The organism is Cytophaga sp. FL35 (assembly GCF_014349235.1).
In the GTDB taxonomy this organism is placed as follows: Bacteria; Bacteroidota; Bacteroidia; order Flavobacteriales; family Flavobacteriaceae; genus Euzebyella.
Map to the genome: position 1 here is coordinate 1 of NZ_JACSOH010000021.1, position 57,671 is coordinate 57,671.

A 57,671-nucleotide genomic window follows, 5' to 3' on the forward strand; every position below is an offset into this window, starting at 1 on the left:
ATATGTTTGGGTGTCCGTGGCCGTGCCTTGGTTGCCGGCAGTATCGGTGGTCGTTACGCTGCCATCGACGGTCGTATCGCCATCGGCGGCCAGTTCGCTTCCAGGTACGGATATGCTGTAGGCGCCAAGTGCATCAACGGTGCCGGTATAATCGGTGCCGTTCACCGTCAGGGTCACGGTATCGCCCGCATTGAAGTCGCCGCTTACCGTTCCGGTAACGTCTACGTTCCCGCCCGCTTCCGTACCGTTCAATATATTGTCCGCAGTAATGTCGTCTATCTCTAAAATTGGAACGGGCAAAGTTGTTATATGCTGAATGCCCCTAGAAGCTTGAACGGCATCTGTTCCAAAAACATTTGCGACATCTGCAGTAATTGTTGCATTAGCAGGAAGTGCCTGTGCATCTGTAGCTGAAATATCCAAACTCCATGTATTCGAAGTAACCGTAGTGGTATACGTTTGGCCGTTTAAAACAACGGTGACTGTTTGTCCATCTTCCACATTGGTGGTTGTTCCACTAATGGTTACCGGACTATCATCTTCGGTAGCATTGATAATATCATCAATGGCCACTACATCAATGGCAATCGTTGGGGTAGCTACCACCGTAATAGTTGCTGTAGCGGTTGAAGTATCATTATTAGCATCGGTGATGGTATAATCGAACGTATCCGTTCCCACAAAATCCGTTGCAGGAGTATATACGATGGTGTCATCGGTAGGGTCCGCTGGCGTTCCGTTGTTATCCACAGCTATTACCCCTCCATTTACAGTAGTTGCGGATGGTAAGGTTAAAGAACCAGCGTTTGGCCCATCGGCACCAAAATCGTCTACACCGTTTCCATTATCCGCCAAAACATTTAGGTTATTATTGGAGCTATCTTCCGCTACAGTAAAAGAATCATCCTGTGCAGAAGGTAGGCTATTTGCTCCTACCGAGATGGTGGCAATACCCGTATCACAATTGGTGGGGTTCGCGGTTTCGCATATCTGATAGTTGATGGTATATACCCCGGAAGCCGTATTACTTGCGACATCAATGGAACCATTGGAATTTACCGTTAGTGGTCCATCGGTTACAGGTGTTAAGGTAACCTCTGCCGGGTTGACAAAGACGCCATTAATTTCATCGTTATCCAACACATTTGCCACATTAGTTACGCCCAAAAACCCTTCTACAGCGGATATATTGACATTGTCATTTACCGCATCAATATGGTTATTGACGGCCAAAACAGCCTGCGCCTCCATGAGGCATGGATTGTTTGTATGAACCACCAACACTTTATATATATTTCCATCCATGGATAGATCCACAGCCGTTAAATTTAAGGTGGAAGAATTCTCACCCACAATATTGGAAAAGCTAGTTCCCCCATCTGAACTTACCTGCCAATGATATGTAAGCCCACCATCAGCGTTGGTATCATAATTTGGAGTGCCTCCCGAATAGGAAGATGCAGCTAGTGCTGAAGCAACTACACTAAAAGTTGCGTCCGATCCATTACTCACCTCTTGATTTACCGGTGCCGTATCAATCGATTTTTGTACGGCATTGGTAACCGCTAATGTTGTACCCGTATAAGAAGTGGTAGCTCCTGTAACTTGACCATTGGCGTCATAACCGGTACCATCTACTTCCCCATCTGAATCCTCGTCTAAATGACCAGCTTCCACAGCATCAAAACAGCCATCGTTGTCACTATCAATATCCAAGTAATCTGGTGTACCGTCTAAATCAGTGTCAACTGCTACGCAATAACTAAATTCATAAAATTGCATAGTAACATTTCCTGCTCTTCCATCATTCTTACCTGTAACAATAATAATGGTGTCTACTGCGCCTTTAGAGGACACTGAGATTGAGTTGTTAGGGGCGTTTGCTCCGGCAGAAAGACTTACCACAGATTGATTTGAAATCGTAATATCAGCTGGGTTGACGTTAATATTAGAGATTTCTAGTGGTACATTGTTACCATTTAAAGATGCAGAAAAGTCAGCTCTATCTGCATTATCCAATCCGCCCCATTTAAACTCAGAAATTTGAATAGGCGTATCAAATGTGAAAGTATATACTGCGGCGTCAATATTATTTGCGTCCTTAGGATAAATATATTGAGGTAAAAAACTGGTGTTAGTAGGTTGTACATTTACGTAATTACCATCAATACCCGCCGTAGGGCCAGCGCTGTTAACTCCGTTGTTCCAAACAGCGTTATTAAGCAACTCATAAGAAAATGTACCGGTTACCCCGTTATAATTATAGGTGTTGACAACAGATCCATTTGTATTTGCATTATCTGAAAAAGTAGTTCCTAAATCTATATATCCAGCTGGGCAATCAAATTCGTTAATATCCAAAATACCATCGTTATCCCCATCCAAATCAACGGAATCCACAATCCCATCATCATCAGAATCCATTTGTGTTCCCCTAAGAGTAATAATCAAGTTGGCCGTATCGGAATTTGCTCCGTCCGTCAGCCTGTATTCAAAAGTTTCAGTCAATGTTTCGCCGACCAAAAGTCCGGAAACATCCGGATTCCCAGTATCCGGGGTATACGTATAACTTCCATCCGCATTTACTACAATGGTTCCGTAGGTACCGGTATACACGATACCCACGTTGGCCGCATTCGCATCAATCTCAGAAATAACAATATTTGGGTCAACACCTTGCCAATAAATATCGGATATTCCGGCAATTTGCCCACCTTGATCGGCATCCGTAGCGTTAGGTCCATAATTATAACTTAAAACCAATTGATCAATCGCCTCTTCAAAGAAGACATTGACATTGCCCGTAGCATCACTGGCAATGGCGTTACCAACACCGTAGTAAGTGCCATTTCCGGCATCAATAACCCCACCTGTGGTTGTTATGTTAAAGGCTGAGGAAACCCCACCTAGGGTTCCAGAAATAGTCATTTGATCTTGCCAAGAAGTGGACTGGGCAAAATCTATATCGGCTACCAAAAACCCTAGATTGTAAACCGGTTCATTAAAATCAATAATCAATTGGGTATCGCTAGATGGATTTGAAGCAGCATCAATTGCAAACAAAAGATAGCCTGTATGACCTCCATTGGTTCCCGTTTGAAATACCGTCTGGTTTTGATCCGGAATTCCAATATTTGATGGATCGGTCGAAGAAAAATTTAAATCAACTCCTGAAATGGTCCTAGTTTGTCCGTTTACCGGAGCCGAAAGCCCCCCATAAACGCCCCCTGGGGCACTAAATTCATTTTCCCATACTAAAGTAGAAAGGCCCCTATCTACAAAATCGGCGCCATCTACCCCAATATCCGTTATAATATTTCCTGAAACGGAGGATTCAGTTATAACGTAAATTTCATCGGTATTGTCCAAAGCTACGGGAGCTTCATCCACACCATTGATGGTAATACTAAGAATTCCATAATCAGTAATATCGTTGGCATCCTTTACCGTATAGGATATGATATCTTGTATACTCTCTCCATTCTTAAGTCCCGTTACAGCGGAATTCGATTCATCAACATCATAGCTATAGCTTCCATTTGAATTTATGGTAAACGTGCCATAAAGTGTTTTATAGGGAACCCCTACTTGAGGTGCGTAAACATCTATTTCAGAAACGGAAAGACCTGTTCCTGAATCCGGGGTACCATCCGTTAAAACATTACCAGTTACGGAACCTGTATTATTTGCGGCAATTGAATTGGTATCATCAACTGCTACCGGACCATTATTATAAACCCTAATGGTGGTTGTTGCAGAAGCTGTATCGGAATTCGTATCGGTCACCGATAAATTAGCAGTTCTGACACCATCCGTTGGCGTGTTCGTATTGTTTCTGTAGTATAAACTGTTTAAAAATTCAATGAATACATCGTTAGCAATTGGAGTTCCAGAGAGTTCCGTGAAGGTAAAAGTGCCAAAATTCTGCACCATTCTGATAATAGTGCCATTTACCGTAAAATCATAGGTGTTTGAGGCCGCCGTAAAAGCAAATTGAACGGGTCCGTTGGTAACATACAAATATTCGGTGGCATCCACATTTCCACCAAAAGTGAGTGTAGCACTGGTAATGGTATTATCAACCGAAGTTAAGGTAGGGGATACGGATATAGCAGCTATATTTCCTGTTGTTGGCCTAAACTGCTGATCATGATCAACACCTGCGGTTATCCCGTTTAAATCTATAACCGGTGAAGCTCCTCCCGAGGTAGTCCAAGGGGAAAAAGAGGTGACATTATTTACTATTAACGAGTTACTTGCTGCATCGTACAAGGTAGCCCCTTGGTATTGCCATCTATCGGAATTGGTATCGTACCTGTAGGCCGCTATATTATTTTCCCCATCAACGGGGGCTTCTGCATCGGCATAAGTAAAAGAAAGATTTGCCGATCCAGTTCCGGATTTATCAAGTTGCCAAAACCTGTTGACCGTACCAGTAGTTAAATCGTTTCCGTTGGTGTTTACCATACTCGTGGCCGTCTCCGGTACGGTTGGCAAAGGTAGCATATCTGCACCTACGGGATAGGTAGATACCGTAATGGTGCCCAAATCTCCTGATGATCTTTCTATACCCATAGGAATGACATCACCTGACACAGTACCAAAGGGGATGGTGTAAGCACCACCGTCAACAGAGGTTTCCCAAATAACCTTACTTTCGTTTAAAACGTCTTCACTTACGACAAAGCCTCCATTCTCTATCAAAGCACCTACAACCGAGTTCGTTATTTGTAGCGTATGGGAATTTAAGTTAAGCTGTGCATTGTCCAAATCCAAAACTCCTAGGTTGGCCCCAGAAATATGTCCACCTACAATGGTATTCACGTCCAAGGTGGCCTGATCTACCTGTAATACCAGATTGTAGAAAAGTGTAGATGTTGTACCACCAATGGTTACAGGAGCAGTTGAATTTAAAATTACGGTACCTTCAGAATCGGTAGTAAAGATTGGACCAGTGGTATTGTTATTGATCCAATCTCCCCCAACGCTTATTAGGGAAGAATTCTTTATTTGACCTTCATCGGAAACATTTAAATCTCCTCCTTTTACTCGAATGGATGCTCCATCTACAATTGACACGGAACTGCCAATCAAATTAAGTCCATCTTGAGCCGAAAGTATAAATAGGTTAAAAAATAGCAGGAAACCAAGGTAATACGCTGTTTTCATCATCTGGGGAGCTACATTATTAAAAAGGATAAAAGGGAGAAAAGGTTTTTTACCTTACCTCCACCTGAACAAGCCCAAGACCTACTTGGGTAACAATCCCTCCGCTGGCCTGACCAACCAATCGAAGCTGAACATCATTCTGGGCACCGGCATCTATATCTACCCAAGGAGTAGTTAACAAACCGTTTACGGTAATCGATAGCCCAGGTCCAAAAGTGGCCGAGTTTAATGGGAGCCAGGTAGACCCATCTGTGGAATATTGAAGGGACAAGGTAAGTCCGGAACCCAAGCCCAAAGTTAAACCGGACACATTGGCAACAACCCTGGCCTGTCTGGCATTGGTGAGGTCCATTCTAAAGCGATGAACGGATAATCCCAATATTTCCGTAGGATTCAAGAACCCAACATTTAACCAAATCGCGGGCTCCAATCCAGATAATACGGCCATGGTATTGGTTGCGGTACGGTTAAATAATTCATAAGCACTACCCTGCACGAACATCATGGTATTTTCTTCATCGGTGTTATAAACCAACAACCCGTCTGGAGGGCTACTTAAAGCATTCATTTGAGTAGTGGTCATTCTAGGAATGAGAAGACCACCCGTAGTGGACTCAATATCCAATGCGGCAGCTGCATTAGGTGTTAAGGTATTAATACCAACAGATTGCGCAGATGCAACTGTAAGTGCCAAGCTGGTCAACATTAGAAAAAGTATGATACCATAAATACGCTTGGGTTCTGTGGGGAGCACGAAATTGTTTTTCATCACTTTTGAATTATTTGTCTTATAATAACGATTAATGCTTTTGTAGGAATAAACAACATTTATATAAAGACAAATATATTTTCAGAATCAATCCATGAAAACTAAATGTTGTAATTACTTACATTTTGTAGATGAAACGAAGAAAACGTGTAGTTTATCTATTAAATACTATATTAATTGAACCTACACGACTATAAACTATAACGTTTTCGTTCATTTACGTAAGTATTTTCAAGAGTATTCAACGAAGAGGTGGTAATTACATAAGTGTAGGAAATAATACAGCCAGTCTAAAATAAAAACAACAGAATATTCTTACAAATTGTAAAAAAGAGACTAGGAAAGACCTCTGACAAGAATGTAAATTGTAGCATCTAACTAAATTGAAATTTTAACTCCCTTCTCTTTTTAGTTTTGGCCTTCCTAACTTTTGGCAGCATCTTTGATATTAATGGAGTAAATTGCAAAAGGTTTCTGTTCTATATGATAACATTTACCCTACCCAAGCGTTTATAAATAGTAGAATAAACAAGATTTTCACCGAATAAATTCAAGATAGGATATGCAGCGAAGGAAATTTATAAAAACAACGGCATTAGGTGGGTTGGCTTTGAGCCATTTACCACTTTTGTCCCACGGTAAAGAATTTGAATTTTCCATTCTGGAACTCATGGGCAAGACAGATATTAAACTGTACGGTAAGGACATTAACCTAAGGAAAGAAGCCCATGACGCCTTTGTTGAAATGAAAAAGGCAGCATATAGCGATGGAATCAATCTTAAAATAGTTTCTAGTTACCGAAGTTTTGAACGCCAAAGAGGTATTTGGGAGCGCAAATACCTTAAGTATACAGATGATAATCAAATGAAGCCCATCGAGGCCATTGACAAAATCATTGAGTATTCTACCATACCGGGCACCAGTAGACATCATTGGGGAACAGATATTGATATTATCGATGGATATCAAAAAGTAAATGGGGATGTTCTGGATCCCGATAAATTTAATGAAGGACAGCCATTTAACAATTTAAAAAAATGGATGGATGAAAATGCCAACAAATATCATTTTTATCTTGTATACACTGATACTCCCGGAAGAAGAGGTTTTAAATATGAGCCTTGGCATTTTAGCTATGCCCCTATTTCCAAACCTATGCTCAAAGAATTTAGGAGCAAGAATATAATGCAGTTGCTGTCCAAAGAAGATTTTTATGGTAGTGAACATTTTACTGAAGGCTTCCTTACCAATTACATAGAGGATAATATCTTGGATATCAACACAGAACTTTTATAAGTCTTTTGTACCTTGTCTTGCAATAGATCGTAACAACAATGAGAAGAGGTAGTTGGAAAATACGCATATTTATTGGGTTGGCCATTGTTGCCTTTGCTTTTATAAAGCGGTGCAACAGCAAGGAGGAAAATCCCTATACTGGTAGAATACAGACCATTAATATGTCTTCTGATCAAGAAATTGCCATTGGTCTCCAAAGTGCCCCTCAAATAGCCCAGCAATACGGCGGACTGTATCCAGATAAGCAAATGCAAGCGTATGTTGACAAAATAGGCAACCGACTTGTTAAAAATAGTATCGCCAGCGAAACGCCCTACCAGTATGACTTTCACCTTTTGGCAGATGACCAGACAATCAATGCTTTTGCCTTACCTGGTGGACCAATTTTTATTACCTACGCTCTTTATAAACAATTGAACGAAGCGCAGCTGGCAGGAGTTCTAGGTCATGAAATAGGGCACGTTATTGGACGGCATTCTGCAGAGCGAATTGCAGAAGGTGAATTTTGGCAAACCGTATCCACAGGAGCTTCCGTAGGTGGGGATTTAGGCGACTTGGTGGGAGGAATTGGCCAGAACACCCTTTTGAGTAACGGCAGGGATGATGAGTTGGAAAGTGATGATCTAGGGGTTCTCTTTATGATGCAATCTGGATATGAACCCGAAGAAATGATCACGGTCATGAAAATTTTAAAGGAGGCAGCGGGCCCCAATCGTGTTCCGGAATTTCAGAGCACTCATCCCGATCCCGAAAATAGAATTGAAAAAATAAGGGAATCCATTCAAAAGTATAGAAACCAATAAATTTCGCAATTGCACTTCGTATCTCATTTACATTGTAAAATTCTTCCTTCAAAGGCTGTATTCTAGTATAATTTTCCTTTGAAATACTGTTAATTTCGATGAACCGCTTCTTCACCCCCTACAGTGCCTTTTCTAATTACCTATCTTTACCATTCCCAAATTTGCTTAAATAAGCTACCTTTTATTTAACCCCTTATAGCTCTGATTTGCTAATTAACCGGCTTGAGAACCCGGAATGAAAATGAAACTATATGGGAACAATTACACATTTTAAAAATCTTTATGTTGAGGCATTTGATAATTGCAAACCGGAAATTTTAGTAGTGCTTTTAAAGGCCTATTCCGTTTTTAGTGCAATTATGATTTTAATGGCAGTATATGCCTTCATGGACCGAGCCATAAACGGATTTGAGTTTTAAGACAGTCTTACTGTCGCTCTTTTATGTAGACACACTATTTTTTGAAAATGAAAAAACCCGGACCATTTGGTCCGGGTTTTGTTTTTATTGGAGTTAACTATTAGCTACCCAAAGCTGTTTCAAGTACCTGTAAAGCTTCCGTAGCATTTGAAAGTTCTGCATACTTCATAACGGAATATCCCTTGTCACTCTTAATTTTTAAGTTGGCCCCGTTATCGATCAACAACTGTAAGATTTCGGCTTTGTTATACCTCGCGGCATAAATGGCCGGGGTCATTCCTAGGGATTTTTGGTTGATATCCTCACCCAAATCAATAAGCTTCTTCACGGTATCTATATCCCCCTGCATAATAGCTTTGCAGAAAGAGCTTACCTCTAAATTTTTAATATTTTCAATTACAACACCTTCATTTGCTTTGTCAATTGCGTTGGCCTCAAGACCTGTAGAAAATGCTAGACAAACTAGTGCGGCGGAAAGAATCGTTTTTTTCATGATGATTGATTTTTGATTGATGAATGAATATTTTGATTGTATTATTATAGACGACCCTTTTTGCATATTGTTTCAACTTTATCCAGAAAAATTTAATTTTTAACAAAACCTCACTTTTCATTAACTTCAATTTAAGAAACACCTTTTATAGAAAAGTATTATCCAAGGTTCAAGGTTGACTCATTTTAAGTGTACTTAAGAATAGGTAATTCCCCTTCAAAAAACAGCTAATATAATTGCCTAATGCCCCATTTCACAGTACATTTGAAACTCAGTAAAAGTCAATAAAGAATGAACAAAAAAGTAATTTTAATGATCCTTGACGGATGGGGCAAATCTCCAGACCCAAAAGTATCTGCCATAGCCAACGCTAACACCCCCTTTGTGGATTCCCTTTATGGAAAATACCCAAATGCTAATCTTTTGACCGATGGTATGAACGTAGGTCTTCCGGAAGGACAAATGGGAAATAGTGAAGTAGGTCATATGAATTTAGGTGCGGGTAGGATTGTTTACCAAGATTTAGCCAAAATTAATCTCGCCGTAGAAGAAAATACCTTAAAGGATGAAAAGGTGCTTCAAGAAGCGTTCAACTATGCAAAGAAAAACGATAAGGATGTTCATTTTTTAGGTCTTTTAAGTGATGGTGGCGTTCATAGCCATATTTCCCACCTAAAAGGACTTATAGACGCCGGTCACGGTTTTGGACTAAAAGACATGTACGTGCATGCTTTTACAGACGGTAGGGACGTGGATCCTAAAAGTGGAAAAGGCTTCTTAGAAGATTTGGTATCCTACACAAAAGACAAGAATGCCCAATTGGCTACGGTAATAGGCCGTTATTTTGCCATGGACCGTGATAAGCGCTGGGAAAGGGTAAAAAAAGCTTACGATGTAATGGTAAAAAATGTGGGTGAAAAATCCACTCAAATAGGCCCTACATTACAAAAAAGTTATGATGCCGGCACTACGGATGAGTTTATTGAACCTATAGTAATGACGGATGCTTCTGGTAGTCCTGTGGCTCAAATAAAGGAAGATGATGTGGTTATCTTTTTCAACTTTAGAACCGATAGAGGGCGGGAGCTGACACAAGTACTGAGCCAAGAGGATATGCCTGAATTTCAAATGAAGAAGTTGGGCCTTTATTATGTTACTTTGACCAATTACGACGATTCTTTCAAAGGGGTCAACGTTGTTTACGATAAAGAAAATATAAAAGATACTTTAGGAGAGGTGCTTGAAAGAGCTGGCAAGAAGCAAATACGAATTGCCGAAACGGAAAAGTATCCCCACGTTACCTTTTTCTTTAATGGAGGAAGGGAAACTCCCTTTGAAGGTGAGGAAAGATTACTTTGCCCTTCGCCCAAAGTAGCCACTTACGATCTTAAGCCGGAAATGAGTGCTTATGAAATCAAAGATTCCATTATCCCTGAACTACAAAAAGGAGAGGTGGATTTTGTATGCCTAAATTTTGCCAACCCAGACATGGTGGGACATACCGGAGATATGAACGCGGCAATTAAGGCATGTGAGGTAGTTGATGAATGTGCGAATGCAGTGGTAAGTAGCGGACTGGAAAACGGATATTCTACTATTGTAATTGCAGACCATGGGAACTGTGATACCATGATCAATCCTGATGGCAGCCCTAATACAGCCCATACCACCAATCCCGTTCCTCTTATATTGGTAGACAATGAAATTAAGGCCATTAAGGATGGTGTTTTAGGCGATATTGCACCCACTATTCTGAAAATGATGGGTGTTGCGCAACCTGAACTAATGACTAGGGAAGCTTTGGTATAAAATACTAGCAATTACGTACCTTTGCCGCTATGGTAAAATTAAAGACTCCAGAAGAAATAGAACTAATGCGCGAAAGCGCATTAGTTGTTTCCAAAACCTTGGGACTAATCGCCTCTGAATTAAAACCAGGCGTTGATGCACTCTATTTAGATAAGTTGGCCGAAGATTTTATTCGATCTCAAGGTGCAGAGCCCGGTTTCTTGGGAATGTACGGCTTTCCCAACACCCTAAACATGAGTCCTAACGCGCAAGTGGTCCATGGCATACCCACCAAGGAACCATTTAAGGATGGGGATATAATTTCTGTAGATTGCGGTGCCCTTAAAAATGGGTATTACGGTGATCACGCCTATACCTTTCAAGTTGGTGAGGTAGCTCCTGAGACGAAAAAGTTGTTACAGGTGACCAAAGAGTCTCTTTACATAGGTATTAGAGAGTTCAAAGTAGGTAATCGAGTAGGCGATGTGGCTTTTGCCATTCAAAATTACTGTGAAAACCATGGATATGGCGTAGTACGGGAACTCGTAGGTCATGGATTGGGAACAAAACTACATGAAGGACCTGAAATGCCCAACTACGGAAAACGTGGTAGGGGCAAAAAATTTGCCGAAGGAATGGTGGTTGCCATTGAACCCATGATAAATATGGGTACCCGTAGAATTAAGCAATTAAAAGATGGATGGACCATTCTCACCGCAGATGGTCAACCCAGCGCTCATTTTGAACATAATGTTGCAATAGTAAACGGTAAACCGGAACTACTTTCAACCTATCAATATATTTATGAAGCTTTGGGTATAAAAAGTGAGGAGGAAGATGAATTTCGTCAAAAGAAACTCGTTCTCTAACCCCGAAGCCCGTAGCTTTGGTACTAATTAATTGCCTTTGTGTCCAGAATTTTCAAGTTTTTCCTCAATCTCATCCCTAGGCCATGGCTCATTAGTTTAAGTTATTTGGTTAGGCCAATTTTTGCTTTGTGGATGAAGGGCTCCAAGTATACGGACCCCATAGACGGCAGGAGTTTTAGAAAATTTCTACCCTACGGCTATGAGGACCCAAGGGAAAATGTACTTTCCCCCTCCACCCTCTCCTTAGAAAGACACCGGTTATTATGGCTATATCTTAAAGGGGAGTCCAATTTTTTTAGCGCCCCTTTAAAAGTATTGCATTTTGCTCCAGAACAACCCTTTTATAAACGTTTTAGAAAGCTTAAAAACCTTCAATACATTACCACAGACCTTAATTCTCCCCTAGCCGATATAAAGGCAGATATCTGCCACCTCCCTTTTGACAATGACAGTTTTGATGTCATTCTTTGCAATCATGTCCTAGAGCATATACCTAATGATACAAAGGCCATGAAGGAGCTTTATAGAATACTAAAACCCGGAGGATGGGGTGTTTTTCAAATTCCTCAAGATTTGACCAGAGACAGGACATTTGAGGACAATTCCATAACGGATAAAAAAGAGCGTACTAAAATTTTTGGCCAATATGACCATGTTCGCGTTTACGGTTCGGACTATTTTAACAAACTAAGGTCTATAGGTTTTGATGTGGAGGAAGTAGATTACACCTCCATACTAAGCGAAGAAGAACTGGATAAATATAGATTAGCTCCCAATGAAATCATTCCAGTGGTGAGAAAACTAAATTACTAGTTCAATACCACCTCCTCAAAACCCGGACTCATGAACTCTTGGGTATTACCCTCCTCATCAACATAAATGATATAAGCCTCCAAATCCTTTTGAGATGTTAAAAGCTTAAGGGCATCATCTAAATCCATAGCCATAAAAGCAGTTGCATAGGCATCTGCTGTTGCGCAATTTTCCGCCAAAATGGTTACCGCTAGAGTATTGCCATTTTTCGTAAATCCAGAAGTAGGGTCGATTGTATGGACATATTTTTTGCCTGTCTCCGCGTCTATTCTAAAGTGCCTATAATTACCAGAAGATGCCAAAGCTCTATCTGTAAGTGTTATGGTTGCCTTTAGTTCCCTACCATCTATAACCTGGGGATCATCTATACCTACAACCCATTCTTTTTGCTTTTGAATATTTGTTCCTTTTGCGACCAATTCCCCACCAACTTCCAGTAAATAGTCTTGAATCCCTTTTTCATCCATCAAGGCCGCAAGACGGTCTACAGCATAACCTTTGGCAATAGCATTGAACTCCAAGTACATATTGGGAACCTGCTTTTCAATAACATTTTTCCCATTGAGTTTCACCTTATCAAATCCTACTCGTTTCATCAACGAATCTACAGAGGCGCTATCCATTTGTATTCCTTTTTCAGAACCAAACCCCCATGCATTTACCAAAAGGCCCACAGTGGGGTCAAAATAACCGTTGGTAGCTTCATGAATAGTTTTTGATAAATGAAAAACTTCTTGAAACATCATGTCAACTACCAATCCCTCTTCCCCATCATTAATCTTAGATATATCGGAATCCGGAATATAGGTCGATAGCGATTGATTCATGGCAGCAAAAGTAGAATCGATTTCCTTTTGTAAATCAATACGTTTTTGAACCGAAAAATAAATTAAATTGTACGTAGTGCCCAAGGCTGACCCGTGACTTTCATTCCTTATAATTTCGGGCTCGCTATTTCCACAAGCCAAAAAAAGCAACCCAAATAATACTGCTAAAATCCTTTTCATTTAAATTTCTATCAACCCTCTGTAATCAACTATATAATCCTCGTTCAAGTAAACTGGCAAATTTCTATCCTTAGCATTGGACAACCCAACACCGGCAAAGTAAGTTTTGGCCTCGTGTTTATCTGCATGCTCTTTCATTTTAGCCATTAAAGTCTTGTCATAGTCAGAAGGGTTATTTGGATATGCAATAGGCCTTACCACTATAAAATGAAGTATTTTATCCTTTAAACAAACGAATTGTGGATTTCTTTTAGGCTTACTGTTCACACCCATAAACTCAAAACCGTTCGCTTCTAATTCCCTGCCAACTATATTCATTGCCAGATTGTGCAATTCCTGTTCCGTTAGTTCCTTTCCCATAACCTATCTAGCCAAAAAAACCGATGCAAAGTACACCGGTTTTTAATATGTTCATTTGAATTAAACCTGAAGTACGATTATCCTCCAAAGTCATCAAAACGAATGTGTTCATCCGGAATTCCAAAATCCTCACCCATTTTCTGAACGGCTTTGTTCATTAGTGGGGGACCACAGAAGTAAAGCTCAATATCCTCGGGAGCTTCATGTTTGCTCAAATAGTTGTCGATTACACAATTGTGAATAAAACCAACAAAACCATCGCCTGGGGCATCAAGATCTTCCTTCACCTTCCAGTTGTCTTCTTCCAAAGGCTCGGAAAGTGCCAAATAAAATTTAAAGTTGGGGAAGTTTCTCTCCAACTCCCTAAAATGCTCTAAATAGAACAATTCCCTCTTAGAACGACCTCCATACCAATAAGTCACTTTTCTATTGGTCTGTAATGTCTTGAACAAGTGGTACAAATGCGAACGCATTGGCGCCATACCGGCCCCACCACCTACATACAACATCTCAGAATCTGACTCATTGATGAAAAATTCTCCGTAAGGTCCTGAAATAACCACATCATCTCCTTTCTTCAACGAGAAAATATAAGAAGAAGCTACACCAGGGTTAACATCCATCCAACCGTTCTTAGCACGGTCCCATGGTGGGGTAGCAATACGCACATTCAACATGATTTCCCTTCCCTCTGCAGGATAGGAAGCCATAGAATACGCTCTTTCTACCAACTCCGGATTCTTCATTACCAAAGGCCATAGGTTGAATTTATCCCACTCAGCCTGAAATTTATCAGGTGTTTCATGTTCCTCCGGGTGAGCCGTGATATCAATATCAGCATATTTAATTTCACATTTAGGAACCTCAATTTGAATATAACCTCCAGCTTTGTAGTTCATATCCTCAGGAATCTCAACTACAAATTCCTTAATGAAAGAAGCCACATTATAGTTACGAACTACTTTAGCGTTCCATTTTTTAATACCGAAAACCTCCTCGGGAATTTCGATTTCCATGTCTTGCTTCACCTTCACCTGACACGCCAACCGCGCACCTGCGTTCAACTCCTTTTTTGAGAAATGCGGCGTTTCTGTTGGTAATGCCTCACCACCGCCTGAAAGCACATGGCACTCACATTGAATACAGGTACCCCCTCCCCCACAAGCTGAAGGCAAGAAGACTTTCTGGTTACCTAATGTAGAAAGCAATGAACTTCCTGAGGCCACCTCAACCTTTTTCTCCCCATTGATAGTTATGGTCACGGGACCAGAAGGAGATAGTTTTTCTTTGGTAAACAACAGAAGTGCTACCAAAACCATTAATAAGATCAAAAATGCGACAACGGTAATTAATATTGTTCCGCCCGTACTTGCTGCTAATAGCATATCTATTCGTTTATTGCGTCGTTATATGAAATTTCCTTTTCGTCTATGTCTTCCTTATCAAGATTATCTTTCTTGATTTCCGAAACTTTGTCATAATCCATTCTTTGCTCATCCTCCACAGGAGCCGCATCATCACCGCCAGTCAACATTCCTCCAAAACTTTGGAAGCCAATTCCCATTAAACCGGTAATTATAAAGGTAATACCCAAACCACGTAAAGGTGCAGGCACATTGGAATACCTAATTTTTTCACGAATGGCGGCAATGGCCAAAATAGCCAAGAACCAACCAATACCAGAACTTACACCATAATTGAAGGCCAAGCCCAAACTTTGTATATCCCTAGATTGCATAAACAGGGAACCTCCAAGGATGGCACAGTTTACAGCAATCAAAGGAAGGAATATCCCCAAAGAGTTATATAAGGAGGGGGAAAATTTCTCTACTACGATCTCTACCAATTGCACCATGGTTGCAATGGTGGCGATAAAAAGGATAAAAGATAGGAAGCTCAGGTTATAATCCGCGTACTCAGGCCCCAACCAAACCAATGCCCCATCACGAAGCAAATACTGGTCCAACAACCAGTTTAAGGGTACGGTAACCGCCAATACGAATATAACGGCAGCCCCAAGACCTACAGCTGTAGACACCTTTTTAGAAACCGCAAGGTAAGAACACATTCCCAAGAACACGGCAAATACCATGTTGTCTATGAAAATGGATTTGAAAAATAATTCAATATGCTCTAACATAATTTTTCTTTTAAATCTTTATTAATGATCCTCAATCAGTGCTTTGTTTCTAGAACGTTGTACCCAGATGATAATACCCACAACTATCAGGGCAGCGGGAGGAATGATCATAAATCCATTGTTCTCGTATCCCGTAGCGTATAATCCTGTTTTGGCGATTGGGTCCCCCAAAACTTTGTACCCCAATAAGGTTCCAGAACCTAAAAGTTCCCTAAAGAAACCAACAATGATCAAAATAACACCGTAACCCAAGGCGTTACCGATACCATCCAAAAACGATCTCCACGGACCATTACCTAAAGCGAAGGCTTCAAAACGTCCCATAATAATACAGTTGGTTATAATAAGGCCAATGAATACCGATAAGGTTTTACTCAACTCATAGGCAAATGCCTTTAAAACCTGATCAACCACGATTACCAGGGTGGCTACTACTATCAACTGAACAATAATCCTAATTTTAGAAGGAATGATGTTCCTCATAAGAGAAATAACAACGTTACCTACACCTAAAACGAATATCACCGCAACGGACATTACAATAGATGCCTTTAACTCTGCAGTAATTGCCAATGCGGAACAGATCCCCAATACCTGTATAGTAATAGGGTTATTGTCCGCTAATGGGTCAGAAATAAGTTTCGCGTCCTTTTTTGTCAATAATGCCATTTTATTCTGCGCTAATAGTTTGTAAATAATCTTTGTACAGGTCTATACTCTCCTTGATCATGGCTGCAATTCCATTTCCGGTAATGGTAGCACCGGCAATGGCATCCACTTCATTATCATCCTTATCCTCGTTCAAGGGATCGTTGTTACCCTTGGCCACATTGATGCCTGCATATCTAGTACCGTCTAGAATAGATTCCCCTGAAAAGTCATCCATAAAATATCTTTGGTTGATATTGGCACCTAGACCAGGAGTTTCCCCTTTATGATCAAAAAATACCCCTTGAACAACCATTTTTTCATCTAAAGCAATATAGCCCCAAATAGCATCCCATAGACCTTTACCGTACATGGGGATGATGTAAGACTTCTTTCCGTCTTTTTCACCTATGAAAACAGGTAATTCTGGAGTTTCCCCCTTTTTATAATTGGCTAGTTGCTTTTTCATATCAATAAGATAAGCTTCCGGATTCTCGGTAACCTCACCTCCCTTAACAACTATTTGTTCCTTAATGTACTTTGAAAATTCCGCTTCTACCTTGTCCGTAGGAACAAAGGCAACACTACCTTCATCAGGGTTTTCATTAACCCCCATGGCATAAAGTATGTTCTGCTGCTTTTCAAAACGTTCGTTTTCTTGGATTCTACTCTTTAAACCTGAGGCCATAAAAGCCAAGAGTGAACCCACTACTATAACCATAACCGCGGCAAACACTACGGTGTATACGTTCTTATCTGTATTAATTGCCATAATTAAGCTGTTTCTACTTGAAGTTCTTTTTCTTTGCCTTCTGAGTCCTCTGGCAAGATGGTAGCATTTTTCAATCGTTTCATTCTTCTGTTTACATTACCTCGTACCACATAATGGTCAATGGTAGGCGCAAATACGTTCATTAAAAGAATGGCCAAGAAAACACCTTCTGGATAAGCAGGATTGAACACCCTGATCAACACAGAAATAAACCCGATGAAAAAACCATAAAACCATTTTCCCCTATTGGTTTGAGCTCCGGTTACAGGATCAGTTGCCATGTAAACAATACCGAAGGCCAAACCTCCAACAATTAAATGCTTCCAGAAATCAAAACTCATCAAACCGTAGAACTTACTGGTTTCACCTATCCAACCTGCATCTACAACACCATTAAAGATCAAACCCATAACCAAAGAACCGATAACGGCACTCAACATGATCCTCCAGCTTGCAATCTTGGAGAAAATTAAGAACAATCCTCCCAAGAGAATTAAAAAAGTAGGGGTTTCACCAACTGAACCGGGAATAAAACCCCAGAACATGTCAGAAACCGAATAAGACATTTCAGCGGCCTTGTTCTGTGCCAAATACCCCAAAATAGTTTCTCCAGAAATAGCATCCGGACCACCGGCCCTTTCAACAGCTTCATATACCCAGACCTTATCACCACTCATCCAAGTAGGATATGCAAAGAACAAGAAAGCCCTAATAGTCAATGCCGGATTCAAAATATTCATTCCGGTACCACCAAAAACCTCTTTCCCAATGACCACCCCGAATACTACGGCCACGGCCAACATCCAAAGAGGTGTATCTATTGGTACGATCAGAGGCACCAACATACCGGTTACCAAGTATCCTTCCTCTACCTCGTGACCTTTAATTACCGCAAAGATAAATTCCACAGTAAGACCCACTATGTAAGATACCGCCACGAGCGGCAATACTTTAATAATACCGATCCAGAAGTTATCCCAAGTAAGGAAATGCTCCATTACCGAGAAGTTTTCCGGAAAACCATTTACTGCTGAGTAATGCTGGTATCCCGCATTGAACATGGAAAAAAGCAAAACGGGAACCAAGGCCATAATAACCGTGTTCATCGTTCTTTTTAAATCATCCGCAGCCCTAACATGACTACCACTATGGGTAGTTTCATCCGGGGTAAACAAAAAGGTATGAAACGCATTAAAAGCAGGGGCCATTTTCTTTCCACGAAAATGGTGCTTAATAATGTGCAGCCTTTTTTTCAATGTTAATTTTTTATCACTCATCTCTATCCTATTTCTTTATGTAACAAATCAAGACCCTCCCTAATTATTTGCTGATGTGGTTGTTTGGACACACACACAAATTCCGTAAGTGAAAAATCTTCCGGGGCCACCTCGTAAAGACCAAGTTGTTCCATCTCATCCAAATCCTGAACCATACAAGCCTTTAACAACTGTAGCGGATAGATGTCCATGGGAAATACTTTTTCATACATTCCGGTAACCACAAAAGCCCTGTGCTCCCCGTTGGTATTGGTATCTAAATCGTATTTCTTATTTGGCTGCATCCAAGAAAAGGTAAGCGCCCTTGTTGCCGATATTTTATTGAAGATAGGTTTATTCCATCCAAAAAGGTCATAATCATCGCCTTCTGGAATTACGGAAACCGTATTGTTATAAAAACCTAGATAGCCATCTGGCCTACTTTTTCTTCCCGTTAGCACATCACCATTGATTACCCTAAAGTTTTCATTGGTGACACCGCTACTGTAAAGAAAAGTAGAAATTTCGGCACCTATTTTTGTTGTATAATATTTGGGAGCCTTCACGCAAGAGCCTGCAAGCGCGATCACTCTTTCCGCATTGAACTTTCCTGTCAACAAAAGCTCGCCTATAACCACCAAGTCTTGTGGCGTTACCGTCCAAACGGTTTCTCCTTTATTGATTGGATCAATTTTATTGATTTGGGTCCCCACCAAACCTGAAGGGTGCGGACCGGAAACTTTATGTAATTCCACTCCACTAACACCTGACAATGGAGAGCTGGACTGAGCACCGACGGATACATGCACCTTACCTGGGGTAAGTTTCCCCAAAGCGGTTATGGCCGCCTGCAACTCCGCCTCCTTGCCTTGTAGCACATAATCATAATTGGCTGCTAAAGGGGCACTGGCATAGGCGGAAATAAAAATTGCCTTTGGTGTAGCATCAGGATTCGCCACTATATCATAGGGACGTTGTTTTATAAAAGGCCAAACACCTCCTTTTAGCATGTATGCCTTTAATTCCTCCTTAGAGGCACTTTCCACCTGCAAAGGTGTATGGGCTAATTGTGATTGTTCCTTATCCGCTAAAATTTTCAGGGATAGAATTTTTCTTCTTGCACCTCTATTGATTTCCACCAATTCACCGCTCACAGGTGAAACAAAAAGCATATCCTCCCTATTCTTATTATAGAAAAGAGGCTCCCCGGCTTTTACCTCGGCTCCTTGCTTTACCAACATTTTAGGTGTTATTCCGTGAAAATCGTCAAGATTTATGGCGTAAACATTGCTTAGAACAGCTTTAGAAGTAGATTGCTCTGCAGCACCAACAAGATTAATGTTCAAGCCCTTTTTAATCCGAATGTCTTTAGACATATTATTGTAGACCTTAGGTTAACTGAAATATTGCGCAAAAATAGTACTTAAAGGATAGTTTTCATAATAAATGCCTATAAATTTGGATCCTATATCGATCTTAATTTATTGGGCACGCATTTTGTTTAACTTTGCCACAAAAAAAATAGCAGATTCATGCTAAGAAAATTTACATTCCTATTTTCCCTATTCTTTTTTACACAACTTATTGCCCAGGTACAAGAAGAAATTAATCCGCCATCCCATATAAAAACCGTAATTTTTGGAGGTCCAACAGAAGACCAATTTCCGGTTGTAGAACTGGGCGAAACGATACGATTGGAATTTGACGACCTTACCGCTTCGGAAAGTGATTATTACTATAAAATAATTCATTGTGATTATGATTGGACGCCTTCGCAATTACTAAAATCCCAATATTTGAACGGAGTTGACAACCAACGAATCATTGATTATGAAAATAGCTACTCTACCCTTCAACCTTATTCCAATTATAGACTGAGCATACCCAATGAAAATGTTAGCCTAAAGGTAAGCGGCAACTATGTATTGGAAATTTACGACGACAATTACGAGCTTCAATTTTCAAGAAGATTTGTGGTGTATACAGACGCCGTTCAAGTGGGAGCCACAGTAAAGCGTTCAAGGGATTTCAACTTTTTAATGGAAAAACAGGTAGTACAATTTACCATTAACGCCGGTAGTTTTAAACTTGTAAACCCCAAGAAGGAAGTGAAAGTAGCAATCATACAAAACTACCAATGGAACACGGCCCTTTACAATATTAAACCCCAATATACTATAGGCAATGAACTTGTTTACAAGTACGATCAAGAGACCAGTTTTTTTGCCGGTAACGAATATCTCAATTTTGACACTAGCGACCTTAGGGCGCCTAGCTCGCAAATAGGAAAAATTGAAATAGCGGACCTCTATCACCATTACCTATTTGCAGACGGATTTAGATCTATGGACGCTTACACCTATTTCCCGGATATCAACGGGGATTTTGTTGTTAGAACCTTGCAAGGTGAGGACCATTCCCGAGAAGCGGAATATAGTATGGTACATTTCTCCCTTCCTTATGACCCTCTGCTTAATTTGGATACCGTTTACATCTACGGAAAGTTTAACAACTATGCCCTTACGGATGAAAATAAGCTTACTTATAACGAGGACAATGGCATGATGGAGGGAACAATAAAACTTAAACAAGGGTTCTACAACTATAAATATGTGGTACACAAAGAAGACACTACTATTGATAACAGTCTAGTTGGCGGAAATTTTCATTTTACCGAGAACAACTATCTAATCCTGGTGTACTACAGAAATTTTGGAGACCTTTACGATAGCATCATAGGCATTGGGAACGCCAATTCCCGAAATATCAGCAATTAACCTATATTTATTTCCGTATCAGTAATGCTTTATGGAAAACAAACCAGTCATCAAGGAAAAAGGGCGTTACCAGGTCCATTTTAGGGGGACCGAATGTCTCAACTGTGGCCACCCCCTCAAACTAAGTGATAGGTTTTGCCCCAACTGCTCGCAGGCCAATAGCACAAAAAAGTTGTCCATAAAGGATTTTGTGGATGAATTTTTCGCCAATTACTTCGCCTATGACTCCAAACTTTTAAGAACCTTATCGGCATTACTTTTAAAGCCAGGGAGAATTACCCGGGATTATATAAACGGTAAGCGGGTTTCTTACACCAACCCCTTTCGTTTTTTACTGAGTTTGGCCATTGTTTATTTCTTGATTTTAGGCCTTACCGGAGATTTTGACCAAATTGACCTAAAACCAAATACAGCGGACCTAGCGGATTTTGACCTCAAAAAAACCTTGGACACCATTCAATACGAAAATGAAAACGAAAAGCAAAGATTACTACAGCTTGCAGATTCATTGCCTATAAGCAACTATATTGATCTTGTTTCAAAAAAGGATTCTGCCCTAAAAGCAGACCCGGTCACCTATTTTAGTTCCCTAAAAGACGAATCCAAGACATTTCGAATTTTGCGAAAACAAGATTTTTTCAATACCGTTATCAAAAATGGCAGTATTCGAACTTATAAAGATGCACTTGAAAAATATGAATTTGAAGACTCTCGAGAAAATCAATTTGCATTTACCGCAGGAAGAAGTTTTGCCAAAATAAGTGCCAACCCTGGAGACTTTTTGCGCACAATGATTTCCAGGCTACCTTTTGCGGTGTTTTTCTTTCTACCCCTTTTTACCCTGTTCATTTGGCTGGTTTACATCAGAAAAAGGTTCAATTATACCGATCATTTGATCTTTAGCTTTCACAACACATCACTATTGTTTATCTTGCTCATTATTAGCTATTTGGTCGATACGATTTTTAACAGTAAAAGTAATTGGCTGTTTTTGAGCATTTTTTCGGTTTACTTGTTTCAGGCAATGCGAAAATTCTATGGTCAAAACGTTTTTAAAACTATTGTTAAGTATCTTTTTTTAAACGCAATTTTTATTATTTTAGCTACTGTCTCGACCCTTATACTAATTACGGGAAACATTATTACCTATTAGCCCCAAGTTATAAAATGATTACACAGGTTACCAAAGGCATTAAAATTTCGGTGAACACTAGTTTTGAAGGCACTTTTTTCAAAAACTATAAAATGCACTTCGCTTTCGCCTACACCATAACTATCGAGAACCAAAGTAAGGATTCCGTTCAGCTAACTTCCAGACATTGGAAGATTCACGATGCCCTCAACGAATTAGAGATTCTTGACGGCGAAGGTGTTATTGGTAAAAAACCGGTTATTAAGCCAGGGGAGTCCCACACCTATACTTCAGGATGTTTATTGGCATCGCCTATCGGTGCCATGAGAGGTCATTACAACATGGTAAATTTTGCCTCGACAGAAAAATTCAGGGTCTATGTACCAACCTTTAAATTCCATGCTCCTTTTGCCCTCAATTAAAAGATGGTAATAAAATAGTTTTTACAATTTAAATCAAAGGGAAAACTCGTCATAGCATTCAGAATACTATGGCCTTTCTTTTTTATTTCAAATTAGTCCTCCTACCTTTGCGTATTAGTAATTTTAAAAAAATATACGCTATATGGGCAAAGGATTTTTCCAAGTACCAACTGCTGTAAACGAGCCAATTAAAAGCTACGCGCCAGGCACTCCAGAACGTGAGGAAGTTTTAGCTGCTTATAAAGAATTTTACAATGGACAAGTTGAAGTTCCTCTATACATTGGAAGTAAGGAAGTAAAAACGGGCAACACAAAACCCATGTCGCCCCCGCATGACCATCAACATGTTGTTGGCAACTACCATTTGGCAGAGAAAAAGAATGTGCAAGAAGCAATAGATAATTGCTTAACATCTAGAACAGCTTGGGCCAATCTCACTTGGGAACAACGTGCTGCGGTTTTTTTAAAGGCAGCCGACCTTATTGCGGGACCGTACCGCGCCAAAATAAACGCGGCCACTATGATCGCTCAGTCCAAAAATATTCATCAGGCTGAGATAGATTCAGCATGTGAGCTGATTGATTTTCTTAGATTCAACGTGGAATACATGTCGCAAATCTATGAGGAACAACCGGAATCTGCACCAGGAACCTGGAACCGAGTGGAATATAGACCCTTGGAAGGTTTTGTATATGCCATTACCCCCTTCAACTTTACGGCAATCGCAGGTAACCTGCCAGCTAGTGCTGCCATGATGGGAAATGTCGTTCTTTGGAAGCCAAGTGATTCCCAAATTTTTTCCGCCAAAGTAATTGTTGATGTCTTCAAAGAAGCAGGTTTGCCGGATGGAGTTATCAACGTGGTTTATGGAGATCCCGTTATGGTAACCGAAACGGTTTTGACAAGCCCAGATTTCTCTGGATTGCATTTTACAGGATCTACACATGTATTCAAAGAACTTTGGAAACAGATCGGCAACAACATTCACAACTATAGGACCTACCCAAGAATTGTAGGTGAAACTGGAGGAAAGGATTTTATTATCGCCCACCCTACAGCCAATCCACAGCAGGTAGCGACGGCTATTGCCAGAGGTGCCTTTGAATTTCAGGGGCAAAAGTGTAGTGCTGCCTCAAGAGTGTACTTACCAAAATCTATCTCCGAAGATGTTCTAGAAAGGGTTAAAAATGATGTGGGAACTTTCAACAAGCCCGGCAGCCCAGAAGATATGAGTAATTTTATTACTGCCGTTATCCATGAAGGATCTTTTGATAAATTGGCCAAGTATATTGACCAGGCCAAAAAGGACGAAAATGCGGAAGTAATCATCGGAGGTAACTATGATAAATCTAAGGGCTATTTTGTAGAGCCTACGGTTATCTTGACCACAGACCCGAAGTATACTACCATGGAAACCGAACTTTTTGGACCTGTGGTTACCGTATATGTGTATGAGGACAAGGATTGGTCCAATACCCTAAAATTGGTAGATGAAACTTCAGAATACGCCTTAACGGGTGCTGTTTTGTCCGGAGACCGCTATGCCATTGACGAAGCTACCAAAGCATTGCAAAATTGTGCCGGAAATTTCTATATCAATGACAAACCCACAGGAGCAGTTGTTGGTCAACAGCCATTTGGAGGAGCAAGAGCATCTGGAACCAATGATAAGGCAGGTTCTGCCCAAAACCTTTTGAGGTGGGTATCACCTAGATTGATCAAGGAAACGTTTGTTACACCAACGGACTATAGATATCCTTTCCTAGGGTAAGCATACACCAGAATTGAATAGAAAGGGGATGGATAACATCCCCCTTTTTTTTTATAAACCCATATTATATTTCTCGTTTGACGAGGATTTTTTTAACTGATTTCATACCTTGTGAGGAGGTAATGAATTCACTTACATTAGATTAACAACATCAACTAAAACAATTTACAAATGAAAAAAGTAGTCTTTTTACTATGTTTCTCTTGCTGCCTTATGTCTTTCGCCCAAGAGAATCTGACCCAAAACACCATACAGGGAGTTTTGAAAGGAAATCAAGAACAGGTTCTTAGCCTAGCACAAGCTTTTTCTGAAGAACAATACAATTGGCGCCCCATGGAAGGCGTCAATTCAGTAGGAGAAGCTTTATTGCATGTGGCTGGGGCCAATTATTTTTTAGCATCCAAATTGGGCTTCCCACCACCGGAAGATGTAGATATGATGAATATGGCAAAAATAACAGGCAAGGACAACATTATTGAGACCCTAAAAAAATCAAATGAATTTGTCCTGGAAAAAGTTACCAAAATAGAAGACGGCAATCTGAACGACGAAGTGGATTTTGGTTTTGCCCAGATGAATAAATTATCCGGTTTGCTTATAATAATGGAGCATAACGGAGAGCACAAGGGACAACTAATAGCCTATGCCAGATCCAACGGGGTTGTACCACCTTGGAGTAAATAAGCACAGACAATTCAATTATTCTGTTCACCCCTCTAATTAGTTTTAGAGGGGTTTTTATTTGAAATAACCAACCAAACTTCACGTCATCTACATATTAAATCCGTAAAAAGTAGCGGTAAACACAATTCTAATGTAAATTTAACGTTAATAAATTGTAAATTAAAGGTAATTAAGCCACCTTTGTACAATGATAAATGCGCAGGATTATGAAAAGAACGACGTTTGCCCAAAGAACAAGAATGATTCTCACCTGTCTCCAAATCCATATTTGGGGACACATGAAAATCTATGCTAGAAAGTATAGGAAGACCTATTACAGGATGTTGAGCTTGTAGCTTAGCCCTTAAATTTTAGAGGTAGGTACACTACTTTTTTAGTTTGGAAGAAGTCCTCTTCAAAAAAGTTGGGCAGGTCATAAATCTGAACCGTTTTATAGTCCTTAAGTTCCTCACTCAAATCGCCCCCCTTCAAGTATAAAATTCCATTCCTTCTCTCGTGCTCGGAATCCTTTTTAATTTTACCCTTCACCCAATGGGTAAAAGTAGGCATGGCCGCCACCGCCCTACTGACAATAAAATCAAACTGCCCCTTTAATTCCTCAACCCTAGAATTAACAGTAGTGATATTATTCAGCTCCAACCCTTGCACCACTTCATCCACAACCTTGATTTTCTTACCAATTGAATCTACGAGCGTAAAATCTGTTTCTGGAAAAAGTATAGCCAAGGGCACTCCAGGAAAACCACCTCCCGTGCCAACATCAAGAACTTTGCTTCCCGGCTTAAACTCTTGTACTTTGGCAATTCCCAAAGAATGGAGCACATGTCTCAAATAGAGTTCATCAATATCTTTCCTAGAAACCACGTTTATCTTTTGGTTCCAATCTTTGTACAGGTGCTCCAACTTTAAAATATTTTGCTGTTGTACATCGGATAAATTGGGAAAATATTTAAAAACTATTTCGGCTGTCATGCGTATATTTGTATGTCGGCTAAATTACTATATATACCGGTTACATAATAACTTCAATACAATTTATAAGGATAAAAGGTTGCTATTATCCATAAAAGCTTAAACTATAATGAATCGTACAACCGTAAGATTTCAACGCAAGGACCCCACTCAGTTTTTCAAGACACTTAACAAAAGGGTTAATGAGTATTTCAAAGAAAATCAATTAAAGAAAACGGGCAATTGGAGGCTTCACCTCAAGACCATTATCATGTTCGCTATTTTCTTGACCCCTTATTTTGCGATTTTAACCTTGGGATTACCAAACTGGGCTAATTTATTGCTAACGATAGTTATGGGTGTTGGTATGGCCGGTGTTGGCATGAACGTAATGCATGATGGAAACCATGGGGCCTACAGCAACAAAAAATGGGTAAATAAGCTTATGGGAAGCAGTATTTACATTTTGGCCGGCAACGTATACAACTGGCAAGTACAACACAACGTTCTACACCATACCTATACCAATATTCATGAACATGATGAAGATATGGAGGCCGGACGTATCCTTAGGTTCTCGAAGCATGCCGAGTGGAGAAAACACCACAGGTTCCAACACTTTTACTCTGTTTTCCTTTACGGATTGCTTACTTTTAATTGGGCCATTACTACGGACTTTTTACAGATGTACCGCTATATGAAGCGCAAACTTTCCTATGGGAAGCTTCCCAGCCCTATAAAAAACTGGAGTACCCTGGTTATTACCAAAATACTTTACATTACTATTTGGATCGTACTGCCATTAATATTCGTTGATGTGGCATGGTGGGAAGTACTGCTCGGCTTTTTTATCATGCACTATGTAGCAGGCGTCATTTTAAGTGTTGTGTTTCAATTAGCACACATAGTTCACGATGCCCAGACACCATTACCGGATGAAAGCGGTACTATGAAGAACACATGGGCCATTCACCAATTGTTCACCACCGTCAATTTTAGTACAAAAAACCGAATAGTCAATTGGTTTACCGGAGGGCTTAACCACCAAGTTGAGCACCATATCTTCCCCAACATCAGTCACATACATTACACAAAAATTTCTAAAATTGTGAAAGAAACTGCAAGGGAGTTTAATTTACCCTATCACGAGTATGAAACTACTAGAAAAGCTATAATTTCGCACTTCAAACATCTGAAAGAACTAGGTAAAAGACCTAGCATTCAGTTGCAATAATTTAAACCAAAAAAAATGGTGGAAGGAGGAATTTCCATCCCACCTCAACAGCTAAACAACACAGATGACTTCAACACTAGCTACGTCTAACGGACTATCTGAAAGAATTAACAGCCTAACCCCCTCGGCTACATTGGAAATGGCTGCAAAGGCTCGTGAACTTAGGGCCGCCGGCAAGGATATTATAGGCCTTAGTTTGGGCGAACCGGATTTCAACACCCCTGACTACATTAAGGAGGCGGCCATACAAGCTATTAATGACGACTACAATTCCTATACTCCAGTTGATGGATACGGTGAATTAAAAGAGGCTATCATAACTAAATTCAAAAGAGACAACCGTATTGCCTATGAACCTGCTCAAATTGTAGTTTCCACGGGTGCAAAACAAGCTTTGTACAATGTGGCACAGGTAGTGCTCAACAAAGGCGAAGAGGTTATTTTACCATGTCCATATTGGGTAAGCTATAGCGATATCGTAAAATTGGCAGATGGGGTTCCCGTAGAGGTGGAGACCACCATTGAAAATGATTTTAAAATGACCCCGGAGCAATTGGAAGCCGCTATTACCCCAAATACCAGAATGCTTTGGTATAGCTCTCCTTGTAACCCCAGCGGTTCTATCTATAGCGAAGAGGAGCTTAGGGCTTTGGCCGATGTGCTGCAAAAGCATCCACAAATTATCGTAGTTAGTGATGAAATTTACGAACATATCAACTACGGAGTTACCAAACACGCTTCCATGGCGGCATTTGAAGACATGTATGACAGGACTGTTACCGTTAATGGTGTGGCCAAAGCTTTTGCCATGACCGGATGGAGAATAGGTTATATTGGCGCTCCTACGTTCATAGCACGCGCTTGTAACAAGCTTCAAGGGCAAGTTACCAGTGGTGCCAATTGTATTGCACAGAGAGCTGTCATTACTGCACTGAACGAATCCCCTAGCAGAATTCAATACATGGTGGATAAATTCCAGGAAAGAAGACAATTGATACTCGGTCTTTTAAATGAGATTGAAGGTTTCCGTTGCAACGAACCGGAAGGTGCATTTTATGTGTACCCAGATGTAAGTGCTTATTTTGGTAAAACTTTGAATGGAGTTACTATAAACAATGCATCGGATTTGGCAATGTACATTTTGGAACACGCCAATGTGGCCACTGTTACAGGTGATGCTTTCGGGAATGGAAACAGCATTCGAATATCTTATGCCGCTTCAGAGGACGAAATTAAAGAGGCCGTTGCTAGGATCAAGAAGGCCCTTAACTAAAACAATTTCCTTTACTCACAAAAAATGCCCCGTTTTAGGGGCATTTTTTATATGTTCGAACTCTTAAAGGGCAATAAAGTTTACGTTTTCTTCCAGAAATAGGGAGAAAAGAGAATTAATACCGTAAATAATTCCAATCTTCCCGCCAGCATTAAAAAGCCGCACCACCACTTACCAATATCCGGCAGGCCGTTAAAATTACTTACAGGGTTTAAGGTACCAAACGCAGGCCCTACGTTACCTAATGAAGAAGCAGCACCACCAATGGCCGTCACAAAATCTATCCCCATGGCTCCCAGGCCCAATGCCCCTATAATAAACAGAAGCATATAGAGCACAAAAAAACCGATTATATTGTAAACAATATGCTCCTTTACGGTCCTGCCATTATAACGCACGGGAATGACGGCACTGGTATGCAATGACCTTTTAAATTCAAGCAAGCCATTTTTTATAATCAATAAATGGCGCATTACCTTAATACCACCTGCAGTAGAACCTGCAGACCCTCCCAAAAACATCAAACCAAAAAAGAATACGGTTAAAAAGGGTGTCCAACTTGTAAAATCAGCAGTAACAAATCCCGTAGTGGTCACTACTGCAATTACTTGAAACAATGTATGTCTAAAGGCACTTTCGGCATTGCCCAAAACCATGGGATGGTAATCGTTCACCACGGGACTCGCCTTAAAATATACCACTAAAGCGGCTACTATTGTAAAGAATAGGATAAAGCCCGTATAAAATTTTAACTCCTCGTCCTTTATAATTCGCTGCACCTTTCCTTTAAAAGCAAAATAGCTCAATACAAAGTTGGTACCCGCCAAAAACATGAATAAGATCACAATATATTGAATCAGCGGCTGGTCATTCCAATAGGCGAGACTCAGGTTTTTTGTTGAAAAGCCACCTGTTGACAATGTTGCCAGCGAATGGTTAATAGCATCAAAAAAGGACATCCCCGCGAGCCTCAAAAGAATGGTTTCCGCAATGGTATACCCCACATATATAAGCCAAAGTCGTTTAGCGGTATCGGTAATTCTAGGATGGAGTTTATCTGCGCTAGGCCCGGGAGCTTCAGCAGCAAAGAGCTGCATTCCCCCTATCCCCAACAATGGGAGGATGGCAATTGCCAAAACAATAATCCCCATTCCCCCTATCCAGTGGGTAAGACTACGCCAAAACAAGAGTCCTTCGGGCAGCGCCTCAATATCATCCAAAATTGATGCCCCAGTTGTGGTATAACCCGAAATGGTTTCAAAAAATGCATTGGTTATAGAGGGTATGGCATCCGAGAATAAATAAGGTAACATCCCACTGGCGGACATTACAATCCAACCGAAAGTAACAATGATGTACCCCTCTTTCTTCTTGACCTCTTTCTTATGCCCCCTTGTATAGAACATAGCAAAAGTTCCCACGAACATGGTGGTAATGGCCGCCAAGCCAATTCCCAAGGTAGCTCCGTCCTTATATATACCGCTTACAAGGGCAGCCAATAACATAAAGGCTCCATTGCAAAGCAATAACAGCCCCATGATATGGAATATGATTTTGGTATTAAGGCGCATTAGAGAAATAAACGTTCAATTTTTGGAATGGCTTCCGGAAGGCAACAAACCACCACACGGTCTCCAGCCTTTATTTCAAAACCACCTAGAGCGATTATACCCTCATCATCCCTAATGACCCCTCCAATAGTTGCCGATCTAGGAAAATCCAACTCCCTAATGATATTACCGGTAACCCTTGAACTTGGTTTTACCACAAATTCCAAAATTTCGGCATTTAGATTGTTCAACCTCATAAGGGCAACAACCTCTCCCTTACGGATATGACGGAAAATGTTATTCGCTGCCAAAAGTTTTTTATTGATAAGGGTATCGATACCTATAGAATGGGATAATTGAAAATAATCCATATTCTCAACCAAAGCAATGGTCTTTTTTATTCTTTTGGACTTTGCAACCAGACAGGACATAATATTGGTTTCTGAGTTACCGGTTACCGCAATAAAGGCATCCATGGACTCCAAGCTTTCTTCCTCCAGTAATTCCACATTTCTACCATCGCCATTAATAACCAAGGCGTTGGGAAGATCATCTGCCAAATCAAAGGCCTTTTCCTTATCTTTTTCTATCAATTTTACATTGAAGCGATGCTGGCAAAGGTCGCGGGCAGATTTGAAACCTACCTTGCTACCACCCAAAATCATCACATTCTTAATTTCCTCCTTTTTCTTACCGGTAAGCTTATACAGTTCATCTACCCCTTCTTTGGTAGTGATGAAATATACCTGATCACCATCCTTAAAGATGGTATCACCACGTGGCACCACGGTATATTGGGTTCCTGTTCGCTGTAGGGCGATAGGCATAAAATGCAGCTCCGGAAATATTTTTGCGGCTTCCTTCACCATTTTGCCTACAAAAGGTGCGGAAGGTGGAAGGGATACGCCCACCATAATCAATTTACCGTCTTCAAATTCATAGGTATCATTGAAGGCGCTCTTATTGAGTAATAACTTAATTTCCGTTGCTGCCAGCTCCTCGGGAGAAATAAGTTCGTCTATACCCAATTCTGAAAAACGAATGGTTTCACGATCATCTATAAATTCGGTATTGGAAATTCTGGCAATGGTACGCTCACACCCCAATTGCTTGGCAAGCATGCAAAGGGTGAGATTGGTGGTTTCAGAAGCCGTAACCCCGATCATTAGATTGGAATCTTGAACGTTGGCATCCTTGAGTACTGATATAGAAGTGGCATCACCACGTAAAACCCGAATATCCAAATGAGTATCCGCGTATGCGAGACTCTCCTTATTGGTATCGATTAAAGTGATGTCCTGAGATTCGTAAGATAGCAGTTTAGCAAGGTGAAATCCCACCTCACCGGCACCTGCAATAATAATTTTCATCTACTAACAACTTTGTGTGGTCTGCAATTTAATTGGCTAAGCAACAAAAAGTAAGCCTTCTTAGGTCGTCAATTGCGTCGCAAAATTACACATTTAATCCGTAGCCCGTTTTATTTTGATCCTTATTTGATAATTACCTCCATAGTAATTACCAAAATGCTAAACGCGTAGTGCGGGCTATATTGTATCTTTGCCACAAAAATTGCCACATGGCCAATAAGGTGACCCCCTATAAAAATTCCCAAATGGGAAAGAAAGCCCAAGTTACCCAGATGTTCGATACCATTTCTGAGGACTACGATGGGCTCAACCGCGTAATTTCTTTTGGAATTGATATTAAATGGAGAAAAAGAGTGGTTTCCATTGTACAAAAATCTCAACCTGAATCCGTTTTGGATATCGCAACAGGAACTGGGGACCTTGCTATTAATCTAACCCAAACGGGCGCCAAAAATATTATAGGCCTGGACATTTCGCCAGGAATGCTGGAGGTTGGAAAAAAAAAGGTGGCTCAAAAGAAATTGGGGAACACTATTGAAATGGTCGTTGGAGACAGTGAAAACCTACCTTTTGAAAACGAAAGTTTTGATGCGGTCACCGTAGCCTTTGGGGTGCGTAATTTTGAAAACCTTGAAAAAGGACTATCGGAAATCCATAGGGTATTGGTCAAGGGGGGTACATTTGTCGTGTTGGAAACATCCGTACCTACAAAGTTTCCATTTAAACAAGGTTATACATTTTACACCAAATATATTCTACCTGCAATAGGTAAAATCTTTTCCAAGGACCGCTCTGCCTACTCATACCTAAGCGAATCTGCATCCGTTTTTCCCCATGGAGAAGCCTTCAACAATATTTTACGTAAAATCGGGTTTATAGAGGTAGAGAACAAGCCCCAAACACTTGGGGTGGCATCCATATATGTTGCCAAAAAATAAATAAAACAGGCCCTAATAAAGCCTACAGACACCCGCACCCCCTTTCAATAAAAGGATACGGCACAAACGGGATAATTTTTTTTGAATGAAAAGATTTTTTCTGCTTTTGGCAAGTATGCTGTTTCTAGGAGTTACAGTTCATGCTCAATTCAATTCCAACCCAGTCCTAAATCTAGAGAATAAGGATAAAAAGTTTCTTAATTACGGATATTTTCTAGGTTTTAACCGATATGGTTTTAAGTTCGATTATAAAAATGACCGAGGCAACCAAAATACGGAAGTCCTAGTTCTGGAGTCCACAGGGTTTAATGTGGGGCTTATTGGCGAAATGAACCTACACGAGTTTTTAGATATCCGAATGGAACCCGGCCTATATTACAATGCCCGTACAATGGGTTTCCCTGGTTTTCAAGCAACGGAAGAAGGAGAGCGAAATGCCATTAGGGAAGTAAAGTCTACCTATATCAATTTTCCTATACTGGCTAAAATTAGTACCCGAAGATTAGGAAACTGGAAGCCATTTTTAGTTGCGGGACCATCTGCTTCCCTTAATCTGGGAAGTAATGAAGCGAGCCCGGATGACAACAGCAGTGGGACCTTTCGAATGAAAAAATGGACCTACAATTACGAGCTTGGTTTTGGTATTGACTTTTATTTGGAATATTTCAAGTTCACTCCCTCCATTCGTGGGGTTTTTGGACTTACCGATGAATTGGTGCGTGACGTAGATCCTAACAGCCCTTGGACCGGCAATATTGAAAAAATGAGCACCAGAGGTATTTTTGTCAACTTTACGTTTGAATAATAAAAGCTAACCCCTTCTTATTTCACTAAGCAAAATAGCCGTTGCCGTTGCCACATTTAAACTTTCGGTCTGTTGATTTCCAAATTGTGGAATGCTGATTTTTTCATCGACAACCTCTTCAATTTCACTTGATATTCCATTGGCCTCATTGCCCATGACCAATATTCCTTTGGAAGGCAAATTATTTGAATATATGTTGGTACCGTTCATGAAAGCTCCGTAAACAGGAAATTGTGCATCACTCAAAAACTTTTTTAAATCCGTATACCCCACATGAACCCGAGCCAAAGAACCCATGGTTGCCTGTATGGTTTTAGGATTATAACAATCCACCGTCTGTGCAGAACATAGCAGGTTCTTTATCCCAAACCAATCGCATAACCTAATAATGGTCCCTAAATTTCCAGGATCCCGCACATCATCGACCGCAACCATCCAATCATCAAAAACAAAAGGTGCTGCCTTTGGAATTTTAAAGACTCCCAACACTTTGTTTGGGGTGGTCAATGCGCTTATTTTTTTAAGTTCCAACTCCGAAATTATATGAACCACAGATTCTGTGCAATGCACCAAATTCTCTTCCGTGGCATAAACACTATCCACTTCAAAATGGGAATCTAAAATTTCCTGTACCGCCTTTACCCCTTCTACAAAAAAAAGCCCGTACTGGTTACGGTACTTTTTTTGATGTAGACTTTTTATAAGTTTTATTTGACTTTTAACAATCATAAAAAGATGTAATTTTGGTGGCTATGTGTAAATCGTCGCGCTTTAAATATATCGGTGCTAAAATAAGCCTATTATTCCTAGCGGTTGCGATCAATGCATGTAACACTCTAAAACGGGTAGAAGAAGATGAACTGTTACTTAGGGAAAACACCATTTTTGCAGATGGTGAAGAAATTAAGGACGAGGACATCAACAGTCTTATTCTACAAAAACCCAACACTCGAATTTTAGGGTATCCCTTAAGACTCAATCTTTACAATCTTGCAAAAAAAGACCCGGACTCTTCCTATCAAGCCTGGCTACATAAAAAAGAACATAGAGAGGAGCGTTTGGAGAAGCTTCTATCCAAAAAACAGGTAAACCGGCTTGGGGAATCATTTGTAGTGAAGGGACTGAGCGAATGGCTTAAAAAAATTGGGGAATCACCTGTAATTGTCGATACCACAAAGGCCCGTAGAACATTGGAGCGTTTAAGCGCCTATTACGGAAGCAAAGGGTATTTTAATAACAATACCACATACACCATAGATTCACTTGCCAAAAAACAACGTGCAAGCCTGGAATACAAAATTGAGTTGGGCAAACCCTTTTTTATTGATACCGTTAGCCACCAAATCTCCTCTAAGGCTATTGATTCCATTTATCAGGAATACCAAGAACTTTCATTTGTAAAAGCAGGAACTCAATTTGATTTGGCAGAATTTGCTCGGGAACGGGAACGTTTAAGTACCATTTTTAGAAACAATGGGGTCTATAACTTTCAAGAAAGCTCTATTTCCTATGATATTGCGACAGATACTACAAAGGTAGCAGATGACCAACAAATGAATATTGAATTGAATATTGACAACTTTAAAAGAAGGGGTGATTCTACCGTTACCTCTTCAGAATACAAGGTGTACAAATTTGATAAAATCAATATTTATACAGATTACCTTTTTAATGGCGAGGATACTGAGCAACAGTCGATTGAATACGAAGACTATACCATATATTACAAAAACAAACTGAGGTTTAAACCAAAGACGCTTGCCAATGCCGTGTTTTTTAAAAAGGACAGCATTTATAGAGAAATAGATCGGACAAGAACCTATAGACAAATAACCAATCTGGGAGTTTTTAAATATCCAACCATTACTTCCCAGCCTAGTCCAATTGGCGAAACCCTTGACGCCAATATTTATCTGGCTGCGAGACCAAGGTACTCCCTAGGTACCTCTTTTGAGGTAACCCGTTCCAACATTCAGCAAGTAGGCTTGGCACTAAGTCCCTCCCTTCAGGCCCGAAATCTATTTGGAGGTGCAGAAAACCTTAGTCTAGCCGGTAGGGTAAGCATTGGATCATCCAACGATCCCAGTATTATAGACAGCAGGTTTTTCAACATTCAGGAATACGGGGCAGATCTCAATTTGGACATCCCTAGAATCTGGTTTCCCTTATTTAACACAACAAAGCTAATTCCCAGCTATACCCTTCCCAAAACCAGGATATCCTTAGGAACCAGTTTTCAGAAAAATATAGGGTTGGACAAGCAGACCTTTAATACCGTTCTAGGCTACAATTGGGTTCCGTCAGACTTCATAAAACACAATGTAGAACTTCTAAATGTTCAATTTGTACGCAACGTAAATATTGACCGCTTTTTTAATGTTTACCGAAACTCCTATGAACAGCTGGACAACATCGCCAATAATTTTGACAGCTACTTAGACGAAGTCCAGTACCCTGAACTGGAGGAATATTTTGAATTAAACGGAGATTCCAGCAATCCAAGTTTAATTATTCCAGACGGAACTACCGGATTCACCCAAGCCATCTTGAATAGAGATGTTAACGCCACCGATGCCATTTATCAGTCCGTAAGTAGAATTGAGGAAAGAAGACAGCGATTGACCGAAAACAACCTAATTTTTGCCAGCAACTATACCCTTAACCTAAATAACAGGGAAGGCATTACAGATAATAATTTTTACCAGTTTCGTTTTAAATTGGAAAGTGCGGGCAACCTATTGTCCACAATTTCGCAGATTATCCCATTTGAAGAGAATGCCAATGAAGATAGGTTGGTATTTGGGGTTCCTTATAGCCAATATGTAAAAACCGAGTTCGATTATATAAAATATTGGAACGTATCCCGAAATAATGTCATTGCCTTTAGAAGCTTTTTCGGAATTGCGATTCCCTATGGAAATTCTGACAATATTCCTTTTGTACGTAGTTATTTTGCTGGTGGGGCCAATGATATTAGGGCATGGTCTCCCTACTCTTTGGGTCCGGGCCGTACAGATGCCGTAAACGATTTTAACGAGGCCAACTTAAAAATAGGGCTTAATCTTGAATACCGATTTCCTCTCATTGGCAACCTTAAAGGTGCACTCTTTGCAGATGCAGGCAACATCTGGAACGTCTTTGATAACGTGGAAGACCCCGAAGCCACCTTTACCGGAATAAGCTCCTTAGAAGATATCGCCCTGGGTACCGGTTTTGGTTTGCGGTATGATTTCACCTATTTTGTTTTAAGGGCAGATTTGGGTTTTAAGACCTACAACCCTGCAAATGATATTTCGGATAGATGGTTGAATGATTTTAACTTCTCAAATGCCGTACTTCAAATTGGAATTAACTATCCATTCTAACCTAAAAGAAATTCATTATTTATAGCTGGTACAACAAGGTAACTTCTTGTTACATCTGACCATCACAATCTTAAGTGAGCTTGGTCTTTAGAGATAATATTTTATTACTTTTGTTGCATTAAATTTAGAAACCTAGAAAATTATGGCCCACAATATTAAACCCGGAGTTGCCACCGGAGAGGAAGTTCAGGAAATTTTTAATTACGCAAAAGAGAAAGGATTTGCCCTTCCTGCGGTGAATGTAATTGGCTCCAATACCATTAACGGAGTTTTGGAAACCGCAGCAAGTCTTAACGCTCCCGTAATTATTCAATTCTCCAATGGAGGTGCCCAGTTTAATGCTGGTAAAGGTCTTTCCAATGAGGACCAAAAAGCTGCCGTTTTAGGTGCCGTTGCCGGTGCAAAGCATGTACACCAATTGGCTGAAGCCTACGGTGCAACCGTCATCTTGCACACCGATCACTGTGCTAAAAAATTATTGCCGTGGATAGATGGTATGTTGGATGCCAGTGAAAAACATTTTGCAGAAACGGGAAAATCCCTTTTTAGCTCTCATATGATCGATTTATCCGAAGAGCCTATTGAAGAGAACATTGAAATCTGCAAAGGTTATTTGGAGCGCATGGCCAAAATGGACATGACCTTGGAAATAGAACTTGGTATTACCGGAGGTGAAGAAGATGGTGTTGACAATTCTGATGTGGACGACTCTAAATTGTATACCCAGCCCGAAGAAGTTGCGTATGCCTACGAAGAACTTTCTAAAGTAAGCCACCGATTCACAATTGCAGCGGCTTTTGGTAATGTTCACGGGGTTTATAAACCGGGTAATGTTAAATTGACACCAAAAATTCTTAAAAACTCGCAAGAATTCATTTCCGAAAAATACGGCGTTGAGCACAACCATATTGATTTTGTTTTCCATGGTGGTTCCGGTTCAACTGTAGAAGAAATTAGGGAAGGTATAAGCTATGGAGTAATCAAAATGAACATAGATACAGATTTGCAATATGCTTTTCTATCCGGAGTTCGTGATTATGTACAAGGCAAAAAAGACTATTTACAGTCACAAATAGGCAACCCGGACGGTCCGGATGAGCCTAACAAAAAAGTCTACGACCCAAGGGTTTGGTTAAGAGAAGGAGAAAAAGCGTTTACAGAGCGTTTAAAAAAGGCTTTTGAAGACTTGAACAACGTAAACACCCTATAGTAAGAATAATCCGCTAACGATAATATGGAGAATATGACGGCTTGGTTCAGAAGAAAGGAGAAGGGCATTCAAACGGCTACCGAAGAAAAGAAAGACACCCCAAAAGGCCTTTGGTATAAATCGCCTACCGGGAAAATCGTTGAATCTGAGGAGCTGGCCAAAAACTTCTATGTTAGTCCAGAAGATGACTACCATGTTAGAATAGGCAGTAAGGAATATTTTGAAATAATTTTTGATGACAATAAGTTTAAGGAACTAGATACTAAACTTACATCTAAGGACCCCTTAAAGTTTGAAGACACCAAAAAATACGCAGACCGTTTAAAGGACGCCCAAAAGAAAACCAATCTTAAGGATGCCGTTCGTACAGCGGTTGGTAAATCTTTAGGTAAGGATTTGGTGGTTGCCTGTATGGATTTCAGCTTTATTGGAGGATCTATGGGAAGCGTTGTTGGAGAGAAAATTGCACGTGCCATTGACCACTCCATCAAGAAAAAGATTCCTTTTTTAATGATTTCAAAATCTGGGGGCGCCCGTATGATGGAAGCGGCCCTGTCATTGATGCAATTAGCCAAAACATCGGCTAAATTAGCGCAACTGGCAGATGCCAAAATTCCTTATATCTCATTATGTACAGACCCTACAACGGGAGGGACCACTGCATCTTACGCTATGTTAGGAGATATAAATATTTCCGAGCCCGGTGCCTTGATCGGTTTTGCCGGACCAAGGGTAGTCAAAGATCTTACGGGTCAAGATTTGCCAGAAGGATTTCAAACTGCGGAATTTCTGCAAGAACATGGGTTCCTGGATTTTATTTCTCACAGAAGGGACCTTAAGAAAAAAGTGAATCTTTATTTAGATCTTGTACAGAACAATCCTGTAAGAAGTTAACTTTATATTTCGCCTAGGCGGATGAAAAAAACAGCCATCAGGTGATTAAATCCCGCTACTTCAGGCAAGTAGCGGGATTTATCATATATTGCAGTCTGTACCCTTCCCCTTTTATTTAATTTTAATTCTTCCTTAAATGAAAGTGGCCTGTTTATTTACCATCGTTTTCCTGTTCACCCTCTCAGCCTGTAAAAGTGAGAAACAGCCAAAAAAAGAGTTGTCCCAAAAGGCGCCTATTGGATGTAAACCGTTAACAACCGATGCAGATTGGTATAAAACAAATCAGAAAGCTCCTATTATTGATGGGCTCAATGTGCTTCATTTCCCAACAAGTACAAAGGACAGCTTGGCCCAAGTGTATTTTAACCAAGGTTTGGTGTTAGCTTATGGCTTTAACCATGCTGAAGCTGCACGATCCTTCTATTACGCCACCAAGCTAGACCCCCAATTTGCCATGGGCTACTGGGGTTACGCCTATGTTTTAGGCCCTAACTATAATGCCGGTATGGAGGCAGATAACTATTTACGTGCTTTTGATGCTGTAAACCAAGCTAAAAACCTTGCTTCAACCATAACTGAAAAAGAAAGAGGACTTATTAATGCCTTGGCAAAAAGGTATTCAAAAGAACCCCCTGAAGACCGATCAAATCTTGACAGGGCCTATTCGGAAGCTCTGAGGAAACTATTAAAGCAATTTCCAGATGATGCCAATATACAATCACTTTATGCCGAAAGCATCATGGACCAACACCCATGGGATTTATGGGAGAGTAATGGAGACCCCAAGGTTTGGACATCTGAAATTATTTCACATTTGAATAGCGCCCTAAAAATTAACCCCGATCACCCTGGCGCCCACCACTTTTACATTCATGCCGTAGAAGCGTCAAAAAATCCAGAAAAAGCACTGTCCAGTGCACAAGCATTTGATGATGACCTAGTTCCCGGGGCAGGACATTTAGTTCATATGCCCTCACACATTTATATTAGAACCGGAGATTACCACAAAGGCACCCTATCCAATTTAAGAGCGGTAAAAGTAGATAGCTCTTACGTTTCTGCCTGTAATGCCCAAGGGGCCTACCCCTTAGCACTATATCCGCACAACTATCACTTTATGGCCGCAACGGCCACCTTGGAAGGGAATAAAAAAATAGCCTTGAAAGCAGCCAATAAAGTAGCTTCCCAAGCCAATTTGCAATTAATGAAAGAACCCGGTTGGAGCACTATTCAACATTTTTACACCATTCCCTACCACATAAATGTAAAGTTTGCGGAATGGGAGGCAATTTTAAAAATACCCGATTTGGACCCTAGCTTAAAATATCCCGCCGCCATTAGAAATTATGCTCGCGGCATGGCATTCATAGGGCTCCATGACCTTGAGAAAGCCAAATTGGAACTTGACAAATTAAAAAGTTTGGCCATAGACCCAGAACTTAAGGAAGTAACCATTTGGGACATTAATTCCGTGGATGTTTTGGTTCAAATTGCAGAGCGTATTTTAGAGGCTGAAATATGGGCAAAGGAACTTAACTTTGAAAGAAGTATAGAATTACTTTCGGAAGCTGTAGCCCTTGAAGACCAACTCAATTATAATGAACCCCCAGATTGGTTTTTTTCAGTAAGACATCATCTAGGGGCTGTGCAATTAGAAGGAAAGAAATACGAGGATGCCATTGCTACCTACATGGAAGATCTAAAAAAGTTCCCAAAAAATGGGTGGGCACTTCACGGCCTGCAAACGGCCTATAAAGCATTACAGTTTGAGAAAGAAATTCAAGAAACAAACAACCTATTGAAACAAATATGGGCCACCGCGGACATTGAATTATCCTCCTCTAGAATATGGTAACCATTGCCTTCATACTAGGTATTTCAATTAAACTGTATTTTTCATCATGGAATAACTAAATAATAGTATCTTTGCGCCCTGATTGAAAATCAATCGGATACATAATAATCATTAAAAACAATATTGGCATGTATTTAGACAAAGAAAAGAAAGCCGAAATTTTTAAGCAATACGGTGGCAAAGAAGAGAACACAGGTTCTACTGAAGGTCAGATTGCATTGTTCACGTACAGGATCAACCACTTGACCGAGCACTTGAAAAGAAATCAAAAAGACTATAATACAGAGCGTTCCTTGGTTCGTTTGGTAGGTAAAAGAAGAAGTCTTCTAGATTATATGATCAAGAATGATATTGTAAAATATCGTGAACTGATTAAAGAATTAGGTATCAGAAAATAAAGTTATAAAGGGACTGATTTTTTTCAGTCCCTTTTTTATTTACATAAAGACCTCTATCTTAGAGGCAAATTCAAAAAGCTTCACATAGTTTTTCATTGGTCAACACAACACAACAACTCCGGCCTATTAAATTGTCCGGTAAGACCATTGTTTAACAGTTCGCGCAAATGCGAACGTAAATCACATTTATGATTCCAAAAGTATTTAAAGAGGTCATAGACCTTGGTGACGGTAGGGAAATTACTATCGAAACCGGAAAATTAGCAAAGCAGGCGCACGGTTCCGTGGTGGTGAGCTCGGGAAAATGTATGTTATTATGTACCGTAGTTTCCAACTATAAGGCCTCTGATGTAGACTTTCTTCCCCTAACTGTAGATTACAGGGAAAAATTTGCAGCTGCAGGACGTTATCCCGGCGGTTTTTTTAAAAGAGAAGCACGACCAAGTGACGGGGAAGTTCTTACTATGCGACTAGTAGATCGCGTTTTACGCCCATTGTTTCCAAAAGATTATCATTCGGAAACACAGGTGATGATCCAATTAATGTCTCATGACGAAAACGTAATGCCTGATGCCATGGCTGGTTTGGCCGCATCTGCAGCCATTCAACTTTCAGATTTCCCGTTTGAATGCCCAATTTCGGAAGTGCGAGTGGGTAGAATCAATGGAGAATTGATCATTAACCCTACCTTTAAGCAATTAGAGGAATCCGACATTGATATGGTTATTGGTGCTTCTGCCGATTCTGTTATGATGGTTGAGGGTGAGATGAAAGAGATTTCCGAAGAGGAAATGACGGAAGCCATCAAATTTGCTCATGAAGCCATTAAGGTACAATGTGAGGCACAAGTAAAATTAGCCGAAGCTTTTGGTAAAAAGGAAGTTAGGGAGTACGAGCCAGAAAGAGAAGATGCAGAGCTCGAGAAAAAGGTACACGGTCTAACCTATGACAAAGTGTATGACATTGCAAAGGCAGGCTCGGCCAAACATGAAAGAAGTGCGGCTTTTGAAGCTATTAAAGAAGAAGTTATTGCTTCTTTCTCAGAAGAAGAACAAGAGGAATATAATGGTTTGATCAGCAAGTATTTTTACAAAGCTGAAAAAGCTGCTGTTAGAGATCTAACGTTAAACGAAGGTTTACGTTTAGATGGGCGTAAGACAGATGAAATTCGTCCAATCTGGTGTGAGGTCGATTATCTTCCTTCTACCCACGGTTCTGCCATCTTTACAAGAGGAGAAACACAGGCTTTGGCAACGGTAACTTTAGGAACTTCTAGAGATGCCAACCAGATAGACATGCCTTCTTATGAAGGAGAAGAGCGTTTTTACCTTCATTATAATTTCCCTCCTTTCTCAACAGGAGAAGCTAGACCTATTAGAGGTACCTCTAGAAGGGAAGTTGGTCACGGAAACCTGGCGCAAAGAGCTTTGAAAGGAATGGTTCCTGAAGATTGCCCATACACTGTAAGAGTTGTTTCGGAAATATTGGAATCCAATGGTTCCTCTTCCATGGCAACCGTTTGTTCAGGTACTATGGCCATGATGGATGCAGGTGTTCAATTGAAGAAACCTGTTTCAGGAATCGCCATGGGATTGATCACCGATACTGATAGCGGTAAATACGCTGTACTGTCTGATATTTTGGGTGATGAAGACCACTTAGGCGATATGGATTTTAAAGTAACCGGTACAGCAGACGGTATTACCGCTTGCCAAATGGATATTAAGGTTAAGGGTCTTTCTTATGAGATTTTGGTCAATGCCCTTAATCAAGCAAGGGACGGTAGGCTACATATCTTGGAGAAATTGACTGACACTATTGCTACTCCTAACGGGGATGTGAAACCACACGCTCCTAAAATGGTTACCAGAATCATACCTAATGAATTTATTGGAGCATTGATCGGACCAGGCGGTAAAGTAATTCAAGAACTTCAAAAAGAGACGGATACTACCATTGTTATCAATGAAGATCCTGTTACCGAAGAAGGAATCGTTGAGATTCTTGGTACCAATCAAGATGGTATAGACGCAGTGTTGAGGAAAATTGATTCTTTGATGTTCTCCCCTGAAGAAGGAAGCGTTTATGAGGTTAAAGTAATCAAAATGCTAGATTTTGGTGCCGTGGTAGAATACCAGGAAGCGCCCGGAAACGAGGTATTACTACACGTTTCAGAATTGGCTTGGGAACGCACTGAAAATGTGAGCGATGTAGTAAACATGGGAGATGTCTTTGATGTTAAGTACATGGGTATAGATTCGCGTACAAAGAAGGACAAGGTTTCAAGAAAAATCCTTCTTCCAAAACCCGAAGGTTATAAGGAAAGACCTCCACGTAGTAACAACGACCGTAATCGCGGTAGGGACAACAATCGTGGCAGGGACAACAATCGCGGTAGAGATAACAGGGACCGAAAGCCTAGAAGGGACTAAATCTCTGTATTTTAAATATTTAAAAGCCTCGAAATTTTCCTTTCGAGGCTTTTTTATGCCATTTAGCTAAAATTTTAAGTTTTTTTTACCCTCATGTAACATTTCTATGTTTTTTACGTATAAGTATATGCAACTATGCATAACGCACGTAACAGAAAGGAAATTTTAGATGAGACAGCTTAAGATTACAAAACAGGTAACCAACCGTGAAACGGCGTCTTTGGACAAGTACTTGCAAGAAATTGGCAAGGTAGATTTGATTACTGCAGATGAAGAGGTAGAATTGGCACAACGAATCAAGGCAGGCGACCAGATCGCTCTTGAAAAACTTACAAAAGCCAACCTTAGATTCGTAGTATCCGTTGCCAAGCAGTACCAAAACCAAGGATTGACCCTACCTGATTTGATCAATGAAGGTAACTTAGGTCTTATTAAAGCAGCTCAAAGATTTGATGAAACCAGAGGTTTTAAATTCATTTCTTATGCTGTATGGTGGATTAGACAATCTATTTTACAAGCTTTGGCAGAGCAGTCAAGAATTGTTCGTTTGCCACTGAACAAGATTGGTTCCATCAACAAAATCAACAAGACATTTGCATTTTTGGAGCAAGCTCACGAACGAGTTCCATCTGCAGAGGAGATTGCAAAGGAATTGGACATGACCGTGGAGGATGTAAAACAATCCTTAAAAAACTCAGGTCGACACGTTTCTATGGATGCCCCATTAATTGACGGTGAGGATTCCAATCTTTATGACGTACTTAGAAGTGGTGAATCTCCAAATCCCGATAAGGAACTTCTACACGAATCTTTAAGAACGGAAATCGAAAGGGCCTTGGAAACTTTGACCCCTAGGGAAGCAGATGTTATCCGTCTTTATTTTGGATTGGCAGGACAACATTCCATGACTTTAGAGGAAATTGGAGAAACTTTTGACCTTACCAGAGAAAGAGTTCGCCAAATCAAGGAAAAAGCGATTAGAAGATTGAAGCATACTTCTAGAAGTAAAATACTTAAAACCTATTTAGGTTAAAAAATTCACGTTTTGAATTACACGTTAAATTATCCTTAAATTGGAAATTTGGCATATTAGTTGTAATTTTGATAGTAACAACAGTTTATCATGACTGTTCGTTTTTTGATTGATGAATAAACTCCGGCTGATTACCGGAGTTTTTTCATTTTATGCCATTATTCAAGTATGTCAAAAAACTTTACAGTTTCATGCTTTACATCTAAGTTAAATACCCACTATCACCATGAAAAAAGATGTTCAACCAAATAATCCATTACATGGTGTAAAATTGGCAGAAATTCTAGAGTATCTTACCCAGAAATACACATGGGAAGAATTGGCTTCGCTAATTAACATTAACAGCTTTAAAAATAATCCTTCTATAAAATCCTCCCTTAAATTCCTACGAAAAACTCCCTGGGCACGTGAAAAAGTGGAGCGATTGTACCTAACATCAATAAAAAAGGAAAAGAATTAAATTACCAACAAAGGTTGTTTCCCTACCGAATTTGAGTTTTCTACCCTTATTTATATACTGATTTGATTAAATCAAGGAAATTTAGCTTTTCAAAATAATATTAAAAAGAGCTATTTGGAATATCGGCACTGTAACAAATCAAATCCCTCTAATATTTACCCACCATCTCTATAAAAGAGTCTACGCCTCCTGCTTCCTAAAAAAGTAAGAATTTAACCTTTTGGAAGACTAGAATTGTTACAATTTTGATTTCCAATGATCATATAAAACTAAACAAGGAAACAGAGAACTCAACAAATACCATTTCCTTATTTTTGCAAAAGAATAGAAGCAGTACGCAATGAATAAATCTAAAATAGCCCCTTCCCTACTCGCAGCGGATTTTGGCAATTTGCAGCGAGACGTAGAAATGGTGAACCAAAGCGAAGCAGATTGGCACCATATAGATGTTATGGACGGTATTTTCGTACCTAACATTTCATACGGAATGCCTGTAATAAAAGCCATTGCCAAACATGCCACTAAACCTTTGGATGTTCATTTAATGATTGTAGATCCGGACAGGTACATACAAACATTTGCAGATTTAGGCGCTACTTACCTCACCGTACATTATGAAGCATGTACGCACTTGCATAGGACTGTTCAAGCCATAAAAGATGCGGGAATGAAGGCTGGTGTGGCCTTAAATCCACATACCAATGTAAACCTGCTTAAAAATATTATCAAAGATTTGGATTTGGTGCTTATCATGAGCGTAAATCCAGGTTTTGGTGGTCAGAGTTTTATAGAGAACAGTTATGAAAAAATAACGGACGCCAAGGAACTTATTAAAATGAACGATTCCAAGGCTGTGGTAGAGGTAGATGGTGGTGTTACGGCCAAAAACGCCAAGGCTCTTATTAAGGCGGGTGCCGATGTTCTGGTGGCCGGTAGTTTCATCTTTAAGAGCGATGAGCCGAAAAAAACTATTAAGGACCTAAAAGCAGCAACAGATAAATGGAGCATTTTCGAATTGTAATTATTGGCGGAGGCCCTATAGGTATTGCATGTGGATTGGAAGCTCAAAAAAAAGGGTTGAGTTATGTAATCCTCGAAAAAGGCCCCATAGTCAACTCCCTTTTCAATTACCCTATAAACATGCAGTTTTTCTCTTCATCGGAAAAATTGGAGATTGACAACATTCCTTTTATTAGCAAGGAAGCCAAGCCTAAGCGGAACGAAGCCTTGGAATATTACAGGAGAATTGTCACCTCCAATAACCTCAACATTCGGCTATTTGAAAGAGTAACTCATGTTGAAAAACAAAACGAACAATTTTCCATTACCACTAACAAAAAAAACTACACGGCAGACAAGGTAATTATAGCCACAGGCTTCTATGATATTCCAAATACCATAGATGTTCCCGGGGAAAACTTACCAAAAGTTTCCCACTACTATAACGACCCTCATTTCTATGCAAGTCAGAAATTAGCAGTCATTGGAGCAAGTAATTCCGCTATTGATGCCGCATTGGAATGCTACCGAAAAGGATCGGAAGTTTCTCTTATCATCAGAGGTCCGGAAGTGGGTCAACGCGTAAAGTATTGGGTTAGGCCAGATATAATCAATCGCATAGAAGAAGGTAGTATTAAAGCTTATTATGATACCACAGTAAAAGAAATAAGAGACCACTCCTTGGTCTTGAACACCCCGGAGGGCGAAAAAGAAATAGAAAATGATTTTGTGCTGGCTTTGACGGGGTACAAACCTAACTTTAAATTTTTGGAGGCCGTGGGAATCGAACTCACGAACGATGAAAAGAAACTACCAAAATACAATCCGGATACCATGGAGACCAATATTGGAGGTCTTTATCTAGCTGGAGTAATTTGTGGGGGCATGGAAACCCATAAATGGTTTATTGAAAACTCAAGGGTGCATGCCCAAATGATTGTATCATCTATACTCAAGGATGAGGTTATTAGCAATCAATAATTTGCCCCCCTGTTTTCAGGGATAAACAAAAGGCTGAATCACGTGTATTTCTAGGCGCTTCAAATTTTCACATTTGTAGTGAACATAAAGCCTATAGAAATGAAATACATATACCCCAAGTTGTTAGCCGTTTGCCTTGTTGTAGCTATTTATTGTAACAATCGTTCTGTAAAAAATTACCAAACCACAAGTGATGGCCATGGTTATCATCTCATAGTAAAAAGAGGCGCTTTCCACAAAGACAGGTTTGACCTATATAAGAACAAAATAAGGTATACCCCAGATACTTCTGAACGGAAAGCGGATGCCAAATACAATCACTATACAGAAACCTATTTAGACTCATTACCAACCATAGGGTTCTTTAAAAAATTGGAAGCAGAAGGATTCTGGGAATTAGATGACCATTATCCTACCGGAACTTCCTGCCCTAGCCAAATGATCGTCACATTAAAACACGACAAAAAATCAAAAACCGTAATTTGCGGTGATTTTTTAAATGACTGTCCCGATTTGATTAAATATATTGACAAAAAAGTGGTTGAAATGGAAGGTCATGACTTACATCGAATTTATACACCAGGTTAACATACATCGAATAGATGTTCATGAACTGATTACTTATCAAAATCAACATATTGAACAAAGGCACATTAAAAATCTTACTTATATTCTCCCTTACCATAGTTTTGGGAAAGGGAGTATTCGCGCAAAATCAAAGTGGGGATCAACAAATACGCTTTTCCACGGTACCCAATGAGCGTGACACTTCTTTGAACCGCTATTACCAGACCCTAAAAGGCTCGGAATATGGCCCCAATAGATTTTTGGCTATTATGAAGTTGGCCGGGTATCATATAGATAAGGCCAACTCAGACAGTATTATTCAATATGGGAACAAGTATCTCAGAGAGGTACGCCATTGGAACGCAGACAGCCTAGCCAAGTCAAGACATTTTTCAAAAGCCTACTACATTTTAGGTATTGGAAGTAGATTTAACGGTTTATTGGACAATGCCACTAAATGGCATATTCAAGGAATTAAGGAAGCCGAAAGCTCTGTACAAAAAGAGTTTCTATTGAGAAACAAAATAGGTTTGGCCCACACCTATAACCTTAAACAAGAACCACAAAAGGCTATAGAAATTCTGGAATCCATTGCTGATGATTTAGTTGGTGAGTTTCAAATCCTACTACCAAAAGCGATCACTTTTTTAGGAGATGCCTATTATATACAGAAAAAGTATACTAGAGCACAGGAAATATACAAAACCGGGCTTCAGAGGGCACACGAACAAGAGGATGCTAGACAAGCGCTAGCCCTGGAACTTAAGTTAGGTTCCTTAGCGGAATTGGATAAGCAATATGATAAAGCTTTTGAGCTTTATAACACCGCGCGCGAAAAGGGCATGCAAGAAGGGTTTCTCAATATCTATTTTGAAGGAACCATACGCATGGGAGAACTATTCTATCGCGAAAAGAACTTTGACGCCGCTAATGCGGCACTTTCGGTCGCCTATTTTAATGCTATTGAAAGAGACAATCTTCATTACCAAAGAGAAATTTTAGACATACAGAGAAGGGTTTTCAATGCCAAGGAGGATTATAGCAATGCCTATGCAGTAATGACGCAAATGGCAGGTATTAACCAACAGATTGCCCATAGACAACAGCAAAAGGTGATTAAAGAACTGGAAATACAATATGAAACCTTAGAAAAGGATAAGGAGATCAGTGAGTTGGAAGAAAACCAGATTTTAAAGGAGGCGGAACTCAAAGCCCAACGAACTATTAAAAATGCCATTCTTATAGGATTTCTTGTGGTACTCATACCCGTACTGGGATTACTATACGTTTACTATCAAAAGATACAAGCACAAACAGAACTTGCAAAAAAGAAAGAGGAAGTCAATATTCAAAAATTACAGGCCTTAAAGAAAGATCAGGAACTGGACCTCATAAAGGCATCCATTGAAGCCCAAGACGAAGAACGAAAGCGAATAGCACAAGAATTACACGATAGTATTGGAGGTAATCTTGCGGGAATAAAACTTCAAATTTCCGGAACAGAAAACAATACACACAATTGGAATATTATCAAGCAGCAATTAGATGAAACTTATCAGTTGGTGAGAAATATTTCCCACACTTTGATTCCCAAAAAATTCAAGGAAAAACCATTTACAGAACTCATCTCGGATTATATCAATACCATATCCATCAACGGTAATTTAAAAGTGAGTTTTCATAAATATCCAAAGGAAGAAATCAACGCGTTAAAAGATGCACTACACCTGCAACTTTATAAAATAATTCAAGAATTGATGACCAATACCCTTAAACATGCACAGGCAGACCAAGTATCCATCAATCTAACCTTGACTGAAAATGAATTGTCGCTCTTATTTGAAGATAATGGAATTGGGTTTGATGCCAAAAACACAACAAATGGTATCGGTCTTGAAAATGTAAAAAGTCGTGTAGAAGAGTTAAACGGCTCACTTCAAATAGATTCTAGTATCAACAGGGGCACCGTGACCGTGATAAATATTCCTACTACATGAAAGTTATAGCGCTTCTCTTGATGCTAGTAATACAGGGTTCTGGATACCACCTTTCCGATTTCCTGAGAATGAAGTACACAAAGATATTCTTACTTTTTTTGGTCATTGCCGGTTACATTTGGGTAATTCCTTTATGTTTATCCAGAAAGTGCTGCAATGGATTGCGGTCTAACAACGCTGGGTATACACTTATTTTTCATCTTCACGGGGGTTCCTTTAGCCCTAATCCTACATATCATCCATTATTTAAAACTAAAAAATTATCCCTAAATGAGTTTTAACATTATTATTGCCGATGACCACCAAATGTTTATTGACGGTCTCTTGAGTATCTTACACGAGGACAATGAACTGAATGTGACCACCACATTTAAAAACGGAGCACAAGTATTGAAATTTTTGGAAATCAATGGGCCCCAACAAATTCATTTATTGATTACGGACTTAACAATGCCAGAGGTAGATGGTATAAAACTGAACAGTATTGTCAAAGATAAATACCCCACATTAAAAACTTTGGTGGTAAGCATGCATATTGATGGCGGTATGATAGACCAACTAATCAAAAATAATGTGGACGGATATGTTCCTAAAAATGCGGAGAAGGATGAGCTACTACAAGCCATCCGTACAATTTTAAAAGGGGGTACATACTTCTCTTCAGAAATTAAAAAGGCCTATACGGATGCGATGTTTGAAAATAGAAAGCATGAGGAGGTTCACCTTACCGATAGGGAAAAAGAAGTGTTGAAGCTTATTGCGGAAGAATACACCACTCAAGAAATAGCAGATTCCCTGTTCCTTAGCAAACACACGATTGAGAGCTACAGGAAAAATCTAATCGCTAAATTACAAGTAAAAAACCTTGCAGGTCTTACAAAACACGCCATTAAAATGGGCCTGTTGAAAGGGTAACAAAAAAGGCCAAATGCCATGGATCAAGTCACAAAACCAATAGCGCATTTGGCCAACCAACAAACTATTTTCTGTTAAAATCTTCTTCGCTGCCCTGAGTATTGCATGGCCTCCCCTTTTCCAAAGCCGTAGCTAAATCCTAATGCTATGAACCTTCCTCGAAGTCTTCTATTAAAGACTTCATTGGTTATTTGATCATTATTTGTTTGGGTCAAAAGACTTTCATCTATTCTAGAAGCGAATAAATCCCTAACACTTAAGTTTAGCACCGCCTTACCCTTCATTATGTTCTTACGTACTCCCATATCCATGAAAAGAATATCCGCCACTTTACTTTGAACAGTTCTATAACTAGATTGGTAATTTCCGGTCATCTCTAAATCAAAATCAGCCGGTAGCTTTACTTTCGTCATTAGCTTGGAAGTCCATTGGTCTCCAGAAAAGTCAAATTCTTGCTCATTAAAAACCCCATCCCTACTAAAGGAGCTGTAATTAAAATCCCCATTAAGGGTCAACCAATTTAAAGGACTATACTTAGCATTGAACTCTATACCCGTGGAATTATTGGTTCCTATATTTTCAGGTCTAACGGTGGTTACGTTATCTTCAAAGGTTGATACCCTTTCTATCACGTCACTGGTGTAACGGTGGTATACCCCAAAGTTTAAGGAAGCTTTCCCCAAAATGTATATACTGGTAATTTCATAGGAATCTGTAAACTCTGGTTGTAGGTCAGGATTCCCCTGTCTTATAAAAAAGTTGTTCCTGGGATTAAAGAAAGGGTTCAAATCCCACATTCTTGGCCTATAGATCCTTTTGGAATAGCCTGCCTGTAGTGAAATTTTATTACTGAACTTATAGGAAGTATGTGCACTAGGAAAGAGATTAAAAAAATCTTGGTCATTTGCTTGCCCTGTGGTAGCCAAAAAGGTACTCAAATCTGTATGCTCAAGTCGGAGACCGCCCTTCACTCCCCATTTTTCACCCTCGTAGGAGCCTGTACTATATACTCCCAAAACATTTTGTTGGTAGTCAAAAATATTAGTTAGATCAGGGTCATTTACATAAGCTCCATTTACCAAATTATTAAGCTCATAGTCATTACTCACATCGTTCAATACATATTGCGCCCCCGTTTCAATGGTAATCTCATCAGTTAAGGGATTGGTATAATCCAACTTAAACGTAAAGACAGATTCCTTAAAATCAGTTCTGGTCTGCTGATTTAAATCCCTATTTTCTCCTGAAACGGTGGCATTGCTAAATTCTGAAGATTGATCTTTTCCAAAAAAGTTACCTAAACCACTAAATAGAAGAGTATGTTCATCATTTTCCTCATCAAAATTTTTCTTATACTGAAGCTCATATTGAAATTTTGGGTTTCTGGCATCGGTTACTTCCGTACGTTCCCACTGCGAAACCAATGAATTAGCAGCATCAAATTCAGCAAAATTGGTGGTGGAAGGCTGGTCCTCCATTTCAAGGGCAAAATTTCCCGATAGGGTCAGCACGTTCATATCGTTGATATGATAATCTGTTCCCAATACCAAATTATAGTAGTTTTCATTTCTATATTCATCGCCTATACTAGTAATGGTAGTATTATCTATTAAGTTTAGATTTCTGTTTTCCACCTCGGTAGGTATATCCCGTACCCCCACTCCGATCTGACTGAAAAGATTGAATTTTTCTGTTCTTCTGTTGAGACTTACTCCAACGCTATGACCAGCAGGCGTACCTGTGTTTACAGAGATGGAACCATTGAGTCCTTTGCGTTCCTCTTTCTTTAATACAATATTGATGATTCCAGAAGTACCCTCTGCCTCATATTTAGCAGAAGGATTGGTAATAACTTCCACTCGCTCTATCATATCTGCGGTAATAGTTCCCAAGGCATTGCCTTCTTCACTTGCTATAATCGACGGCTTACCGTTGATGAGCATTTGCACCCCTTGACTACCTCTTAGGCTAACCTGACCTTCAATATTCACGTTTACGGAAGGCACATTGTTAAGCACTTCCAACGCGCTTGCACCCGTACTGCTCAGGTCTTTACCAACATTGAACACACGTTTGTCCAACTTAAATTCTGTTCTGCTTATTTCTCCCTCAACAACCACCTCCTGTAGCTGCTCAGCATCCTCTGCCAAGAAGATCTCTCCCAAATCCATTACGGTAGTTCGGGTGGCCGGTTGTCCAAAGGTTTTTGATTGAAATCCTAAAAAACCTATCTCAACATAAAAATTATCGGCTGTAGTTTCAATGTTAAAGGCTCCATCATCTCCTGTTGTACCTCCGGTGATAGGTTGTTTAGTTTCACTATCTGCCACCATAACGGTAGCAAAGGCAATTGGAATACCACTACCCTGTTCTATGACTTTTCCTTTAATGGTGATAGGAGGTGCTTCTTGAGATCTGATGGTAGGACTTACAAGAAGTAACAGGGCCGCCAACAGTGGGAGGTAAAATTTATTTTCTGGTATCATTGTAATTTTCTTGTTGATTTGAATAGGTCAAATATGCAATGGATTATAGGATGTTGAAATTCAAATCCGTAAACGACCAAACTAAACCAGTAAACGACAAATGTTAGGCTTGGAGCCAGCTATGCGTCGTTAAGGGTAAGAAACTTGTTGTTTAGGATATTGCATTTGAAGTACTTGGTGCAAATTTTTAGTTTTATAAGATGAATACATCTTTCATTACAAGAGGAGAGCTTTTATTTCAAGCCATTCTTCATATTATTGTTTTCCTTTTTTATTCTTTTGACAGGAACAATCCGGGCATTTCCTATGACCATTTCCTGTTTTTTGCTATCTATACCGTTGCTTCTGTTATTATCACCTACTACCTAATGCCCAAATATCTCTATAAAAAGAAATATGGGACATTTACAGGTTTGGCCGTATGTGTTTTTTTTACCGTTATAATGATTGAAGAACTTCTTGAAACGGTACTTTTTCCCGGTACGATAAGAGCAAGTATTGTCCCCGGTATTTACTACGCGTTTTTTGATATTCTACCGGTCTTGGCCATCTTAGCCGGATTTAAATTTGCCTGGGATGCCATTGGTAGCCAACAGGAAGTAGAAAAGCTTAGAAACTATGTACAGGAAAGCGAGCTGCAGTTTTTAAAGTCACAAATAAATCCACACTTTCTTTTCAACAACCTGAACAATCTCTATTCCTACGCTTTGGAAGGATCTTCCAAAACCCCTGAAATTATCCTTGAAATGAGCGGTGTTCTTAGGTATATGCTTTATGAGTGTAAAGAAAAACTTGTACCCCTACAAAAAGAAATAGAACAACTTAGTAACTTTATAAAGCTATATAAATTACAGATTGAAGAAAGGGGAAAGGTAAACTTTACGGAAGGCACCATGGACTCCGGATTTAAAATTGCGCCTCTTATTCTGGTAGTTTTCATTGAAAACGCATTTAAGCATAGTCAATCTGGACAGTCTAAAGATATTGAGATAGATATTGAGGTGAGCATGGAAGACAACCATTTGACGTTTATTTGTAAAAATAATTTTGAACAGGTTACCAGTATGGACACCGTGGCGAAAGGAATCGGGTTAAAAAATGTTAGAAAAAGATTGGAACTGTTATACCCAGATAGACATAAGCTTGAAATTAAGGAAACTCACAACCAATTCGCAGTATTCCTTACCATGCAGTTGGAAAAAATGTAATCCCTATGCGATGTATCATCATTGAAGATCAACCGCCTGCTCAACGTATCTTAAAAAAATACATTGATGATATGGGCGCATTGGAACTAAGAGGTGTTTTTTCCGATGCCATACAAGCCATGGAGTTTATAGGAAAAGAACCTATAGACCTGATGTTTTTGGACATTCATCTTCCTAAAATTTCCGGAATTGATTTTTTAAAAAGTATGCAAAATCCTCCAAAGGTAATTCTTACCACAGCTTTTCCGGATTACGCTTTAGAGAGTTATGAGTTTAACGTGGTAGATTATTTATTGAAACCTTTTTCTTTTCAACGTTTTGTTAAAGCAGTATCCAAGGTAAGCCTCAAAACAATTACACCCCAAGGGGATACGGTAGCTGTTTCTACCAAAGAGCACCCCAAGGAAATCTATATCAAGTCCGGATATGAACATATAAAAGTTGTCATTGCCGATATCATTCATATTGAATCCGATGCCGATTATACCGAAATCATCATCGAACATAAAAAGCACCTTTCCAGTGAATCATTAAAATTCTGGGAAGATACCCTTCCGTCAGATCAATTCTTTCGCATACACCGATCCCATATTATCAACACGGAAAAGATTGAAAAACTTGTAGGCAATCAAGTCTACTTACTCAATGGGAGTATTCTCCCAATTGGCAGGGCCTATAAGGATGAATTTGTAAAACGAATTTTAAACTAAAAAGAGCACCCTATGAAACCGTTAAAAAAAGAACAGATCCAACAAGAGGTTTTTGATCTCTATGATGACTACGCCCATAACAAACTGCAAAGACGGGAATTTTTAGAAAAACTATCGCTCTATGCCGTAGGAGGCATTACCGTTGCCTCCTTGATGAGTTTCTTAATGCCCAATTATAAGGATACCCTTCTTGTTCCTAAAAACGACCCCCAACTTGACTCCAAGACTATTAGCTATAATTCTCCTAACGGAGGAGGCAAAATTAAGGGCTTGCTTTCCAAACCAAAAGAATTTGAGGGTAAGCTGGGTGGTATTGTCGTAGTACACGAAAACAGGGGACTTAATCCGTATATTGAAGATACTGCCAGGAGAGCCGCTTTATCAGGTTTTATCACATTGGCACCGGACGCCTTGAGTCCCCTGGGAGGATATCCAGGAAACGATGATGAAGGTAGGGAAATGCAACGTAAAAGAAATCGCAATGAAATGTTGGAAGATTTTATTGCCGCTTATAATTATTTAAAGAACCACAAGGATTGTTCTGGTAATATTGGTGTCGTAGGTTTTTGTTTTGGTGGGTGGATATCAAATATGATGGCGGTAAAAGTAAAGGATTTGGCTGCGGCAGTTCCCTTCTATGGCGGTCAACCTACCGAGGAAATTGAAAACATCAATGCTCCTCTAATGCTTCAATTTGCCGGTTTGGATGAAAGGGTAAATGCCGGCTGGCCCGCTTATGAAAAAGCGTTAAAAGAGCATAATAAGGAGTATGTAGCATACACCTACCCAGATGTGAACCACGGTTTTCACAATACATCTACCCCAAGATATGATAAAGAAGCGGCAGAATTAGCCTGGGAACGGACCATTGATTTCTTTAAAAAACACCTGCAATAGGTGACATCCACCAATGAAGTAACTAAACAGCAGTATAAAGAGCGAAACGAAAATGAATAGACTCATCAAGGTCTCTTTAATTCTATGGTGCATACAGTCAAGCAATACTTTGCTAGGCTACCAGCCACCTGAGAACCTGGAAACTACCTTTGATGTGATTATTGATACCGACTTAGGAGGAGACCCGGATGATATACAATCATTGTTCAGGGCCGTACACTATAGTGACATTCTAAAGATAAAGGGGATTATTTCTACCCCTAACAGTGATAAAAACCACCATCCTTGGGATACCATACCTAACGTAAAACTCATTAAGAATTGGGTTAAACGTATTGATGTGGATCACTTAAGAAGGAAAGGATACACTCACCTCATGACCGAAGAGGAACTATTACTTTCAGTAAAGGAAGGTTCCCAATCAAAAGGCGCACCTTCAACTTTGCGTTCATCTGAAGGCTCTAATTGGATTATAGCAACAGCCCGTAATTATACCAGAGACCAACCATTGTGGATTTTGGTTTGGGGTAGTATGACCACCACAGCCCAAGCTCTTCATGACGCCCCAGACATTGCAGATAAAATAAGAATATACTATATAGGCTCCACCAATACCCTACATGATACCGAAAGCAGGAATTTCGTATTTAATTTTATGGAAAAGGAATTTCCGAATTTATGGTGGATAGAAAATGGAGTATTGCCCAAAGGTAGTCATGAAACTTTTAGGGGAGTTTACCATTTGGGAAAACAAGAGGGAGAATGGGCCTATACTTCATTCATCAATTCCAATATTAGAAATCATCGTTCTGATCATGCCGGAATGTTCAAAGAAAAAAATGGAGATATATTTCCTACGGCAAATTACCCTAAGAACAGCTTAAAAGAAGGGGATAGCCCTTCCCTACTCTATTTGATTTCTCCTGTCTTAGGAAATGTAGGTCAGGTGAACGACCCCACCCAAGAAAGTTGGGGAGGGCAGTTCAGGCATTTTAATGCTCGGAAATTCCCTAATTATTATGTGGATTTAGACCTATCACCAGAAGAATGCCAAATGACCATTGCACAATGGCGATATGATTTTTTAAACGACTGGAAGCTTAGATGGGACCGATATTCGGAATGACTGAAATATGGAGATTGTATTGACTTCCATATTCTGAAAGATTTTAAATCCTCCACACCATTCTCATTAACCTCTTTCTCCTAAAAACCCTTTCTTTAAAAAGAAACCAACATGGTGGAGGATTGGCTCGCTTGCGCCCGCCCTTCCTCTCAAAGCTCCGCTTTGAAAATAATTCAAACAAAAAAACGCTCAAGCAAGCTTGGCGTTTTTTCTTTACGAATTATTTATTCGTGACCCAGGGAGGATTCGAACCCCCAACCCTCAGAGCCGAAATCTGATATTCTATCCAGTTGAACTACTGGGCCGTAATTTTTATGCTAATTTTTGCTTCACTATGGCAGATATGGTCTTACCATCAGCTTGCCCTGCCAATTCCTTGGAGACAATACCCATGACCTTTCCCATATCCTTCATACCTTCCGCACCAATGGAATCTATGGTTTGAACTACTACTTTTTCTATTTCCTCCTCGGTCAATTGTTCCGGTAAAAATTGCTCAATTACCGCAACTTGAGCCAATTCAGGTTCTGCCAAATCATCCCTTCCCTGTTCCTTAAAAATAGCGGCGCTATCTTTTCGTTGCTTTACTAATTTTTGAACTAGCTGTATCTCTTCCTCTTCTGTCATA

Annotated in this window: 47 protein-coding genes, 1 tRNA gene and 2 pseudogenes (1 of these 50 running past the window's edge); 32 read left to right on the forward strand and 18 right to left on the reverse strand. The window is 39.9% G+C overall.

Features of this window, described 5'->3' with window-relative positions:
* Together BIZ36_RS15330 and BIZ36_RS15335 are read right to left on the reverse strand one after the other, a co-directional pair.
* On the reverse strand, positions 1–5,172 hold a 5,172-nt coding region (locus BIZ36_RS15330), incomplete at its 3' end, for a beta strand repeat-containing protein (RefSeq protein ID WP_187458774.1).
* Positions 5,173–5,218: 46 nt separating this feature from the next.
* Positions 5,219–5,938, reverse strand: coding sequence for a phage tail-like protein (locus tag BIZ36_RS15335; protein ID WP_187458775.1), 720 nt, complete (start codon positions 5,936–5,938; stop codon positions 5,219–5,221).
* 562 nt (positions 5,939–6,500) lie between these two features.
* Here BIZ36_RS15335 and BIZ36_RS15340 point away from each other — a divergent pair.
* The 3 genes from BIZ36_RS15340 (at position 6,501) to BIZ36_RS15350 (ending at position 8,457) form a co-directional block, all read left to right on the forward strand.
* Positions 6,501–7,235 (forward strand): M15 family metallopeptidase, encoded by a 735-nt coding sequence (locus tag BIZ36_RS15340; RefSeq protein WP_187458776.1) that lies wholly within the window; start codon positions 6,501–6,503, stop codon positions 7,233–7,235.
* Positions 7,236–7,273: 38 nt separating this feature from the next.
* On the forward strand, positions 7,274–8,038 hold the full coding sequence (locus tag BIZ36_RS15345; protein WP_187458777.1) for a M48 family metalloprotease: 765 nt from the start codon (positions 7,274–7,276) through the stop codon (positions 8,036–8,038).
* A 251-nt stretch (positions 8,039–8,289) separates the two neighbouring features.
* Positions 8,290–8,457 (forward strand): DUF6747 family protein, encoded by a 168-nt coding sequence (locus tag BIZ36_RS15350; RefSeq protein WP_187458778.1) that lies wholly within the window; start codon positions 8,290–8,292, stop codon positions 8,455–8,457.
* A gap of 100 nt (positions 8,458–8,557) precedes the next feature.
* On the opposite strand, the gene BIZ36_RS15355 is transcribed toward BIZ36_RS15350, so the two are convergent.
* Complete coding sequence (locus BIZ36_RS15355) at positions 8,558–8,950, reverse strand: ankyrin repeat domain-containing protein (RefSeq protein ID WP_187458779.1); 393 nt, start codon at positions 8,948–8,950, stop codon at positions 8,558–8,560.
* A gap of 291 nt (positions 8,951–9,241) precedes the next feature.
* Here BIZ36_RS15355 and gpmI point away from each other — a divergent pair, with 291 nt between their 5' ends.
* The 3 genes from gpmI (at position 9,242) to BIZ36_RS15370 (ending at position 12,420) form a co-directional block, all read left to right on the forward strand.
* On the forward strand, positions 9,242–10,759 hold the full coding sequence (gene gpmI, locus BIZ36_RS15360; protein WP_187458780.1) for a 2,3-bisphosphoglycerate-independent phosphoglycerate mutase: 1,518 nt from the start codon (positions 9,242–9,244) through the stop codon (positions 10,757–10,759).
* A 29-nt stretch (positions 10,760–10,788) separates the two neighbouring features.
* Entirely contained in the window at positions 10,789–11,607 is an 819-nt protein-coding gene (gene map, locus BIZ36_RS15365; protein WP_187458781.1) for a type I methionyl aminopeptidase, read from the forward strand.
* Positions 11,608–11,739: 132 nt separating this feature from the next.
* Positions 11,740–12,420 (forward strand): class I SAM-dependent methyltransferase, encoded by a 681-nt coding sequence (locus BIZ36_RS15370; RefSeq protein ID WP_222937420.1) that lies wholly within the window; start codon positions 11,740–11,742, stop codon positions 12,418–12,420.
* Here BIZ36_RS15370 and BIZ36_RS15375 read toward each other — a convergent pair.
* The 8 genes and pseudogenes from BIZ36_RS15375 to BIZ36_RS15410 all read right to left on the reverse strand — a co-directional run bounded on the left by BIZ36_RS15375 (position 12,417) and on the right by BIZ36_RS15410 (position 19,979).
* Positions 12,417–13,427, reverse strand: a complete 1,011-nt coding sequence (locus BIZ36_RS15375; RefSeq protein WP_187458783.1) for an FAD:protein FMN transferase — start codon at positions 13,425–13,427, stop codon at positions 12,417–12,419. The two genes, BIZ36_RS15370 and BIZ36_RS15375, sit on opposite strands and share 4 nt — an antisense overlap.
* Entirely contained in the window at positions 13,428–13,787 is a 360-nt protein-coding gene (locus BIZ36_RS15380; RefSeq protein ID WP_187458784.1) for a DUF8840 domain-containing protein, read from the reverse strand.
* Positions 13,788–13,864: 77 nt separating this feature from the next.
* Complete coding sequence (gene nqrF / locus BIZ36_RS15385; protein ID WP_187458785.1) at positions 13,865–15,172, reverse strand: NADH:ubiquinone reductase (Na(+)-transporting) subunit F; 1,308 nt, start codon at positions 15,170–15,172, stop codon at positions 13,865–13,867.
* Between the two features lie 146 nt (positions 15,173–15,318).
* Positions 15,319–15,927: pseudogene (gene nqrE, locus BIZ36_RS15390) on the reverse strand (NADH:ubiquinone reductase (Na(+)-transporting) subunit E); the annotation flags it as partial.
* Positions 15,928–15,948: 21 nt separating this feature from the next.
* Positions 15,949–16,596, reverse strand: a complete 648-nt coding sequence (locus BIZ36_RS15395) for an NADH:ubiquinone reductase (Na(+)-transporting) subunit D (RefSeq protein ID WP_187458787.1) — start codon at positions 16,594–16,596, stop codon at positions 15,949–15,951.
* Between the two features lies 1 nt (position 16,597).
* Positions 16,598–17,347, reverse strand: a complete 750-nt coding sequence (locus BIZ36_RS15400; protein ID WP_187458788.1) for a Na(+)-translocating NADH-quinone reductase subunit C — start codon at positions 17,345–17,347, stop codon at positions 16,598–16,600.
* Positions 17,348–17,349: 2 nt separating this feature from the next.
* Positions 17,350–18,603 carry an NADH:ubiquinone reductase (Na(+)-transporting) subunit B gene (locus BIZ36_RS15405; protein WP_286174842.1) on the reverse strand — a complete coding sequence of 418 codons (1,254 nt, stop codon included), beginning with the start codon at positions 18,601–18,603 and terminating at the stop codon, positions 17,350–17,352.
* Between the two features lie 23 nt (positions 18,604–18,626).
* Complete coding sequence (locus BIZ36_RS15410; protein WP_187458790.1) at positions 18,627–19,979, reverse strand: Na(+)-translocating NADH-quinone reductase subunit A; 1,353 nt, start codon at positions 19,977–19,979, stop codon at positions 18,627–18,629.
* 156 nt (positions 19,980–20,135) lie between these two features.
* Between BIZ36_RS15410 and BIZ36_RS15415 the strand changes: the two genes are divergently transcribed.
* The 5 genes from BIZ36_RS15415 to BIZ36_RS15435 all read left to right on the forward strand — a co-directional run bounded on the left by BIZ36_RS15415 (position 20,136) and on the right by BIZ36_RS15435 (position 25,389).
* Positions 20,136–21,380: a type IX secretion system plug protein gene (locus BIZ36_RS15415; protein WP_187458791.1), complete on the forward strand. Its 1,245-nt coding sequence runs from the start codon at positions 20,136–20,138 to the stop codon at positions 21,378–21,380.
* Positions 21,381–21,411: 31 nt separating this feature from the next.
* Positions 21,412–22,533 carry a DUF3667 domain-containing protein gene (locus BIZ36_RS15420; RefSeq protein ID WP_187458792.1) on the forward strand — a complete coding sequence of 374 codons (1,122 nt, stop codon included), beginning with the start codon at positions 21,412–21,414 and terminating at the stop codon, positions 22,531–22,533.
* A 14-nt stretch (positions 22,534–22,547) separates the two neighbouring features.
* Positions 22,548–22,934, forward strand: a complete 387-nt coding sequence (apaG, locus tag BIZ36_RS15425; RefSeq protein ID WP_187458793.1) for a Co2+/Mg2+ efflux facilitator ApaG/CorD — start codon at positions 22,548–22,550, stop codon at positions 22,932–22,934.
* Positions 22,935–23,076: 142 nt separating this feature from the next.
* Positions 23,077–24,705 (forward strand): L-glutamate gamma-semialdehyde dehydrogenase, encoded by a 1,629-nt coding sequence (pruA, locus tag BIZ36_RS15430; protein WP_187458794.1) that lies wholly within the window; start codon positions 23,077–23,079, stop codon positions 24,703–24,705.
* Between the two features lie 171 nt (positions 24,706–24,876).
* Positions 24,877–25,389 carry a DinB family protein gene (locus BIZ36_RS15435; protein ID WP_187458795.1) on the forward strand — a complete coding sequence of 171 codons (513 nt, stop codon included), beginning with the start codon at positions 24,877–24,879 and terminating at the stop codon, positions 25,387–25,389.
* Positions 25,390–25,725: 336 nt separating this feature from the next.
* Here the strand turns inward: BIZ36_RS15435 and rsmG are convergent, their stop codons facing one another.
* Complete coding sequence (gene rsmG, locus BIZ36_RS15440; protein ID WP_187458796.1) at positions 25,726–26,361, reverse strand: 16S rRNA (guanine(527)-N(7))-methyltransferase RsmG; 636 nt, start codon at positions 26,359–26,361, stop codon at positions 25,726–25,728.
* 109 nt (positions 26,362–26,470) lie between these two features.
* On the opposite strand from rsmG, the gene BIZ36_RS15445 reads away from it, so the two are divergent.
* Both BIZ36_RS15445 and BIZ36_RS15450 read left to right on the forward strand, forming a co-directional pair.
* On the forward strand, positions 26,471–27,574 hold the full coding sequence (locus BIZ36_RS15445; RefSeq protein WP_187458797.1) for a fatty acid desaturase family protein: 1,104 nt from the start codon (positions 26,471–26,473) through the stop codon (positions 27,572–27,574).
* 64 nt (positions 27,575–27,638) lie between these two features.
* Positions 27,639–28,847: a pyridoxal phosphate-dependent aminotransferase gene (locus BIZ36_RS15450; RefSeq protein ID WP_187458798.1), complete on the forward strand. Its 1,209-nt coding sequence runs from the start codon at positions 27,639–27,641 to the stop codon at positions 28,845–28,847.
* A gap of 80 nt (positions 28,848–28,927) precedes the next feature.
* Here the strand turns inward: BIZ36_RS15450 and BIZ36_RS15455 are convergent, their stop codons facing one another.
* Together BIZ36_RS15455 and trkA are read right to left on the reverse strand one after the other, a co-directional pair.
* Positions 28,928–30,385, reverse strand: coding sequence for a TrkH family potassium uptake protein (locus BIZ36_RS15455; RefSeq protein WP_286174843.1), 1,458 nt, complete (start codon positions 30,383–30,385; stop codon positions 28,928–28,930).
* Between the two features lie 32 nt (positions 30,386–30,417).
* Positions 30,418–31,767, reverse strand: a complete 1,350-nt coding sequence (gene trkA / locus BIZ36_RS15460; RefSeq protein ID WP_187458800.1) for a Trk system potassium transporter TrkA — start codon at positions 31,765–31,767, stop codon at positions 30,418–30,420.
* Between the two features lie 146 nt (positions 31,768–31,913).
* Here trkA and ubiE point away from each other — a divergent pair.
* Positions 31,914–32,705: pseudogene (ubiE, locus tag BIZ36_RS15465) on the forward strand (bifunctional demethylmenaquinone methyltransferase/2-methoxy-6-polyprenyl-1,4-benzoquinol methylase UbiE); the annotation flags it as partial.
* 85 nt (positions 32,706–32,790) lie between these two features.
* On the forward strand, positions 32,791–33,510 hold the full coding sequence (porT, locus tag BIZ36_RS15470) for a type IX secretion/gliding motility protein PorT/SprT (protein WP_187458802.1): 720 nt from the start codon (positions 32,791–32,793) through the stop codon (positions 33,508–33,510).
* Positions 33,511–33,516: 6 nt separating this feature from the next.
* On the opposite strand, the gene BIZ36_RS15475 is transcribed toward porT, so the two are convergent.
* Complete coding sequence (locus tag BIZ36_RS15475) at positions 33,517–34,239, reverse strand: TrmH family RNA methyltransferase (protein WP_187458803.1); 723 nt, start codon at positions 34,237–34,239, stop codon at positions 33,517–33,519.
* Positions 34,240–34,262: 23 nt separating this feature from the next.
* Here BIZ36_RS15475 and tamL point away from each other — a divergent pair, with 23 nt between their 5' ends.
* The 13 genes from tamL (at position 34,263) to BIZ36_RS15540 (ending at position 50,616) form a co-directional block, all read left to right on the forward strand.
* A complete protein-coding gene (gene tamL, locus BIZ36_RS15480; RefSeq protein ID WP_187458804.1) occupies positions 34,263–36,875 on the forward strand; it encodes a translocation and assembly module lipoprotein TamL in 2,613 nt (870 codons plus the stop codon).
* 142 nt (positions 36,876–37,017) lie between these two features.
* Positions 37,018–38,085, forward strand: a complete 1,068-nt coding sequence (gene fbaA, locus BIZ36_RS15485) for a class II fructose-bisphosphate aldolase (RefSeq protein ID WP_187458805.1) — start codon at positions 37,018–37,020, stop codon at positions 38,083–38,085.
* A 24-nt stretch (positions 38,086–38,109) separates the two neighbouring features.
* Entirely contained in the window at positions 38,110–38,979 is an 870-nt protein-coding gene (gene accD / locus BIZ36_RS15490; protein ID WP_286174846.1) for an acetyl-CoA carboxylase, carboxyltransferase subunit beta, read from the forward strand.
* A 136-nt stretch (positions 38,980–39,115) separates the two neighbouring features.
* Positions 39,116–40,834 (forward strand): tetratricopeptide repeat protein, encoded by a 1,719-nt coding sequence (locus BIZ36_RS15495; protein WP_187458806.1) that lies wholly within the window; start codon positions 39,116–39,118, stop codon positions 40,832–40,834.
* Positions 40,835–40,962: 128 nt separating this feature from the next.
* Positions 40,963–41,232, forward strand: a complete 270-nt coding sequence (gene rpsO, locus BIZ36_RS15500) for a 30S ribosomal protein S15 (protein ID WP_187458807.1) — start codon at positions 40,963–40,965, stop codon at positions 41,230–41,232.
* A gap of 188 nt (positions 41,233–41,420) precedes the next feature.
* The gene (locus BIZ36_RS15505; protein WP_187458808.1) at positions 41,421–43,664 is read left to right on the forward strand and encodes a polyribonucleotide nucleotidyltransferase; all 2,244 of its coding nucleotides are present in this window, start codon (positions 41,421–41,423) and stop codon (positions 43,662–43,664) included.
* Between the two features lie 169 nt (positions 43,665–43,833).
* Positions 43,834–44,697, forward strand: a complete 864-nt coding sequence (locus BIZ36_RS15510; RefSeq protein ID WP_073180565.1) for a sigma-70 family RNA polymerase sigma factor — start codon at positions 43,834–43,836, stop codon at positions 44,695–44,697.
* Between the two features lie 226 nt (positions 44,698–44,923).
* Complete coding sequence (locus tag BIZ36_RS15515; RefSeq protein WP_187458809.1) at positions 44,924–45,157, forward strand: VF530 family protein; 234 nt, start codon at positions 44,924–44,926, stop codon at positions 45,155–45,157.
* Positions 45,158–45,497: 340 nt separating this feature from the next.
* Positions 45,498–46,178 carry a ribulose-phosphate 3-epimerase gene (gene rpe / locus BIZ36_RS15520; protein WP_187458810.1) on the forward strand — a complete coding sequence of 227 codons (681 nt, stop codon included), beginning with the start codon at positions 45,498–45,500 and terminating at the stop codon, positions 46,176–46,178.
* A complete protein-coding gene (locus tag BIZ36_RS15525; protein WP_187458811.1) occupies positions 46,157–47,137 on the forward strand; it encodes a YpdA family putative bacillithiol disulfide reductase in 981 nt (326 codons plus the stop codon). Before rpe ends, BIZ36_RS15525 begins: the two co-directional genes overlap by 22 nt.
* A gap of 99 nt (positions 47,138–47,236) precedes the next feature.
* The gene (locus BIZ36_RS15530; RefSeq protein ID WP_187458812.1) at positions 47,237–47,725 is read left to right on the forward strand and encodes a hypothetical protein; all 489 of its coding nucleotides are present in this window, start codon (positions 47,237–47,239) and stop codon (positions 47,723–47,725) included.
* A 50-nt stretch (positions 47,726–47,775) separates the two neighbouring features.
* The gene (locus BIZ36_RS15535) at positions 47,776–49,701 is read left to right on the forward strand and encodes a tetratricopeptide repeat-containing sensor histidine kinase (protein ID WP_187458813.1); all 1,926 of its coding nucleotides are present in this window, start codon (positions 47,776–47,778) and stop codon (positions 49,699–49,701) included.
* A 270-nt stretch (positions 49,702–49,971) separates the two neighbouring features.
* Positions 49,972–50,616, forward strand: coding sequence for a response regulator (locus BIZ36_RS15540; protein WP_187458814.1), 645 nt, complete (start codon positions 49,972–49,974; stop codon positions 50,614–50,616).
* Positions 50,617–50,690: 74 nt separating this feature from the next.
* Here the strand turns inward: BIZ36_RS15540 and BIZ36_RS15545 are convergent, their stop codons facing one another.
* Entirely contained in the window at positions 50,691–53,102 is a 2,412-nt protein-coding gene (locus BIZ36_RS15545; RefSeq protein WP_187458815.1) for a TonB-dependent receptor, read from the reverse strand.
* Positions 53,103–53,302: 200 nt separating this feature from the next.
* Here BIZ36_RS15545 and BIZ36_RS15550 point away from each other — a divergent pair, with 200 nt between their 5' ends.
* Genes BIZ36_RS15550 through BIZ36_RS15565 form a run of 4 tightly spaced genes read left to right on the forward strand, consistent with a single transcriptional unit; the run spans position 53,303 to position 57,043 of the window.
* Positions 53,303–54,310, forward strand: a complete 1,008-nt coding sequence (locus tag BIZ36_RS15550; protein WP_187458816.1) for a sensor histidine kinase — start codon at positions 53,303–53,305, stop codon at positions 54,308–54,310.
* Positions 54,311–54,315: 5 nt separating this feature from the next.
* Complete coding sequence (locus BIZ36_RS15555; RefSeq protein ID WP_187458817.1) at positions 54,316–55,020, forward strand: LytR/AlgR family response regulator transcription factor; 705 nt, start codon at positions 54,316–54,318, stop codon at positions 55,018–55,020.
* A 12-nt stretch (positions 55,021–55,032) separates the two neighbouring features.
* Complete coding sequence (locus BIZ36_RS15560) at positions 55,033–55,917, forward strand: dienelactone hydrolase family protein (RefSeq protein ID WP_187458818.1); 885 nt, start codon at positions 55,033–55,035, stop codon at positions 55,915–55,917.
* A 52-nt stretch (positions 55,918–55,969) separates the two neighbouring features.
* Entirely contained in the window at positions 55,970–57,043 is a 1,074-nt protein-coding gene (locus tag BIZ36_RS15565) for a nucleoside hydrolase-like domain-containing protein (protein WP_187458819.1), read from the forward strand.
* A 231-nt stretch (positions 57,044–57,274) separates the two neighbouring features.
* Here the strand turns inward: BIZ36_RS15565 and BIZ36_RS15570 are convergent.
* Both BIZ36_RS15570 and BIZ36_RS15575 read right to left on the reverse strand, forming a co-directional pair.
* Positions 57,275–57,348, reverse strand: a tRNA-Arg gene (locus BIZ36_RS15570).
* A 7-nt stretch (positions 57,349–57,355) separates the two neighbouring features.
* Positions 57,356–57,671, reverse strand: the 3' portion of a protein-coding gene (locus BIZ36_RS15575) for a GatB/YqeY domain-containing protein (protein ID WP_187458820.1). 131 nt of this gene lie beyond the right edge of the window; the window shows 316 of its 447 coding nt (coding positions 132–447); its start codon lies beyond the right edge, outside the window; it ends in the stop codon at positions 57,356–57,358.

Coding starts and splice junctions, on each gene's coding strand:
- BIZ36_RS15540 (WP_187458814.1), top strand. CDS start 49,972: ATGAGTTTTAACATTATTATTGCCGATGACCACCAAATGTTTATTGAC.
- BIZ36_RS15335 (WP_187458775.1), bottom strand. CDS start 5,938: ATGAAAAACAATTTCGTGCTCCCCACAGAACCCAAGCGTATTTATGGT.
- BIZ36_RS15505 (WP_187458808.1), top strand. CDS start 41,421: ATGATTCCAAAAGTATTTAAAGAGGTCATAGACCTTGGTGACGGTAGG.
- BIZ36_RS15370 (WP_222937420.1), top strand. CDS start 11,740: ATGAAGGGCTCCAAGTATACGGACCCCATAGACGGCAGGAGTTTTAGA.
- BIZ36_RS15445 (WP_187458797.1), top strand. CDS start 26,471: ATGAATCGTACAACCGTAAGATTTCAACGCAAGGACCCCACTCAGTTT.
- BIZ36_RS15420 (WP_187458792.1), top strand. CDS start 21,412: ATGGAAAACAAACCAGTCATCAAGGAAAAAGGGCGTTACCAGGTCCAT.
- BIZ36_RS15380 (WP_187458784.1), bottom strand. CDS start 13,787: ATGGGAAAGGAACTAACGGAACAGGAATTGCACAATCTGGCAATGAAT.
- BIZ36_RS15450 (WP_187458798.1), top strand. CDS start 27,639: ATGACTTCAACACTAGCTACGTCTAACGGACTATCTGAAAGAATTAAC.
- pruA (WP_187458794.1), top strand. CDS start 23,077: ATGGGCAAAGGATTTTTCCAAGTACCAACTGCTGTAAACGAGCCAATT.
- nqrF (WP_187458785.1), bottom strand. CDS start 15,172: ATGCTATTAGCAGCAAGTACGGGCGGAACAATATTAATTACCGTTGTC.
- BIZ36_RS15510 (WP_073180565.1), top strand. CDS start 43,834: ATGAGACAGCTTAAGATTACAAAACAGGTAACCAACCGTGAAACGGCG.
- BIZ36_RS15530 (WP_187458812.1), top strand. CDS start 47,237: ATGAAATACATATACCCCAAGTTGTTAGCCGTTTGCCTTGTTGTAGCT.
- BIZ36_RS15560 (WP_187458818.1), top strand. CDS start 55,033: ATGAAACCGTTAAAAAAAGAACAGATCCAACAAGAGGTTTTTGATCTC.
- BIZ36_RS15525 (WP_187458811.1), top strand. CDS start 46,157: ATGGAGCATTTTCGAATTGTAATTATTGGCGGAGGCCCTATAGGTATT.
- BIZ36_RS15475 (WP_187458803.1), bottom strand. CDS start 34,239: ATGATTGTTAAAAGTCAAATAAAACTTATAAAAAGTCTACATCAAAAA.
- rpe (WP_187458810.1), top strand. CDS start 45,498: ATGAATAAATCTAAAATAGCCCCTTCCCTACTCGCAGCGGATTTTGGC.
- BIZ36_RS15455 (WP_286174843.1), bottom strand. CDS start 30,385: ATGGGGCTGTTATTGCTTTGCAATGGAGCCTTTATGTTATTGGCTGCC.
- BIZ36_RS15355 (WP_187458779.1), bottom strand. CDS start 8,950: ATGAAAAAAACGATTCTTTCCGCCGCACTAGTTTGTCTAGCATTTTCT.
- BIZ36_RS15555 (WP_187458817.1), top strand. CDS start 54,316: ATGCGATGTATCATCATTGAAGATCAACCGCCTGCTCAACGTATCTTA.
- BIZ36_RS15415 (WP_187458791.1), top strand. CDS start 20,136: ATGCTAAGAAAATTTACATTCCTATTTTCCCTATTCTTTTTTACACAA.
- rsmG (WP_187458796.1), bottom strand. CDS start 26,361: ATGACAGCCGAAATAGTTTTTAAATATTTTCCCAATTTATCCGATGTA.
- BIZ36_RS15515 (WP_187458809.1), top strand. CDS start 44,924: ATGAAAAAAGATGTTCAACCAAATAATCCATTACATGGTGTAAAATTG.
- BIZ36_RS15350 (WP_187458778.1), top strand. CDS start 8,290: ATGGGAACAATTACACATTTTAAAAATCTTTATGTTGAGGCATTTGAT.
- BIZ36_RS15340 (WP_187458776.1), top strand. CDS start 6,501: ATGCAGCGAAGGAAATTTATAAAAACAACGGCATTAGGTGGGTTGGCT.
- BIZ36_RS15410 (WP_187458790.1), bottom strand. CDS start 19,979: ATGTCTAAAGACATTCGGATTAAAAAGGGCTTGAACATTAATCTTGTT.
- BIZ36_RS15345 (WP_187458777.1), top strand. CDS start 7,274: ATGAGAAGAGGTAGTTGGAAAATACGCATATTTATTGGGTTGGCCATT.
- BIZ36_RS15400 (WP_187458788.1), bottom strand. CDS start 17,347: ATGGCAATTAATACAGATAAGAACGTATACACCGTAGTGTTTGCCGCG.
- BIZ36_RS15375 (WP_187458783.1), bottom strand. CDS start 13,427: ATGAAAAGGATTTTAGCAGTATTATTTGGGTTGCTTTTTTTGGCTTGT.
- trkA (WP_187458800.1), bottom strand. CDS start 31,767: ATGAAAATTATTATTGCAGGTGCCGGTGAGGTGGGATTTCACCTTGCT.
- gpmI (WP_187458780.1), top strand. CDS start 9,242: ATGAACAAAAAAGTAATTTTAATGATCCTTGACGGATGGGGCAAATCT.
- BIZ36_RS15550 (WP_187458816.1), top strand. CDS start 53,303: ATGAATACATCTTTCATTACAAGAGGAGAGCTTTTATTTCAAGCCATT.
- fbaA (WP_187458805.1), top strand. CDS start 37,018: ATGGCCCACAATATTAAACCCGGAGTTGCCACCGGAGAGGAAGTTCAG.
- accD (WP_286174846.1), top strand. CDS start 38,110: ATGGAGAATATGACGGCTTGGTTCAGAAGAAAGGAGAAGGGCATTCAA.
- BIZ36_RS15435 (WP_187458795.1), top strand. CDS start 24,877: ATGAAAAAAGTAGTCTTTTTACTATGTTTCTCTTGCTGCCTTATGTCT.
- BIZ36_RS15395 (WP_187458787.1), bottom strand. CDS start 16,596: ATGGCATTATTGACAAAAAAGGACGCGAAACTTATTTCTGACCCATTA.
- rpsO (WP_187458807.1), top strand. CDS start 40,963: ATGTATTTAGACAAAGAAAAGAAAGCCGAAATTTTTAAGCAATACGGT.
- tamL (WP_187458804.1), top strand. CDS start 34,263: ATGTGTAAATCGTCGCGCTTTAAATATATCGGTGCTAAAATAAGCCTA.
- apaG (WP_187458793.1), top strand. CDS start 22,548: ATGATTACACAGGTTACCAAAGGCATTAAAATTTCGGTGAACACTAGT.
- BIZ36_RS15495 (WP_187458806.1), top strand. CDS start 39,116: ATGAAAGTGGCCTGTTTATTTACCATCGTTTTCCTGTTCACCCTCTCA.
- map (WP_187458781.1), top strand. CDS start 10,789: ATGGTAAAATTAAAGACTCCAGAAGAAATAGAACTAATGCGCGAAAGC.
- BIZ36_RS15565 (WP_187458819.1), top strand. CDS start 55,970: ATGAATAGACTCATCAAGGTCTCTTTAATTCTATGGTGCATACAGTCA.
- BIZ36_RS15545 (WP_187458815.1), bottom strand. CDS start 53,102: ATGATACCAGAAAATAAATTTTACCTCCCACTGTTGGCGGCCCTGTTA.
- porT (WP_187458802.1), top strand. CDS start 32,791: ATGAAAAGATTTTTTCTGCTTTTGGCAAGTATGCTGTTTCTAGGAGTT.